General features: G+C 43.1%; 49 protein-coding genes, 2 pseudogenes and 2 other annotated features (1 of these 53 cut by a window edge). Of the genes and pseudogenes, 33 read left to right on the plus strand and 18 right to left on the minus strand.

Translation table 11 applies throughout. From position 1 onward, the window contains the following. The 6 genes from FC14_RS09445 to tpx all read left to right on the plus strand — a co-directional run. Positions 1 to 695: alpha/beta hydrolase (locus FC14_RS09445; protein ID WP_235804539.1), on the plus strand; the 695-nt coding region annotated here is incomplete at its 5' end. A gap of 71 nt (positions 696 to 766) precedes the next feature. Continuing rightward, positions 767 to 1,651 (plus strand): EamA family transporter, encoded by an 885-nt coding sequence (locus FC14_RS09450; protein ID WP_056977688.1) that lies wholly within the window; start codon positions 767 to 769, stop codon positions 1,649 to 1,651. 119 nt (positions 1,652 to 1,770) lie between these two features. Continuing rightward, positions 1,771 to 2,616, plus strand: coding sequence for an aminoglycoside phosphotransferase family protein (locus FC14_RS09455; RefSeq protein ID WP_056977690.1), 846 nt, complete (start codon positions 1,771 to 1,773; stop codon positions 2,614 to 2,616). Between the two features lie 158 nt (positions 2,617 to 2,774). Further along, a complete protein-coding gene (locus FC14_RS09460; RefSeq protein WP_056977691.1) occupies positions 2,775 to 3,929 on the plus strand; it encodes a D-alanine--D-alanine ligase family protein in 1,155 nt (384 codons plus the stop codon). Between the two features lie 104 nt (positions 3,930 to 4,033). Then, on the plus strand, positions 4,034 to 5,200 hold the full coding sequence (locus FC14_RS09465; protein ID WP_056977693.1) for a hypothetical protein: 1,167 nt from the start codon (positions 4,034 to 4,036) through the stop codon (positions 5,198 to 5,200). A gap of 119 nt (positions 5,201 to 5,319) precedes the next feature. After that, on the plus strand, positions 5,320 to 5,814 hold the full coding sequence (gene tpx / locus FC14_RS09470) for a thiol peroxidase (RefSeq protein ID WP_056977695.1): 495 nt from the start codon (positions 5,320 to 5,322) through the stop codon (positions 5,812 to 5,814). A gap of 85 nt (positions 5,815 to 5,899) precedes the next feature. Here the strand turns inward: tpx and FC14_RS09475 are convergent, their stop codons facing one another. After that, positions 5,900 to 8,431 (minus strand): M1 family metallopeptidase, encoded by a 2,532-nt coding sequence (locus FC14_RS09475; protein WP_056977696.1) that lies wholly within the window; start codon positions 8,429 to 8,431, stop codon positions 5,900 to 5,902. Between the two features lie 257 nt (positions 8,432 to 8,688). Between FC14_RS09475 and FC14_RS09480 the strand changes: the two genes are divergently transcribed. The 4 genes from FC14_RS09480 (at position 8,689) to FC14_RS09495 (ending at position 12,593) form a co-directional block, all read left to right on the plus strand. Continuing rightward, positions 8,689 to 9,840, plus strand: coding sequence for an RNA-guided endonuclease InsQ/TnpB family protein (locus FC14_RS09480; RefSeq protein ID WP_056977698.1), 1,152 nt, complete (start codon positions 8,689 to 8,691; stop codon positions 9,838 to 9,840). A 177-nt stretch (positions 9,841 to 10,017) separates the two neighbouring features. After that, positions 10,018 to 10,515, plus strand: a complete 498-nt coding sequence (locus tag FC14_RS09485) for a shikimate kinase (RefSeq protein ID WP_235804540.1) — start codon at positions 10,018 to 10,020, stop codon at positions 10,513 to 10,515. A gap of 42 nt (positions 10,516 to 10,557) precedes the next feature. Then, positions 10,558 to 12,030, plus strand: a complete 1,473-nt coding sequence (locus FC14_RS09490; protein WP_056977700.1) for a glycerophosphodiester phosphodiesterase family protein — start codon at positions 10,558 to 10,560, stop codon at positions 12,028 to 12,030. A 20-nt stretch (positions 12,031 to 12,050) separates the two neighbouring features. After that, entirely contained in the window at positions 12,051 to 12,593 is a 543-nt protein-coding gene (locus tag FC14_RS09495) for a DNA-3-methyladenine glycosylase I (RefSeq protein WP_056977990.1), read from the plus strand. 424 nt (positions 12,594 to 13,017) lie between these two features. Here FC14_RS09495 and FC14_RS09500 read toward each other — a convergent pair whose 3' ends face one another. From FC14_RS09500 to FC14_RS09510, 3 genes are all read right to left on the minus strand, one after another. Then, on the minus strand, positions 13,018 to 13,521 hold the full coding sequence (locus tag FC14_RS09500) for a universal stress protein (RefSeq protein WP_050612039.1): 504 nt from the start codon (positions 13,519 to 13,521) through the stop codon (positions 13,018 to 13,020). Between the two features lie 96 nt (positions 13,522 to 13,617). Further along, on the minus strand, positions 13,618 to 13,902 hold the full coding sequence (locus tag FC14_RS09505) for a hypothetical protein (protein WP_056977702.1): 285 nt from the start codon (positions 13,900 to 13,902) through the stop codon (positions 13,618 to 13,620). 291 nt (positions 13,903 to 14,193) lie between these two features. Next, on the minus strand, positions 14,194 to 15,474 hold the full coding sequence (locus FC14_RS09510; RefSeq protein ID WP_056977704.1) for a replication-associated recombination protein A: 1,281 nt from the start codon (positions 15,472 to 15,474) through the stop codon (positions 14,194 to 14,196). Between the two features lie 128 nt (positions 15,475 to 15,602). On the opposite strand from FC14_RS09510, the gene FC14_RS09515 reads away from it, so the two are divergent. Then, on the plus strand, positions 15,603 to 17,645 hold the full coding sequence (locus tag FC14_RS09515) for a hypothetical protein (protein WP_056977706.1): 2,043 nt from the start codon (positions 15,603 to 15,605) through the stop codon (positions 17,643 to 17,645). Positions 17,646 to 17,681: 36 nt separating this feature from the next. On the opposite strand, the gene FC14_RS09520 is transcribed toward FC14_RS09515, so the two are convergent. The 3 genes from FC14_RS09520 to FC14_RS09530 form a co-directional block, all read right to left on the minus strand. Continuing rightward, positions 17,682 to 18,125 (minus strand): YueI family protein, encoded by a 444-nt coding sequence (locus FC14_RS09520; protein ID WP_056977708.1) that lies wholly within the window; start codon positions 18,123 to 18,125, stop codon positions 17,682 to 17,684. Positions 18,126 to 18,187: 62 nt separating this feature from the next. Further along, positions 18,188 to 18,796 (minus strand): 30S ribosomal protein S4, encoded by a 609-nt coding sequence (gene rpsD, locus FC14_RS09525; RefSeq protein WP_056977710.1) that lies wholly within the window; start codon positions 18,794 to 18,796, stop codon positions 18,188 to 18,190. A 206-nt stretch (positions 18,797 to 19,002) separates the two neighbouring features. Next, complete coding sequence (locus FC14_RS09530) at positions 19,003 to 19,455, minus strand: GAF domain-containing protein (protein WP_056977712.1); 453 nt, start codon at positions 19,453 to 19,455, stop codon at positions 19,003 to 19,005. Between the two features lie 142 nt (positions 19,456 to 19,597). Between FC14_RS09530 and FC14_RS09535 the strand changes: the two genes are divergently transcribed. The 5 genes from FC14_RS09535 to FC14_RS09555 all read left to right on the plus strand — a co-directional run bounded on the left by FC14_RS09535 (position 19,598) and on the right by FC14_RS09555 (position 27,168). After that, complete coding sequence (locus FC14_RS09535) at positions 19,598 to 21,298, plus strand: septation ring formation regulator EzrA (RefSeq protein WP_156655808.1); 1,701 nt, start codon at positions 19,598 to 19,600, stop codon at positions 21,296 to 21,298. Positions 21,299 to 21,303: 5 nt separating this feature from the next. Beyond that, positions 21,304 to 21,720, plus strand: a complete 417-nt coding sequence (locus tag FC14_RS09540; RefSeq protein ID WP_056977716.1) for an arsenate reductase ArsC — start codon at positions 21,304 to 21,306, stop codon at positions 21,718 to 21,720. Between the two features lie 115 nt (positions 21,721 to 21,835). Next, a complete protein-coding gene (locus FC14_RS09545) occupies positions 21,836 to 22,984 on the plus strand; it encodes a cysteine desulfurase family protein (RefSeq protein WP_056977718.1) in 1,149 nt (382 codons plus the stop codon). Positions 22,985 to 23,001: 17 nt separating this feature from the next. Continuing rightward, entirely contained in the window at positions 23,002 to 24,219 is a 1,218-nt protein-coding gene (gene thiI / locus FC14_RS09550; RefSeq protein WP_056977720.1) for a tRNA uracil 4-sulfurtransferase ThiI, read from the plus strand. A gap of 37 nt (positions 24,220 to 24,256) precedes the next feature. Continuing rightward, positions 24,257 to 24,467 (plus strand) — a binding site (T-box leader). 46 nt (positions 24,468 to 24,513) lie between these two features. Next, positions 24,514 to 27,168: a valine--tRNA ligase gene (locus FC14_RS09555; RefSeq protein WP_056977721.1), complete on the plus strand. Its 2,655-nt coding sequence runs from the start codon at positions 24,514 to 24,516 to the stop codon at positions 27,166 to 27,168. 58 nt (positions 27,169 to 27,226) lie between these two features. Here the strand turns inward: FC14_RS09555 and FC14_RS09560 are convergent, their stop codons facing one another. From FC14_RS09560 to FC14_RS09570, 3 genes are read right to left on the minus strand one after another with little or no spacing between them, the layout of a single operon-like run. After that, positions 27,227 to 27,520 carry a hypothetical protein gene (locus tag FC14_RS09560; protein ID WP_056977723.1) on the minus strand — a complete coding sequence of 98 codons (294 nt, stop codon included), beginning with the start codon at positions 27,518 to 27,520 and terminating at the stop codon, positions 27,227 to 27,229. Positions 27,521 to 27,577: 57 nt separating this feature from the next. After that, positions 27,578 to 28,120, minus strand: a complete 543-nt coding sequence (locus tag FC14_RS09565) for a biotin transporter BioY (protein ID WP_056977725.1) — start codon at positions 28,118 to 28,120, stop codon at positions 27,578 to 27,580. Between the two features lie 14 nt (positions 28,121 to 28,134). Continuing rightward, the gene (locus FC14_RS09570) at positions 28,135 to 28,440 is read right to left on the minus strand and encodes a CHY zinc finger protein (protein WP_056977727.1); all 306 of its coding nucleotides are present in this window, start codon (positions 28,438 to 28,440) and stop codon (positions 28,135 to 28,137) included. A gap of 158 nt (positions 28,441 to 28,598) precedes the next feature. Here FC14_RS09570 and FC14_RS09575 point away from each other — a divergent pair, with 158 nt between their 5' ends. The 6 genes and pseudogenes from FC14_RS09575 to FC14_RS09600 all read left to right on the plus strand — a co-directional run bounded on the left by FC14_RS09575 (position 28,599) and on the right by FC14_RS09600 (position 42,882). Continuing rightward, complete coding sequence (locus FC14_RS09575; protein ID WP_056977729.1) at positions 28,599 to 29,741, plus strand: exonuclease SbcCD subunit D; 1,143 nt, start codon at positions 28,599 to 28,601, stop codon at positions 29,739 to 29,741. Further along, a complete protein-coding gene (locus tag FC14_RS09580; RefSeq protein WP_056977731.1) occupies positions 29,738 to 32,827 on the plus strand; it encodes an AAA family ATPase in 3,090 nt (1,029 codons plus the stop codon). The genes FC14_RS09575 and FC14_RS09580 overlap by 4 nt, the downstream gene beginning before the upstream one ends. Positions 32,828 to 32,839: 12 nt before the next feature. Then, a complete protein-coding gene (locus FC14_RS09585) occupies positions 32,840 to 36,580 on the plus strand; it encodes a PD-(D/E)XK nuclease family protein (protein ID WP_056977733.1) in 3,741 nt (1,246 codons plus the stop codon). A 3-nt stretch (positions 36,581 to 36,583) separates the two neighbouring features. Continuing rightward, positions 36,584 to 40,666, plus strand: a complete 4,083-nt coding sequence (gene addA, locus FC14_RS09590) for a helicase-exonuclease AddAB subunit AddA (RefSeq protein ID WP_056977735.1) — start codon at positions 36,584 to 36,586, stop codon at positions 40,664 to 40,666. Positions 40,667 to 40,822: 156 nt separating this feature from the next. Next, positions 40,823 to 41,170, plus strand: a pseudogene (locus FC14_RS09595) (helicase-related protein); the annotation flags it as partial. A gap of 191 nt (positions 41,171 to 41,361) precedes the next feature. Further along, positions 41,362 to 42,882, plus strand: a complete 1,521-nt coding sequence (locus FC14_RS09600; RefSeq protein WP_056977738.1) for an Rpn family recombination-promoting nuclease/putative transposase — start codon at positions 41,362 to 41,364, stop codon at positions 42,880 to 42,882. 684 nt (positions 42,883 to 43,566) lie between these two features. Here the strand turns inward: FC14_RS09600 and FC14_RS09605 are convergent. The 3 genes from FC14_RS09605 to FC14_RS09620 form a co-directional block, all read right to left on the minus strand. Continuing rightward, positions 43,567 to 44,343: a helix-turn-helix domain-containing protein gene (locus FC14_RS09605; protein ID WP_056977740.1), complete on the minus strand. Its 777-nt coding sequence runs from the start codon at positions 44,341 to 44,343 to the stop codon at positions 43,567 to 43,569. A gap of 539 nt (positions 44,344 to 44,882) precedes the next feature. Then, complete coding sequence (locus FC14_RS09615) at positions 44,883 to 45,146, minus strand: DUF2922 domain-containing protein (RefSeq protein ID WP_056977745.1); 264 nt, start codon at positions 45,144 to 45,146, stop codon at positions 44,883 to 44,885. Positions 45,147 to 45,167: 21 nt separating this feature from the next. Continuing rightward, positions 45,168 to 45,368 (minus strand): DUF1659 domain-containing protein, encoded by a 201-nt coding sequence (locus tag FC14_RS09620; protein WP_056977747.1) that lies wholly within the window; start codon positions 45,366 to 45,368, stop codon positions 45,168 to 45,170. A gap of 244 nt (positions 45,369 to 45,612) precedes the next feature. Between FC14_RS09620 and FC14_RS09625 the strand changes: the two genes are divergently transcribed. The 5 genes from FC14_RS09625 (at position 45,613) to FC14_RS09645 (ending at position 48,248) form a co-directional block, all read left to right on the plus strand. After that, a complete protein-coding gene (locus FC14_RS09625; protein ID WP_056977749.1) occupies positions 45,613 to 45,939 on the plus strand; it encodes a helix-turn-helix domain-containing protein in 327 nt (108 codons plus the stop codon). Between the two features lie 6 nt (positions 45,940 to 45,945). After that, a complete protein-coding gene (locus tag FC14_RS09630) occupies positions 45,946 to 47,175 on the plus strand; it encodes a DnaB-like helicase C-terminal domain-containing protein (RefSeq protein WP_056977751.1) in 1,230 nt (409 codons plus the stop codon). After that, positions 47,168 to 47,659 (plus strand): hypothetical protein, encoded by a 492-nt coding sequence (locus FC14_RS09635; protein ID WP_056977753.1) that lies wholly within the window; start codon positions 47,168 to 47,170, stop codon positions 47,657 to 47,659. The genes FC14_RS09630 and FC14_RS09635 overlap by 8 nt, the downstream gene beginning before the upstream one ends. A gap of 97 nt (positions 47,660 to 47,756) precedes the next feature. Continuing rightward, positions 47,757 to 47,957 (plus strand): hypothetical protein, encoded by a 201-nt coding sequence (locus tag FC14_RS09640; RefSeq protein ID WP_056977754.1) that lies wholly within the window; start codon positions 47,757 to 47,759, stop codon positions 47,955 to 47,957. A 27-nt stretch (positions 47,958 to 47,984) separates the two neighbouring features. Beyond that, a complete protein-coding gene (locus FC14_RS09645; RefSeq protein ID WP_235804542.1) occupies positions 47,985 to 48,248 on the plus strand; it encodes a glycine reductase in 264 nt (87 codons plus the stop codon). Between the two features lie 89 nt (positions 48,249 to 48,337). On the opposite strand, the pseudogene rhuM reads toward FC14_RS09645, so the two are convergent. Continuing rightward, a pseudogene (gene rhuM / locus FC14_RS10985) lies at positions 48,338 to 48,466 on the minus strand (RhuM family protein); the annotation flags it as partial. 183 nt (positions 48,467 to 48,649) lie between these two features. Between rhuM and FC14_RS09650 the strand changes: the two are divergent. Beyond that, on the plus strand, positions 48,650 to 48,847 hold the full coding sequence (locus FC14_RS09650) for a hypothetical protein (protein ID WP_056977756.1): 198 nt from the start codon (positions 48,650 to 48,652) through the stop codon (positions 48,845 to 48,847). Positions 48,848 to 48,901: 54 nt separating this feature from the next. On the opposite strand, the gene FC14_RS09655 is transcribed toward FC14_RS09650, so the two are convergent. The 4 genes from FC14_RS09655 to FC14_RS09670 form a co-directional block, all read right to left on the minus strand. Continuing rightward, positions 48,902 to 49,714 (minus strand): transporter substrate-binding domain-containing protein, encoded by an 813-nt coding sequence (locus FC14_RS09655; protein ID WP_056977758.1) that lies wholly within the window; start codon positions 49,712 to 49,714, stop codon positions 48,902 to 48,904. Between the two features lie 16 nt (positions 49,715 to 49,730). Further along, positions 49,731 to 50,483 (minus strand): amino acid ABC transporter ATP-binding protein, encoded by a 753-nt coding sequence (locus tag FC14_RS09660; RefSeq protein WP_056977760.1) that lies wholly within the window; start codon positions 50,481 to 50,483, stop codon positions 49,731 to 49,733. Beyond that, complete coding sequence (locus FC14_RS09665) at positions 50,483 to 51,184, minus strand: amino acid ABC transporter permease (protein ID WP_056977762.1); 702 nt, start codon at positions 51,182 to 51,184, stop codon at positions 50,483 to 50,485. Before FC14_RS09665 ends, FC14_RS09660 begins: the two co-directional genes overlap by 1 nt. A 670-nt stretch (positions 51,185 to 51,854) precedes the next feature. Next, a complete protein-coding gene (locus FC14_RS09670) occupies positions 51,855 to 53,033 on the minus strand; it encodes an MFS transporter (protein WP_056977763.1) in 1,179 nt (392 codons plus the stop codon). Between the two features lie 132 nt (positions 53,034 to 53,165). Here FC14_RS09670 and FC14_RS09675 point away from each other — a divergent pair, with 132 nt between their 5' ends. From FC14_RS09675 to pheT, 5 genes are all read left to right on the plus strand, one after another. Continuing rightward, a complete protein-coding gene (locus FC14_RS09675) occupies positions 53,166 to 53,942 on the plus strand; it encodes a TrmH family RNA methyltransferase (RefSeq protein WP_056977765.1) in 777 nt (258 codons plus the stop codon). A gap of 120 nt (positions 53,943 to 54,062) precedes the next feature. After that, positions 54,063 to 54,572: an HD domain-containing protein gene (locus FC14_RS09680; RefSeq protein WP_056977767.1), complete on the plus strand. Its 510-nt coding sequence runs from the start codon at positions 54,063 to 54,065 to the stop codon at positions 54,570 to 54,572. A 90-nt stretch (positions 54,573 to 54,662) separates the two neighbouring features. Beyond that, the gene (locus FC14_RS09685; protein WP_056977769.1) at positions 54,663 to 55,010 is read left to right on the plus strand and encodes a winged helix-turn-helix transcriptional regulator; all 348 of its coding nucleotides are present in this window, start codon (positions 54,663 to 54,665) and stop codon (positions 55,008 to 55,010) included. A 44-nt stretch (positions 55,011 to 55,054) separates the two neighbouring features. Further along, positions 55,055 to 55,248 (plus strand) — a binding site (T-box leader). A gap of 46 nt (positions 55,249 to 55,294) precedes the next feature. Further along, positions 55,295 to 56,341, plus strand: a complete 1,047-nt coding sequence (pheS, locus tag FC14_RS09690) for a phenylalanine--tRNA ligase subunit alpha (RefSeq protein WP_056977771.1) — start codon at positions 55,295 to 55,297, stop codon at positions 56,339 to 56,341. A gap of 6 nt (positions 56,342 to 56,347) precedes the next feature. Next, on the plus strand, positions 56,348 to 57,671 hold the 5' portion of the coding sequence (pheT, locus tag FC14_RS09695; RefSeq protein ID WP_056977773.1) for a phenylalanine--tRNA ligase subunit beta. It continues 1,088 nt past the right edge of the window; 1,324 of the gene's 2,412 nt are visible here — the first part of the coding sequence; the start codon lies at positions 56,348 to 56,350; its stop codon lies beyond the right edge, outside the window.

Raw genomic sequence — 57,671 nt, forward strand, 5'->3', positions numbered from 1 at the left:
TATACCTCCATGATGGGCAAAATGTTTTTTATAGTCGGGAAGCCTTTGCCGGCTACTCTTGGAAACTAATTCCAACCATTAAGCAGAATATAGATTTACCCAAAATGATTATTGTGGGAATTGATAATCATGGCGAAAAGCGCTTGGATGAATACGGCCCCTGGCAAAGTGACTTACCAACTGAAGGACAGGCAGGTGGTGATGGCATGGCTTACGCTGACTGGGTAGTTAACACGGTGAAACCCTTTATCGATTATAAATACCGGACTAAACCTGAGCGTCAAAGTACCTTGTTAGCTGGTTCATCTATGGGGGGCTTAATCACAGCTTATATGGGGGCGGCTTACCCGGAAGTTTTTGGAACTTTAGGTGTCTTTTCACTTTGTTCTTGGTTTAGTCAGCGGGATTTTTTACGGTTTATTGCGAGTCACCCCTTAAATAAGCAGACCAGACTCTATATTCAAACGGGAACTAAGGAAGGCGATGAGGCGGACGCAGCCTTTATTTCCGATATGAACCAAGCCTACATTGATTGTGCTTTAAGCTACTACCAACGAACCCTTGAGGCCGGCTTACCGCTAACTCAGATTTGGTTACGAATTTTGGCTAATGAGACTCACTCTGAATACTACTGGGCTAAGCATTTTAAGGAATTTCTCAACTTTGCTTTTGCTGACCAAAAATTTTGGCAATAATAGGTAGCGTCCAAGTTAAATTGTGCTATAATTTAACAGTTATTGCTATTTTTGATGAGAAGGAAAACGGTATGAGTGAGAAAAAGAAAGGATTTAGTCTTGCTATTATTGGCTGTGTATTTTGGGGTTTGTCGGGAAATGTAGCCCAGGATTTATTTGAACAGGCCCACATAGGACCAATGTGGTTAGTCGGAGTCCGTTTATTAGGAGCTGGGTTATTATTAGTTACTTGGTCGCACTTAACCTTACCGACGACTAAGGTTAAAGCCCTAAAAACGAGGGCATATTTACCCCGCTTGGTTTGTTTTGCACTACTGGGAATGATTCCCTCCCAGTTAACCTATTTTTTGGCAATCAAACACGGTAATGCTTCAAGTGCGACTATTTTACAGTTTTTAGGCCCTTTGTTTATAATAATTTACCTGGCTTTAAAACAGTTACAGTGGCCACGCAGGGTTGATATTATTTCGATTGTGGTCGCACTAGCAGGTACGACTTTATTAGTAACTAATGGTAACTTAAACCAGTTAGCTTTAGAACCACTAGGATTATTTTGGGGAATAATGGCCGGCATCTCGCAAGCCTCTTATACCCTGCTACCTAGCAAGTTGCTAGCTAGCTTTGATGCTAAGCTAGTGATTGGTTGGGCAATGATTATTGGGGGCTTATGTTTTATTCCTACCCTGATAACAACCAAAGTGGCCGCTTTATCTTGGCTTAATTTGGCGGAAATAGCCTTCATTATCGTCTTTGGAACAATGCTGTCTTACCTATTTTATTTGAAGAGTACTAGCTACATTGCTCCCGCTACAACGGGCATGTTAAGCGCTTTTGAGCCTTTGACAGCTTCTTTAGTCGGTCTAGGCCTAGGGACGGTCCACTTTACCTTGATTGGAATATTAGGCGCCTGTTTGGTGTTGTCGACCGCCTTTTTACAGTCGCTTGCTAGTAAATAATGCGTTTAGACTTTAAGTTTAGGCGCATTTTTTTAGCCTGATTTTTGGCTAAAAACTTGCTATTAGTTGCTGTTTGACTGTACAATTTAAGCAAGAAAAAGATTGTGGGGTAAAGTAATATGTTAGTGGATTTTTTAAATGAGTATTATCAAGCCAAGCTAGCAAATATTCATGATGTAGCGGGTAACCAGCACCTAGTTGGTTATAGTCAGCTTTATCGGTGTGATTTGTTTGTTAAAATTTTTAAGGCGGAAGCAATGTTTTATGCTGAACAACACGTTAACCAGGTTTACTGCCCAGAAATTTATTTAGACAGTGTAATTTTTGAAGATAACTATATTGTGGTTTTAAAAGACCGGCAGTTGACGGACATTGATAGTAATGAGGTAAAGGTGACCGAAAAAAAGGCGGAAGAGTATGGGCACTTGTTAGCCAATTTCCACAAAAAACTCACCGGCAATGTTAGTGTCTATCATGACCAACGTAAGTTATCACAACGAATAAAAGCCTATGTTGATGCCTTGCAAGCAAGCCGGTATCAAGACGACATTAATCAGGCCTATGCATTGTTGTTAGCCGATTTACCGACGGCAGATCGCGAGTATGAATTACTACCTAAGGTCGTTTTACATGGGGATTATAGTTTAAGAAACATTAAGGGTTACCAAGGTAAGGAAATCTTGATTGACTTTGAACGAGCTCACATCGGGGTTGCCTATGAGGACTTTATCAAGATTTTTTACAACGAGGTCCACAACGTTGATTTACGCCACGCCTTTATCCAGGGCTATAAGCAGGTGATAAACTTTGAAATTCCGCGTAGTGAGTTACAACGCGCGCTCCTCTTTTTGATTGCCCTTGAAATTTGTGAGTTCCATTTGAGCCACCATAAGGAAAAATTTGGGGATATGGCCCATAAAATGTTAGCCACGATTGAACGTGGGGATGCCGTTTTAAAAGTTTAAAGGATTTTTTAACAACTGGAAAAAGGCAAGGTTTTCATGGTAAAATCTTAGACAACGGGCGAAAAAGAAAAATTTTTCGTGCTTTAATCAATAACTTATCGTATAATAGAGAAGGCCGTATAATATAAAAATCATTATGAGATAGGACGGATATATAAATGGTAGCTAAAAAATTGCATGTTGCGTTGTTATTTGGAGGGAATTCATCAGAACACGATGTGTCAAAACGTTCTGCCCACAATATTTATGATGCCTTAGACAAGGATAAGTATGAAGTTTCAGTCTTCATGTTCACTAAGGATGGCTTCTTATTGGGAAATAAGGATTCAATGCGCATCTTCGATGGCGAAAACGAAGATGAAGTAGTTGCACAAGCGATTAAGGACGTTGATTTCTCTAATCCGTTGGCAAATGTGCAAAATTTATCTGAAGTTAAAGACGTTGATGTCTTCTACCCAGTTATTCACGGTAACATGGGGGAAGACGGAACGGTGCAAGGCCTCTTCCGCTTACTTAACAAGCCATGGATTGGAAGTGGGGTTGCTTCTTCAGCCGTTTCCTTTGATAAGGATTTAACTAAGCAATTGTTGACCTTACACGGAATTAGAAATACCCGCTACGTGGTGGTGACACCTGAAAACCAAGCTGAATACCCATATGAAAAGGTAGCAGCCGATTTAGGTGAAACATTATTTGTAAAACCAGCTCGTCAAGGTTCTTCCGTGGGAATTCATAAGGTTCGTAACAAGGAAGAATATGACAAGGCAATTCAAGATGGCTTCCACTATGACTTTAAGGTGATGGTTGAAGAAGCAATCAAGAACCCACGTGAAGTAGAATGTTCTGTTTTGGGTAACCGTAAGGCAGATGCTTCCCAACTAGGGGCCATCAATATTCCTGAAGGCGATGACTTCTACGACTACAACAACAAGTTCGTTGATGCATCTGGAGTGGTCTTCCAATTACCAGTCAACCTACCAGAAAAATTAACTAAGGAAATCCAACAAATGTCCCTTGACGCTTTTAGAGTTTTAGACAACCGGGGGCTAGCACGGATGGACTTCTTGGTAGATGAAAATGACGTGCCATACTTTGGGGAAGTTAATAACTTACCTGGTTTTACTAACATCTCCTTATACCCACAATTATGGGCTTTATCAGGGATTTCATACGCTGAATTAATTGATAAGTTAATCCAACTTGCGATTGATGAATTCAATGAGAATGCTAAGTTGCACTATGACTTCGTTGAATTAGGCCAAGAAAAAGTTGGTAAGGGCTTAATCAAAAAAGACGGTAGCAAGACTGAATAAGACTAACCACTAAGGCGGGCAATCTGCGGATTAGCCCGCTTTTTTGTTTTTAAGAATTATTCGTGGTAAAATATTTTGGTTAAGAAAGAAAGTGGGAGGAAATTATGAAGTTACATACAGTTAAAGCTTATGAACCATTAGCTCTTAACTTAGCCGCTGCTAAGGATAATATCTATCGTGACTTAGCAGCTAAAAGAAAGGTGGGCAAAGCTGGTCTTTTAGATTGGTACCTTACTAGTCAAAAAATAGCCGGACGTGAGTATCATCTCTTGGTGCAACCAGAAGCTAAACTTTATATACCTTTTACGCCCCAATTAGGCGATTACTTTGAAGATATTTTAAGGTTCATTTTACAACGGTTAGCGGTTACCGGTGAACAAGTGGAAAAAATGCACGCAGGCCTTTTTAATGGGCGGGGCGTTGAAGTAATGTTAAATGCTAGTGAACCAGAATTGGCATTTATCTCTGCAAATGAAGCTAAACTAAAACGCCTTTTGCCAGGGGAGTTAGCTGAGTTTAAGAGCCGCGATGCTCAAATTGGCTATTGTGCCTTATTGGGTTACTGGTTAAGTCACTTTGCAACTGAAAAGGAAGCCCTAGGTGAGATTACGATTAACCAGGTTTTAGGAAATTACTATCCAATCAAGATGAAAAAACCTAACAAGAAGTTTTCTTACGTAACCTTAACTGCTAAGTATAAGGACTTTACGACTTGGGAAGCTGATTTAGGTTTAAGCAGTGACCAATTTGGGTTTGAACGCATTAAAAAAGAAATTATGGCCAACAACAAGAAGGCGATTAACCAGTTTATTGCCCTAAACGCTAGTCACCTTAAGGACTGGGGTGGTAAAAAGGTAGTCAGAAGTTACCTAGAAGGTTACCTAAATGATCAGTTGTTTTTAGGTAATCAGTTGCGGACTGTTTTGACTAACGCGGCTGATTTTCCTCTGTATGTTTACAAGCAGGGGGAATATTTCCTAAACAGCAATCAACCGGCGGTAATGATTGGAGTTGTTTCTTGCCTCTATCAAAGCGTCTTACCATTCTTTGACTTCTTGATGCAATCAGGTGGGTTAGCCAAAAAAGATAATGAACGTCTGCAAGCCTCATTTGCTGACGCCTTATACTGGCTAAAGAATCTGCTACTAGCTGATAAAGACAAGGCCAAGCGGGCTAAGGAAGTTTTTGCAAAAATCCCAGCTGCTGAAATTGAACGTTTGCCTGTTGAAATCAAGGCTTGGTATCAAGAACTAGTCAAAGCTCTAAAATAAGGGTGAAAAAAAATAAGCATCAATGTGATGCTTATTTTTTTATGGGCCTAGTGCAGATAACTTGCGTAAAATCTAGTTAGAGTTATATACTTGAGAAGAACAGAAAGGATGGATGATTTATGCAAGTAACATTTCATGGCGAAGCTTTAGATACTAGTGGCACCCCAGTTGCAGTTGGCAGTGACTTTCCGCAATTTAAACTCACAACTAAGACTGGTCAAACCCTAACTAAGGATGAGTTAGCGGGCAAAGTGACTTTGATTAGCGTGGTACCTGATATCAATACGCGGGTCTGCAGCCTTTCAACTAAGAAGTTTAACCAAGAGGTAGATAAATTTAAGCAAGTTGCTTTTTACACCGTTTCAACTAATACTGTGGCCCAACAAGCTGACTGGTGTGCAGCCGAAGGAGTGGCTAAGATGGAAGTTGTTTCTGATGAGGCCAAGGATTTTGGGAAGGCAACGGGACTTTATATCGAGGCCAAGGGAATTGATGCCCGTAGTGTGTGGGTTTTAGACCAGGCTGGTAAGGTTGTCTACCGTGAATTAATTACTGAGCAAACTAATGAACCAAACTATCAAGCTGTCTTAGATTTTCTAACTAAACTAGCTTAAGTATTTTATTTAAAAAGCGCTAAAGATTACGGTTTTTCAACGTAAATCTTTAGCGCTTTGTTTTTAGAACGGAGTTGGATAAAGCTTAAGCAGTAATTTTAGCAAGTGCAGCCAAGAAGTTAGCTTGGTCAGCTTGGATTAAGTCGACCCGACTAGCAATTACTTTGGTATCCATGGTGATTTCGCGACTGATTTCGGGGTTAGTTAGCTTAGGTTCAAAGAAGGCTTTGAATTCGGCTAACCGTTCTGCTGTGTGCAAGACCCTAGCGGTAACTGTTAAGTAGGTTGGAAATTCCATGTCTCCTCCCACCTTGGCTTCAAGCCAGCTCCACTCGTTTCTAAGCCAGTCCCAAGCTAATTGTTCCCCGCGAGGGTTAGCTAAAACGTTGACATACCAAGCCCGCAAATCTTGGGGTTTGATAACGTCGGCGTCTTCAAAGTGGCTGACTAGCTTTTCGAGTTGGGATTGCTTCTTGGTCTTAGTTAAAGCGGCCAATAAGTCTTGCTTAAAGCTACTGTCACTGGTTTTTTGGTAACTTACCAGTAAGTTATCAAAGAGTTGGTCGCTATTAAAGTTTAGTACCTCATTTTTTAGGACTAAGGCCCGAACGGCTACCGGCAAGGCTACTAATTTAGCTTGGTTAGCTAAAAATAGGTCATGGGCAGCAGCAATGAGCTCAGCATTTTCAGCATATAAAGCGGCGTCTAAGACTAACGGTCTTACTAGTAAATCATCATTGCTGTCACTGGCCTTGGCTTCTAACCCTAAGCGCTTAAGCTGAGCTTGGCTTAGGATTGCTACTAAGGCTTTAAGGTCCTTTTCTCCTTGACTATCAGGGCTAACGAAGAACTTGAGTTTAGCGATAACTTGGGATAAGGTTTCGGTTACAATCGCTGACTTAGAATCCTTAAGCTTCAAGAGTAATGGCAACAGTTCAGCGTGTGATTTGCGGCCACTTTCAGCTAGGAGGCGTAGGTCTTGAAGCAATTGAAGTTGGTCGATGGCGTTGAGGGTATCGACCTCTGTTAAGATATCAGCTAATAATTCGTCACTGTAATCGACAACCAGGTGAGAAGTGTTACCAAGGTTCAAGCGTAAGGCATGGCCCGCTTTAGCCCGCAGCTCTTGGTAAGAACCAAGGTTAAGCTCTTTAGTTGTTAAAAGTTGTGGGGCGTCAAAGTTGGCGTGTAAAGGTACTTGCCAAAGGCGGTTTTGGTCTTGACCTTGGCCGATAAAGAATTGCTTTTGGCTGACAATTAGGTCGCCGTCAACGACTTTTAGGTCTAAGACGGGGTAACCAGGTTGTTCAAGCCAGGACTTCATGATAGCACCGATGTTTAAACCAGAAGCTTGACCAAGGGCATCCCATAGGTCAGCACCAACCGAGTTAGCATATTGGTGGTCGGCAAAGTAATTTTTAAGTCCAGTTCTTAAAGCTTGGTCCCCGATTAAGGCCCGCACCATTACTAACAGCCGGGAGCCCTTAGCATAAACGATGGCCCCATCAAAGAGGGAGTCAATTTCTGCGGGATCTTTGATTTCAACAAAGACTGATTGAACCCCGTCAGTCGCATCACGTTGTAATGCTAACGGAGCTTCTGAGGTTTGGAATGCTTCCCAAATCTTCCAGTTAGGTTCGAGGGCATCGATGGCAACATATTCCATCATGTTGGCAAAACTTTCGTTTAACCACAAGTCTTCCCACCAATTCATGGTTACTAAGTCACCAAACCATTGGTGAGCTAGTTCGTGGGCAATGACCGTTGCGACCACCCGCTTAGTAGCCAGGGGAGTATTATCAGGATCTAAGAGCAGATAAGCTTCCCGGTAGGTGACTAGTCCCCAGTTTTCCATAGCCCCGGCAGAAAAGTCTGGTAAGGCTAGTTGCCAAGAATGAGGGAGGGGATAAGGAGTTTGATAGTAATCTTCGAAGAATTCGATTGAGCGCTTAGCGATATCTAGGGCAAAATCGAGTTCCTTAGCTTGGTGAGCCTTAGTTGCGAATACGCCAATTTCTACCCCGGACTTAGTTTCCGTTTTTTTAGCCTGCAAGTCACCAAAGGCAAAGGCCACTAAGTAAGTTGACATTTTTAAGGTAGGTGCAAAGTAGTGGACACCATCTTCCACTTGAACTTCCGGCATATTGCTGAGGACCGTTTCACCGGCTTGTTCATCAAACTTAATTGCCACCTCAAAAATGGCTTTAGCAGCTGGCTCGTCAACGCTAGGAAAGGCTTGGCGGGCAGAAGTAGTTTCGAACTGAGTCCCAATTAATTGTTTTTTAACCCCATCAACTTCGTAGTAGGAAGGATAAATTCCCATCATCGTATCCGTTAAGGCGGTATCATAGCTGACCTCTAGTTCAACGGGTCCGGTAGTTGGACTAGTAAAATTAACGGTTTCACTGTCATCGCTACTAGTAAATGCGACTGCTTGGCCATTAACCTTGACGGCCTTAATGTTTAGAAATTTTTGGTGTAGGGCCAAATCAGTTTTTAAAGCGCGTCCGCTAATCTTAGTGACCCCACTAATCTTTTTGGTTTGACGATTGATGTCAAAATAGAGTTGGTAATTTTTAGGAACGAAAACGTCTAATAAGTGAGCAACTTGTCCCATAAAAACCCTCCTTTATAATTAAGATTCACCTTATATGATACGCTCTTAAGTGATAAATTGCGAATGATTTATTTTAGTTGAACGGGAGTGATTGTAATGGAGGACTCAACTGTTAACGAAAATATATTAAAACCTAATCAAACAACAGCTAATATAATCAATCAGAAAGTAAAAATATGGGATTGATGTATTCTAGAACTTATGTTTTGAAATTTGGCTAAGAAAGTGTTATCATCTCTGTAATGGGAGGTGAGTTTATGTTATGCGTACAAAAGGTTAGGCTATATCCTAATCAAACTATGAAACGAGTCCTCGATGATTTATGTGCTTATCGTAGATACTGTTGGAATCAAGGCCTAGCTTTATGGAATGACATGTATGATGCTTCGCTAATTTTAGAAGACAAAAAGCTCCGTCCAAGCGCCCGCAAGGTTCGTGATGAATTAGTTGCTAACAAGGAAGATTGGCAGTATCAATTGTCGGCCCGGTGTTTACAGCTTGCCATTTCTGACTTAGGCAAAGCTTGGAGTAACTTCTTTAAGAAGTCATTACCAAATTGGGGCAAACCGAAGTTTAAATCTAAAAAGACGGCTCGCCAAGGTTTTAAGACGGACCGGGCTCAGATTGTTAACGGCAAGTTACGCTTGGATAAACCGCACGGGGTTAAAAGCTGGGCTGATATTAGCTTTAAGGGTGCTAAAAGTTTGACTGGCGACCTCAAAGTTGTTTCAATTTACCGTGAAAACGGCAAGTACTGGGCGAGCTTACCTTTTGAAGTTAAACAGACAAAGAAAGTTAAGACCGACAGACAGACAGCTATTGACGTTAACGTTGGCCACTTTGATTATACTGAAGGTCAAGTCAAGACTTTGCCTAATAACTTAAAGGCTTTGTACAAACGCATCAAGCATTACCAACGCCTCTTAGCTAGAAAACGGGTGGCAAATGGAAAGAAGGCGACCCAAGCTAATAATTACGTTAAGACGAGAACCAAGTTGCAACGTGATTATCGCAAAGTCGCTAATATCCAACATGATATTGTCCAAAAGTTTACCACCATGTTAGTTAACGACTATGACCGCATTGCCATTGAAGACTTGGCTGTTAAGCAAATGCAGATGAGTCACGTCGCGTCTAAAGGCTTACACCGGTCGATGTTTGGTTACTTCAAACAAGTTTTAAAATATAAGTGCGAATGGTATGGCAAGGAATTAATCTTAGCAAATCGTTACTATCCAAGTACCCAGCGTTGTTCTGCTTGTGGTCATGTTAAGACTGGTGAAGATAAAGTCGGACTTGACGGTAACAAGAAACACAAAACCAAGCATAATGAATATATTTGTTATGACTGTGGGGCGGTTATGGACCGAGACGAAAATGCTGTAAGAAATTTACTTGCCTTACTGTAAAAATCAACGGGGTGGGCTACACCCTTAAGCTACAAGAGTCAGTCACTGTCATTACCCACAAGTTGGGATATGGGAATACTGGTGTTGACGGTAGTAAATAAAATTAAGAAAGGAAAACTATATTCTTTCTCAAATATAATCATTTGCTATATTTGTTCACATTTTATATAGCAGATCGTGTTAATTGGTTTTATGGGAAGTGGCAAGACTACGATTAGTCAGCTCCTAGGAAAAATTTTAGCTAAACCAGTGGTCGATTTAGACCAAGCGATTGTTAAGCAAACAGGTAGTGAAATTACGAAGATTTTTAACCGCCATGGTGAACAGTATTTTCGGCAGCTAGAACATGATTCGCTAAAAAGAATTATTACTGAAAGTGGGATTTTAGCAACTGGTGGTGGCACCCCACTTCGAGCGGATAATGCAGAAATTTTAGAAACTTCTGGAGCAAAAGTTATTTTGCTGGAAGCCAGTGGTGAGACGATTTTAGAACGGTTAAAAACAGATTGCTCACGCCCACTAGCTAAACAAATGGCTAAACAGCAGCTACTAGCCTTAAAGCAAGCCCGGCAAAGTCACTATCAGCAGTGTGCGGATTTGACGATTCAAACGGATAAGTTGACTCCTAAGGAAGTGGTAGCCAAAATTTTAGCTAGTTTAGAGACTGTCGTTTAGCCGGTTAATCTGCTAAGATAGTTAGTAAGTGAGGTGGTAAAAGTGGCTGAATTTAGGGTGAACCAGCGTTTGTTTGGAGTTGCCTTAGGAATTGTTCTTGTAGCTAGCCAGCTATTTACTTACTCTGTCTTAGCGGTAGGGGTAGCTTTAATTTTTAGTCCATTGTTAGTAGGAGCAGTTAATTTTAGGCAAAAGCGGCAGGTCAATTACATCAGCTGGCTAATAACAATGCTAGCTTTAGGGATAATCGGCCTGCCTTTTTTAGGGCTTAGTACTTATTTTTACTTAACAACCCATTTACGCTTAGGTTGGCACTGGCTGGATTTTTTCACCAATAATCGGCGCTTGATGGTACCGGTGTTGGGACTAGGTTGTGGCCTACTCACCTTGGCCAGTTTGATTTGGGTAAAGCGGTTAGGCGAATTTAGCCCCCAAACCTTAGCCAAACGCTACTTAACGGGCGCCTTGTTAGTGGTTAGTGGCCAATTAAGTCTGTCTTTTCTATTAATAAAATTAGGTCAAGTTGAAGATAGTCTAGCTTACCTAACCTTATTAGCGAGTGCTGCCTGGGTTTTGCATCTAGGGCTGGTCTATCTTTTTTATAGTTTCTTATTGACGGGTCACCTAGTTAGGTTAAGGCTGGGTAAATTAGGACTCTTAGGGATAGTCTGCGCGCTAAGCTTGGTTGGTTGGCAAACAAGGACTTATCTAAGTCAACCGTTAGCAAGGGGAGTTAAGGTAATCGCGCATCGGGGCGTGAATCAAGATAATGCCTTAGGTAACTCCACCTTGGCCTTGCAAAAAACTAAGCGGGAAGTAAAACCTAATCTAGTAGAAATGGACGTCCAAGCCACTAAGGACCGCAAGTTTATTGTTAGTCATGATGAGGATTTGAAACAATTAACTGGTAAAGCACTGGTGGTTGACCAAAGTAATTTAAAGCAGTTAACGGGCCTCCGGGAACGCCAAGCAGGTAAGCAAGCCAAGCTGGTTAGTTTTACCACTTACTTAAGCGAAGCCAAGCGCTTGGACCAACCACTGTTAGTCGAACTAAAGGTCCCAAATAAAAATTACCGGCAAACTAACAGTGGCCAAGAATTTGGGCAAACCTTTGCTAATGAGCTGGCGGCCAGAGATCAAGTGCATAGCATGAGTTTGCGGGCTTTGTGGCAGTTAAAAGCGGTAAGCCCTAGGACTTCGGTGGGCTACGTTTTACCGATTAACATGTGGGGCTTGGTTTTGGGTCCCCTTGATTTTTATTCCGTCGAGCAAAACACCTTAACCCGGAGCTTGGTTTGGCAACTCCACCACCAGCACCAGCAGGTTTACGTGTGGACGGTTAACCGGCCAGCTGACATTAGGCGGGTGCTGGCTAAAGGAGCAGATGGAATTATCAGCGACGATTCAAGCCAAGTAAAAAGAGAACTAAAGCGCTTGCAAAATGATAAGAAAAGTTTAAGATTAGCAAAATTTAGGGTGATTTTGAATGAATTTAGCTACGGTTTGCGTATATAGATAATGAGGTGATAATTATGCTGAAATGTCCGTGGGCTTACCTAAGTCCAGAAATGGAGGCTTACCATGACAAAGAATGGGGCAAGCCTTTATATGATGAACGTGCTTTATTTGAACTTTTGTGTCTAGAACAACTGCAAGCCGGGTTAAGCTGGCAAACCGTCCTAAAAAAACGACCAGCCTTTAGGAAAGCCTTGGCTAATTTTGAGGTTGCCAAGCTGGCTAACTTTGACGAGTCGGATTTAGCCCAATTACTTGCCAATCCGGCCTTGATTAGAAATAGGCGTAAACTAGAGGCAATTTTAGCCAACGCTCGCTTGATTTATGACCAGCAACTATCGTTAGCCAAGCTGTGTTGGGCTTACGTGGATGAAAAACCACTTATCAATCACTGGCATTCAAGCGAGCAAGTGCCTGCTCAAACGGATTTGGCCAGCCAAATGGCCAAGGATTTAAAGCAGGTAGGCTTTAAGTTCGTGGGGCCGACTACGATTTATTCGTTTATGCAGGCTAGTGGAATGGTTAATGACCATTTAGAGTCGTGTCCCTGTAAGGAAGCCTAGTAACTAGTGGTGATTTGAAAATAATTGAGTAGGAAATCTAAATTGTGCTACTGATCCAGTGTCTACTTATTGACAATCTACCTATATTGTAGTATGAAAAAATAAAACCATTTTTATATAGCCATTCAGAGGGAAAGAAAATCGTATACACTAATAAGGTTGCATTACCTATTTTGATGATTGTCTATTTAGTAAAGGCAATCAATCCTAGATATGATATAGGTAAATTAATGAAGAGTGTTCGGAAATTTACTACTAGTGATAGTGAGGCACAAAAAATAGGTTTTGAAAATAAAAAGAGTATAGGGATAAAAAGGATTAATTTAAGTATCTAAATAAGATGAAACTTATAATTCCGCGTAAAAAAAGACCTCTGAGTTTTAGCTCAGAGGTCCTTTTTGATACCATCTCAATTAAAGAATATTTAGTCCTTCTTTTGTTGGGCCTTACGTTGGGCTTTGCTTAGCGCTGGCTTGTTTTCGAGGTCAGTTCTAACGACCAGCACATCGCAATCGGCCACCCGGGTTACGTATTCGGTTACGGAACCGATTAAGAGCCGTTCGACGGCATTTAAACCAGTGGCCCCAATCATAATCAAGTCGATGTCTTTTTCCTTAGGTAAATCTTTAGCAATTACTACCTTAGGAGCGCCGTATTCGACAGCGTAGTCAATGTTAGTTAGGCCGTCTTTTTTAGCATCTTCAACGTAACCAGCCATTGTTTTTTTAGCTGTATCAGTAACTTGTTCAACCATAGCAGTGTCGAAGCTAGAGATATTTTGGAAAGCACGGGTATCAACGACGTGAACAAGGTGGATGGCAGTGTCATTACCATTCCGTTTAGCAACATCGATTGCCTTCTTGAAGGCCAATTCAGCTTCGTAAGAACCATCAACGGGAACTAAAATGTTTTTATATCTTTGTAACATAAGACTCACCCTTTCTGTCTTCCTCACTTATATTTTACTTCATTTTGATATAAATGAAAAGTGAAACCAGTTACAAAATCATAAAAAATTATCGATTTAAAGGTAAGTTAGCATGATAAAAGACAAAATTGACACAAAAAATGCGGCGCAAAGTACAATTAGTAGGGCCCACAGAATCTGGCCAATGATGGTAATGAAAAGGCTAAGGGCTCCCAGTGCCAGTAAGATTAGGCCACAGACCTTTAAAACGCCTCCTAAGGTCAGGGTGCTTTCAGGGTGAAAGACTAAAAAGGGCTTACGTTGGTGGCCAAGTAAGTAACCGCCCATAAAAAGTAAGATGGAACTGACAACGATTAATAAAATAATGGCAAGTATCTTCAAAATCAAAAATCCTTTCAAAAAAATCCAAAAGAAAAGAGCCAATTGCTTGGCTCCCAAAATCCGCTTATGCCGTTAATCATCCCAGTAGTTGCACCCGCTGTCGCAGGAAAATATATCCCTAGCTAGGCTTTTGTTACCCAAGTGAAATGGTCTAACAGCCACCAAGCAAACTCCGGATATCTAAGTCGTAAGTGTTCGGTCAACCATACGTAAAGGATAAGGCGTACACAGCAGATTTACTACCATCATCATAACATAGCTTTCAAACAAATTCAAACTACTTTGAAAGCGTTAACTAAAAGGGCGACCTTGTGCCTGACACAGTTTTAAGTACTGTTCCTTTAAGGCTTGTTCATAACGGCCGTTATCTTTAGGTTGGTAGTAGTGTTTTTGCTTTAGTTTACTTGGTAAATAGTCTTGTTTTACCCAGTCGTGTAAGTAGTCGTGGGGGTACTTATAATCTACACCTCGGCCGAGCTTTGCTGCCCCTTGATAGTGACTGTCTCTTAAGTGGCTAGGAATCTCACCGTAATTTCCTTTAGCTAAATCCGCTAAGGCAGCATCAATGGCAGTAATGGCGGAATTTGATTTCGGTGAAAGGCACAAATCGATTACGGCCACTGCGAGGGGAATTCTTGCTTCGGGAAAACCAATCTTTTCTGCTGCCGTGACGGCTTGGACGGTTCGGGCTGCCGCCTGGGGATTAGCCAACCCGATGTCTTCGTAGGCGATGGTCAACAACCTGCGACTAATAGAGGGGAGGTCTCCTGCTTCGATTAAACGGCCCATATAATGAAGGGCGGCGTCGGCATCGGAGCCACGAATTGACTTTTGAAAGGCGGAGATAACGTCATAATGGGCATCGCCATCCTTATCGTGGACCAGGGCCTTTTTTTGAACGCATTCTTCGATTACACCCAGGTCGATGGTAATTAGGCCGTCAGCAGCCGGCGGCGTCGATTTAGCCGCTAGTTCTAGGCCGTTTAAAGCACTCCTTAAATCGCCATGGGTTACTTGGCTTAAATGCTCTAGCGCCTCTGGGGTTAAGTTAATCTTAAGTTTGCCTAGGCCTTTTTCCTCATCGGTTAAAGCTCGGTTGATGGCTATTTTGACGTCTGCCGGGCTTAAAGGTTTGACCTCAAAGATTTGGGTCCGGCTGCGGATGGCTGGGTTGATTGAGATGTAGGGATTTTCGGTTGTCGCACCCACGAGAATAATCCGGCCACTTTCTAAGTGGGGTAAGAGGAAGTCTTGCTTAGGTTTGGTTAGGCGGTGAATTTCGTCTAAAAGTAAGATGACGGTACCAGACATTTTGGCTTCCAAGACAACTTGTTCTAACTCCTTCTTAGAATCGGTGGCGGCGTTTAAAGTTCGAAAAGCGTATTTAGTTGAGCCGGCAATCGCGCTAGCAATGCTGGTTTTACCGGTTCCAGGAGGGCCGTATAAAATCATCGAGGATAGAAGCTTGGCTTCCACCATCCGGCGAATAATTTTACCTGGCCCCACTAAGTCAGTTTGCCCGACGACGTCTTCAATTTTTTGCGGGCGCATACGGTAGGCGAGTGGTTGCAAACAGGTCACTTCCTTTTGAGAATTTACTTATTATTTTAGCATAGCTTGGCTAAATCTGTTACTGACTTGCTTTACTATGCTTTTAGCTTTCTTTATAATAAGAGAAAAGAATAGCGAGGGATGATTTTGTGCAAGTAGATGCAATCGGAAACCAAATCCAAATTGATAATTTAACGGATGTCTTAGAAAATATCACCTACCAATTAACTAAAAATGTTGAAGTTTTAGAGGCTGATGGTCAGTGGCTGAAAGCTGATAGCCTAAAAGAAAACCAGTACCTAAAGCAAAACCGCCACAGTGTCAGTCTAACAACTAATCCTAATTTAAACTTAGCTGAGCTTAAAAGCGAATTAAGCTTACTCACTGAGACCTTAAGTAAGCAATTAACGAGGGGCCAAAAGGTATTTCCTTTTAGTCAGGCAAGTAAAAAACACCACGGTAGACAGCCGGGTTATAGTCTGAAAGTAGTTTTACCAGAAAAATTATTTAAATTGCTGTATACAAGTAAATTTAAGGAAACTAAGATTGATTACCTTAGTTTTCGTAACCAGGTCTACCTAAAATTAGCCCAACAATTAGTGGCTAAGCGTGCTTACATGACCTATCTTTTTGGGGCCACACCCTTTGCTTGGCAAGAAGGGGTTAGCGAAGAATTAAGCTCCCCAAAAAGAAGTGTGACTAACAGCTTAAACCAAGTCGAATTAAAGGAAGCTAATGCCCTAGATTACCTTAACCTGGAAAGCTATCTAGCAAGTAAAAGCAGTGCTAGTTTAACGAGCGATAATGTTAATTTGAATTTAATCGAAATTGATGGCAAGCAGACGATTGAAGCCTTACTAATCACGGGCCTTGATTTTAATCCCGTCAGCGAAACCTTAATCGAAGGACCCGCTTTAGAATTTTTAAATGTCTGTCTAGGTTATTTCTTGATGACCGAAGGAATCGGAGCGGGAGATTTAAAGGCAAGTTTGAGCCAGGCCCGGGCATTAAATCAAACCGTGGCTTCCGAAAATCCATTTGCCCCCAGTGTGGTTGCCGGTGAGTTACGCAAGTTTTTAGAGGAATTAAATCACTTTGCGAGCGCCTATTACTATCCAGGTTGGCAGCCAGCCTACACTAAGTTAAGAAAACGACTTGCTGATCCTAAGGCTAGTCTAAGTGCTAGCTTACTTAGGGCGCAAGGCGAGGCGGATTCTTTATATAGTCTGGCCTTAAGTAGGGGCTTTAAAACTGAAACAAGTAAGCAAACGTTAAGTTACGAACTCCAAACAATGCTTACAGCGGCGATTATGACTAACCATAAGTTTCGAATTTTAAACCAGGAGTTAGGCCTCGTTCAAATTGATGAGACTATCTTACAAGCCGGGCTTAAAACCAAGGAAAATAGTGCCTTGTTAGAAACAATGTGGGCAAATAAGCAGGTAAGTAAGCAACTAGTTTCTGCCGGAGGCTTTGAGACCTTAAAGGCTTGGCAGGTCAAGAGTCTGCAAGAACTAGAGACCTTAGCGCCTAAGTTAGCTGATAAGGCCCTTGCAATTAAGAGTGTCAGTGACCATGCTGCTAAAGCCAGCCGACTCTTTAGGCTGCCTCCTAGTTCAAGGCAGTTAAAGGCCAGTGTTCAAGCTGTGTTGAAGGAGCAAAAGCAAGCCCTCCTTGAACAAGTGGCTCCTGGTTCTACCTACCGGGCGTTAATTATCAAGGGTAAGCTGGTTAGTTTAGTTGAACGGATTCCAGCTAACGTAGTCGGTAATGGCCGGGCTAGCTTAAAGGAATTAATCGCAAGTAAGCACTTAATTTTGGGGCCAGTAGAACGTGAAACCTTGGCTAGCCAGGGAATAGGACTAAATGATGTAATTGCCCGGGGAATTCAAGTGCTCTTACGTTATGATGCAACTGAGAATACGGGGGCCAGTCAAGTGGAAAGTTTGGCCGACCTAGATGAATCCTACCGTACTGCGATTGAAAAAATCGCTCAGATTTTAGGCATGAGTGAGGGGCAAATTGACTTAATTATCCCTAATATCTACCAAGCTTATCAACAAGAGCCAGGGCAGTTATACTTCTTGGGGGCCCACCGGCAAATTAACCTTGCCTTACACTTGCAGGTGTTAATGGCTGCTAATAAAGACTTACCGGCTACAATCTTAGATAAATTATTGAAAGCTAACTAAAAAAGAGGCGCACTCCTGATCGGGGTGCGCTTCTTTTTAGTCAAATAACTTTTGCCAAAAACTAGGGTGACTAGGCTTTGGGTGTGAATTTTCTTCTTGCGGATACTTTTCAGCAACGTCAATGACTTCAACGTGTAGGGCTTGACTTGGGCTAGCCAAAACTAAGGCATAGGGACTAGGGTTTTGACTAGCTTCGTCTGCCTTTAAAACCGTTTTTAACTCGTGTTGGCTAGCAAAACTGAGGAGTTTGTTTAGGGGTGTTTCGTTTAAGTCGCTCCTAATTGCCAACTGGTAGTCGGGGTGGGCTAGCATTTCATCTTTAAGTCGCGCCAGGTAAAAATCACTTTGGGCTTGGTCGTATGTTAGCGTCAGGCTAACGCGTTCCCTAAAGGTGCCGAGATAGCGTCTTTGCTCATCTGGCTTTAAGTGGGGGGTGCCGGCTAAGCTTTGGGTGAGGCGGTCTTCTAGTTGATCTGACATAAAACCATCCTTTCTATCAAAAAATGGGCCAAGAACAGCTCTTGACCCATTAATACTAAAAATTAAAGTTTGTTGTAGTATTCAACAACTAAGGCTTCGTCGATGTTTGCATCTAATTCATCACGTTCTGGTAAACGAACAAGTGAACCAGACATTGTGTTTTCATCAAATGAAACGAATGGTGCGCGCCCAACAACTGCTTCTAAAGCTTCCTTAACAACAGTTAAGTCCTTTGAACGTTCACGCAATGAGATAACTTGGCCTGGTGTTACTTCGTATGAAGGGATATCAACACGCTTGCCATCAACAGTGATGTGGCCGTGGTTAACTAATTGACGAGCTTGACGACGAGTAGTAGCTAAACCTAAACGGTAAACTACGTTGTCTAAGCGACGTTCCAAAAGAATCATGAAGTTGTCACCGTGCTTACCTTCGCGAATCTTACCAGCCTTCCTGAAAAGGTTAGCAAATTGACGTTCTGAAACACCGTAAGTCATGCGAAGCTTTTGCTTTTCGCGTAATTGTAAACCGTATTCTGAAAGTTTACGACGGTTGTTTTGACCGTGTTGACCTGGTGCGTATGGACGACGAGCTAATTCTTTACCTGTACCGGAAAGAGAAATACCTAAACGGCGTGAAACTTTCCAGCTAGGACCTGTATAACGTGACATTAAAAATTCCTCCAATAATTGTTTTGGAGTAAAATAATCCTTGTAAGTTTAGTATTCGTGCAGTTTATTTTGCGAGTTCACCCTTGCAGCCGAAGGGTTACTAACCGAACCAATTGGCAATAAACTGTTGACGAGCTTACCACTTACTGCTGCATTATTTTACACAAACGTTAGAATAACAAGAAGTGCTTGCTTTGTCAAGTCTTTTAGATATATTTTGCTAAAGCTTGTTCAAATTCGGCCAAAACGGCTTCATCTGCTTGACTAAAACGGTCTAGACTAGGTGAATCAATGTCTAAGACACCGATTAAGTCACCGGCTGCGTTGTGCAATGGAAGAACGATTTCGGAATTACTTGCTGAATCGCAGGCAATATGGCCGGCAAATTCATGGACGTTGGCTACCCTAAGTACTTCTTTTTTAGCAAAGGCCGTACCACAGACACCTTGACCAACTTTGATGTGCATGCAGGCTACCTTACCTTGGAAGGGTCCTAAGATTAATTCGTTGGCGTCAGGTTGGTAAAGGTAAAAACCAACCCAGTTAATATCTGTTAGGCTATCATTTAAGAGGGCGGACGCGTTGGCTAGGTTAGCCATTTGGTTTGTTTCCCCAGTTAAAAGGGCATCGATTTGTTGTGCAAGTAGTGATTGAGTCATAAAAATTCACCCCAAGATTAAGCTTTTTTACTATAGAAGATATGTTATAATCTATATATTAGGATATTGTATACTGCTTTTAATTTATGGGCAATAAATATGTTTTATAAGTGCAGAATAATTTGTGAAGGATGGGATTGTGATGGTAGCAGCTTTAGTAGCAATCGTTGTTTTGGCGGTTGTCATATACTTAGGGGCACTATATTTTCAAAGACTTAATAATGCAAGGATTAGTGCCATTGAAGATATTACTGCCAAGATAGAAGCTAATTCGCAAGAAGACGAGCTAGCTGCTATCAGTAAGTTAAATTTGACCGGGGAAAGTTTGGCGGCCTTTGAAGAACTAGATAAGTCTTACCGGGCCTTAATCAACCGGGAATTACCGTTTTTAGTTGAACGCTTAAAAGACGTTAAGGAGGCCAATCAGCACTTTAGTTTTCCTACAGTTAAGTCAGATTTGGAAACGCTTGAAGCTAAGGGGGCAGCTGCTAACATGGCCTTTACTAAGATTATCAAGCAGATTAAGCAAATCAAACAACAAACTGACCAACACCAGCAAAATATCGACAGCCTGCAGACCAAGTATCAAGAAATTCGTAAGAAATTATTGGCCAAGAATTTTTCCTATGGGCCGGCAATCACGCGCTTAGAAGCAGCTTTAGCTGATTTGGAAAAGGATTTTAAAGAATATGAAAATATTGCCGAAAATGGTGATTACGTTAAGGCTGATAAGGCTTTAGCCAAATTAAAAGATGACACCAAAACACTAGAAGTGGCGTTAAAGCAGATTCCGCCTATTTATCAAAAACTACATAACGTTTACCCAGACCAACTAACAGACTTAAAGGATGCCTTAGCTAAGATGCAGGAAGAAAAGTACCTCTTTAAAGAGGATATGACGGCTAAGTTGGCGGACTTAGATCAACAAAGCCAGGCGTTGACCACAGCTTTAACCAAGTTGGACTTGGAAACGGCGAAGCTATTAGAAAAAGAGCTCGGCCACCAGATTGAAGCAGCCTACACTGTTTTTGAAGAAGAGTACACTGCGCGCGAAAAAGTCGAAGCTAAGACCAAGTTCTACGCTGATTTTATCGAGCATGCAGAAAAACAAGAACGGCGCTTGTCGTTAGAATTGGACCGCCTGGGGCAAAATTACACCTTAAACAATGATGAAAAGGCAAGGGAGCGCCAGTTAGCTGAACAGTTAAAAGAAATTCACGCAGCCTATACTAGTTACCAAGCGGCCTTGATGACTGACGGGGTTATTTATAGTCAAATCTTGCAACAAATGGAACAAGCTTTTAGTGATTTAAAGGCTATCGAAGAAGAACAAGGTCGGATTAATGATGGGGTCGCTAACTTATGGAAGGAAGAAAAGCAGGCCTGGGAGGCTGTTAACCAGTTTAACTTGGATTTGGCCAAGTACCGGCGCGACTTAGAAAAATTAAACTTGCCGGGGTTACAAACCGAATACCTTGACTACTATTACCGGGTTAAGGATGAAGTAGAGGCTGTTTACCAATCATTAGACCACGTTAAAATTGATATGGCTGCGATTACCAAGGACCTAATAGATACGCAAGCCGATTTGGATGCCCTCGAAGAAAAGACCAAGGATATTGTCGACAGTTCGAGCCTCACGGAAGAAATGCTCCAGTATTCTAACCGGTACCGTAATCGTTATCCGGAGGTGGCACAAGCATACCAACAGGCTAAGAAGCTCTTTAGCGAAGACTATGATTACGTAGCGGCTTTAGATACGATTGCCCAAGCGGTCGATAAAGTGGAACCGGGAGCTTATGATAAGGTCAGTGCCCGTTATCATAAGCGCCAACAGGGGTGATTAAGATGACCAAACCCAAGGTAGCATTTATTTGTGTCCATAATTCCTGTCGCAGTCAGATTGCAGAGGCCTTAGGCAAATTACTAGCTTCCGAAGTATTTGAGAGCTATTCGGCTGGGACGGTAAAAACAGCCTTAAATCCAGATGCCGTACGATTAATGAGGGCTAAGTATCAGCTGGATTTGACGCAAAGCCAAACTTCTAAAACATTAGCGGCCTTACCGGCAGTAGACATCGTGATTACAATGGGCTGCAATGTAAGTTGTCCAGCGCTTCCCTGTCGTTATCGCGAAGATTGGGGGATAAGTGATCCGACCGGCAAAGACAACGCGACCTTTGAGGCAGTTATCGCTACAATCGAAGCTAAGGTACGCCAGTTAGCTAGGCGGATAACGGCCGGTGAATTTGAAAATGATGTTTAAAGGGACATAAGTTAGTGACTAGCTTTACTAGGTTATGTCCTTTCTTCTTGCCAATTTACTTATTTCTAGTTAGAATGTGTTATGACTCTGATAAGAATAGATGAGAAGGTAGATTATGATTTATTTTGATAATAGTGCTACAACCAAGGTAGCACCGGCAGTATTAGAGACCTACACAAAGGTTAGCCAACAAATTTGGGGTAACCCCTCTTCTTTACACAAGATGGGGGAGCAGGCCTACCTTTTGTTAGAACAAGCGCGTAAGCAAATTGCCGATTTACTGGGGGTAATGCCAGGTGAAATTTTCTTCACTAGTGGCGGCACCGAAGGAGATAACTGGGTTATTAAGGGGACGGCTTTTGAAAAACGCCACTTTGGTAACCACCTGATTACTTCCCAAGTTGAGCACCCAGCGGTTTTAAACACTATGGCCCAACTAGAAAGACTAGGTTATGAGGTAACTTACCTCCCAGTCGATAAAAACGGGCAGGTTAACCCGGCTGATTTAAAGGCCGCCTTGCGTAAGGATACCATCCTAGTATCTATTATGGCGGTTAACAATGAGGTGGGGGCAATTCAACCGCTAAAAGAAATTGCCGCCATCCTGGATGATTATCCACGGGTTCATTTTCATGTCGACGCAGTCCAAGCCTTAGGTAAGGGTTTGGGTGAGCTTCTTTCCCTAGACCGGATTGACTTTTTGACCTTTTCGGGTCACAAGTTCCACGCCCCCCGCGGGATAGGGTTTATCTACGCTAAGGCTGGCCGGAAATTGGCGGCCTTAATGGCTGGGGGCGGCCAAGAACAAAACCAACGCTCTGGGACCGAAAACCTGCCAGCTATTGCAGCCATGGCTAAGGCTATTAGGTTGTTATTGACGGATGAAGAGGCAAAGGTTGCTAAGCAACAAGCAGTCAGAAAGATGATTTATGATCACTTGGCTAAGTTTGACAAGGTAACCATTTTTTCACAGCTGACACCTAACTTTGCCCCGCATATTTTATGCTTTACGATTGATGGGGTTAGGGGGGAAACTATCGTTCACGCCTTTGAAGAATTTGGAATTTATATCTCAACTACCAGTGCCTGTTCATCCAAGAAGGGGACAATTTCTGGGACCTTGGCGGCAATGAAGATTCCCGAAAAAATTGCCACCTCAGCCGTACGAATCAGCCTGGATGAAGCTAATAACGACAAAGAGGCTGCGGAATTCATTAAGGCCTTTGACATTTTATACAAACGCTTTGCAAAAATTAATTCATAATTAGAAAGGGTATGACGATGCAATACACTGAAATTATGGTTCGCTATGGCGAGCTTTCAACTAAGGGTAAAAACCGGCGGAACTTCATCGACCGCCTGGCTACTAATGTGCGCCAAAGTTTTCATGATTTTCCTAACTTGGTAATTAAGGCCCACAGAGACCGGATGCACATGCACTTAAATGGTGAGGATGCAGATCAGGTAATGGCCCGGCTCCGCCAAGTCTTTGGGATTCAAAACTTTTCTCCTTCGATTAAGGTTGACCGGGACATGGAAGAAGTCAAAAAAGTGGCCGCCCAAATTATGCAAGAAAAGTTTTTTGACGGGATGACCTTTAAGATTAATACCCGCCGCTCGGACCACCGCTTTATGTATGATACTAACGAGATTAATGACATGCTGGGTGGCTACATCTTAGAACACGTTCCTGGAATTAAAGTTAAGATGAAGGACCCTGATATTACCTTGCGGGTAGAAGTCCGCTTAAATGGGATTTTTCTTTCTTACGAAACAATCCAAGGGGCTGGTGGCTTGCCAGTAGGGACTGCCGGTAAGGGAATGTTGATGCTATCTGGTGGGATTGATTCACCAGTAGCCGGTTACCTCGCTTTAAAACGGGGAGTGGACATTGAAATGGTGCACTTCTTTAGTCCGCCTTACACGAGCGAACAAGCTTTGAATAAGGCTAAGGAATTAACCGCCAAGTTAACACCTTATGGGGGGCACATTAAGTTTATCCAAGTACCGTTTACAGAAATTCAAGAAACGGTTAAACACGATGTACCTTCTGGTTACTTGATGACGGTTCAACGCCGCTTCATGTTACGCTTAACTGCAGCGCTTGCGCAAAAACGGCACGGGTTAGCAATCTTTAACGGGGAAGCCTTAGGACAAGTGGCTTCTCAAACCCTTGAAAGTATGGCGGCCATTAATGACGTAACTACCATGCCAGTTTTACGGCCGGTGGTTTCAATGGATAAAAACGAAATTATCAAGATTGCCCAAGATATTGATACCTTTGACTTATCCATCATGCCATTTGAAGATTGCTGTACAATTTTTGCTCCACCTTCACCTAAGACCAAGCCTAAGATTGATAAAGCGCGGGCTTATGAAGCCAAGTTAGATGTTGATGGTTTGATTGAGCGGGCTTTGGCCGGAGTTGAAATTACCGAAATCAAGATTGGCGATACCTTCTTGAACCAGGAAGAAGAATCTTTTGCCCAATTACTATAAAAGCTTGACGGCGGAGTGATTGACGTCTAAAATACTTTTATAAGCATTGAACAAGAGCAACCAAGAACTAGGTAACTTCCAGAAAAAAGTCCATTAGCTGCGAGGACTTAGTTATCATCTTGGTTGGTAGCTTGGGAGCTGTTAGCCTGAAAGTTTAGTAGGGTTAGCCGGATATCTATTCGTTAACTAGAAACAAGTGGGGCATAAAAGCCCAATTTAGGTGGTACCACGGCACTGTCGTCCTAAGTCGGATGGCAGGGCCGTTTTTTTATTGCCCAAGAAAGGAAGATCAAGATGGCTAAAGAAATGTCAACTAAATACGATCCTAGTCAAGTTGAACCAGGACGTTACCAAAAGTGGGTTGAAGCAGGTCTATTCAAGCCAAACGCTGATAAAAATGCTCACCCTTACTCAGTCGTAATCCCCCCTCCAAACGTAACGGGTAAGTTACACTTGGGGCATGCCTGGGATACGACCTTACAAGATTTAATTATTCGTCAAAAACGGATGCAAGGTTTTGATACCTTATGGTTACCAGGGATGGACCACGCTGGGATTGCTACTCAAGCTAAGGTTGAAGCCCGCCTAGCCGAAGACGGAATTTCCCGTTACGACTTGGGGAGAGAAAAATTCGTTGATAAGGTATGGGAATGGAAGGGCGAATACGCCGACATTATTCATAACCAGTGGGCTAAATTAGGCTTGTCCTTAGATTACGACCGGGAACGCTTTACCCTTGATGAAGGTTTATCTAAGGCTGTGCGCAAGGTCTTTGTTTCCCTTTACAAGAAGGGCTTAATTTACCGGGGCGAATACATCATCAACTGGGATCCTAAGGCGCGGACTGCTTTGTCTGATATCGAAGTTATTCATAAAGACGACAAGGGGGCCTTCTACCACGTCAAGTATCCATTTGCTGACGGGACAACCTTTAATGGCAAGGACTACATCGAAATTGCCACCACCCGGCCAGAAACCATGATGGGGGATGTGGCCGTAGCGGTTCACCCTGATGACGAACGTTACAAAGATATTGTAGGTAAGACCTTAGTATTGCCACTTCAAGGTCGCCACATTCCAATTATCGCTGACCAATACGTTGATCCAGAATTTGGAACCGGGATGGTTAAGATTACGCCTGCCCATGACCCTAACGACTTTGAGGTTGGTAACCGCCACAACTTGGAACGCATCAACACCATGAATGAAGATGCAACCATGAATGCTAATGCCGGCAAGTATGAAGGCTTAGACCGGTTTGAAGCCCGCAAGGCGATTGTTAAGGACCTAGAAGACCAAGGTTACATGCTCCGGATTGAACCAATTGTCCACTCAGTTGGTCACTCAGAAAGAACTGGGGTCCAAGTTGAAGCCCGCCTATCAACCCAATGGTTTGTTAAGATGAAGCCCTTAGCAGAAGCTGCGCTAGCTAACCAAAAGACAGACGACCGGGTGGACTTTGTTCCTGGCCGCTTTGAAAATACCTTTACTCAGTGGATGGAAAATGTTCATGACTGGGTAATTTCCCGTCAATTATGGTGGGGCCACCAAATTCCAGCTTGGTACAATAAGCAAACTGGGGAAACTTATGTTGGCGAAGAAGCTCCGAGCGACATTGAAAACTGGGAACAAGATACTGATGTGTTAGATACTTGGTTCTCAAGTGCTCTATGGCCATTTTCAACAATGGGTTGGCCAGATGAAAAGGCCCCTGACTTTGAACGCTACTTCCCAACTAACACCTTGGTAACAGGTTATGACATCATCTTCTTCTGGGTTTCCCGGATGATTTTCCAATCATTGGAATTTACTGGCCGCCGGCCGTTTAAGCACGTTTTAATCCACGGGTTAATTCGGGATGAACAAGGCCGCAAGATGAGTAAGTCCCTTGGAAACGGGATTGATCCAATGGATGTCATCGATAAATACGGAACGGATGCCTTGCGGTGGTTCTTAACTAATGGTTCCACTCCTGGCCAAGATATTCGCTTCTCTTACACTAAGATGGACTCAGCTTGGAACTTCATCAACAAAATTTGGAACGCTAGTCGCTTCGTAATCATGAACCTAGCTGATGACACCAAGCCTGTCTTACCTCCTAAGAGCGAATGGCAATTAGCCGATAAGTGGATTTTAAACCGCTTGAACCAAACTGTTGCTGAAGTTACCCGCTTATTTGACAACTTTGAATTTGGGGAAGCGGACCGGGCCCTTTATAACTTCATTTGGAATGACCTTTGTGACTGGTACATCGAAATGGCTAAGGAAAACCTTTACGGTGACAATGCTAAGTTAAAGGCTAACACCCAAAATATCTTGTGCTACGTCTTAGATCAAACCTTACGCTTGATGCACCCAATCATGCCATTTGTTACCGAAGAAATTTGGTTAAGCATGCCTCACGATGGGCAATCATTGGTAACGGCAGCTTACCCAGTCTTTAAGGAAGAATTGGTTGACGAAGATGCTGACCGGCAAATGAGTGTCTTGATTGAATTAATTAAGGCGGTTAGAAATACCCGGGCTGAAGTTAACGCCCCAATGTCTTCTGCAATCGACTTGTTGATTAAGACCAAGGATGAAGACGTTAAGGCCATGTTAGAAGCTAACAAGGACTACCTTGACCGCTTCTGCCATCCAAAGGAATTACAAATTAGTGCTGACGTAACTGCACCTAAGCTAGCAATGACTTCTGTTATTACTGGCGCCGAAGTTTACATTCCATTGGGAGACTTAATCGACCTTAAAGAAGAAATTGCACGGCTTCAAAAAGAAGAAACTAAGTTAGTGGCGGAAGTAACTCGGGCCCAAAAGAAATTGGGCAATGAACGGTTTGTAGCCAATGCTCCTGCCGAAGTAGTTAATGCTGAAAAAGAAAAATTGGCTGACTACCAAGCTAAATTAGATGCAACTAAGGAGCGGATTGCCACCTTAGCTAAGGAAGCTTAATAATGAGAAAAGTCCCGTTAACCTAACATTCGTTAGGCTAACGGGACTTTTCTGTTATTTACTTATTTGTTTCAATCGTAACCTTAATCCCCTTGGCTTTACCATCAAGGATGTCTAGGATAGCAGTGACTACTCGTAAACCGTAGCGAAGGACTAAGGTGGTGAGGCGAAGTGCTAACTTCATGCTCATCCCAGCTAAAGTTAGGCTTAAGGCGGTCGCGTTTAAAAAGAAGCGACTGCCTTTTTCTTTAACTAAGCGGAGAAAAACGGAGTCTTGACCGGTTTGTCTCAGGTAACTAGCCACCTTGTAAGCTTCGTCATACATTTCTTGTTCAAATTTGGATTGTGCCATAAAAATCCCTCCCGCGCTTTTTTCTTTAGCATAAGCGCGGGAGGGCTGAATGTCAACTTATTTTAATTTAGTGAGACGGTTAGCTACAATCAAGGTGATGATGGCTTTTAAGGTGTCGCCAGGAATAAAGGCTAGGTTAGCCAAAAGTGATTTTAAAATTGGCATGTGGCTATAGACTGCCAGGTAAATTGCACCAAAGGCATCAATGAACAAGACCCCAAACAGCCAAATCACCACAAATTGGAAGGTGGCACTTTGCTTGGGTAACTTGGCTAAGCCCAAGGCGATTAAAGCGGGGACAAAGAGCCAGGCAATCACGTAACCAGCGGTTGGTCCAACCAAGACGCCTTGGGTATTAGCGCCAGAAAAGGCGGGGAGAATAATCCCAATTAAAAATAAGAGCAAGATTGAAATCGTGCCGTCCTTAGCCCCTAAGATAACCCCGGCTAACATCACCCCTAAATTTTGCAGGACGATGGGAACCGGAATAAAGCCCAAGGGAATTGGAGGTAGGAAACCTAAAACAACAACTACAGCTGTAATTAAGGCGATTTTGGTTAAACGAATGGCAGTAATACTAGTGCTACGAGTCATAAACATCCTCTTTTCTTAACTTATGCTTTGAAATAAATCTGGTGATGGAAGTGACAGTTAGGATTAAAAGCAGCCTGACAATACGGGCAATACCCAAGTAGGTATTGTTTCTTGCTTAAGAGTCGAAAACAGTTACCACATAAGACGGGGTAGGGTTCACTTGAACTGCTAGCTACGAAATGATGGGTGGCGATTTCATCGTGGCAGCGGTAGCAGGCGTAGTATTTTTGGCAAGCGGCACACTTTAAAGCCACAATGTCTAACTGGCTGTGGTAGTGGCGACAACGTCCAGCCTGGTCGGTTAAGGCCCCGTAAATTTTAATCATTAGCATCGCCTCCATGCAGTTATCATAAACTAACGTAGATTTATTGTCAACCTAAATCATCTTAAAAGTTAACAATAGATAAAAACGAACATATTTTCATTTCACGCTTGGATGGTGTATAATTTTAAGTAGAAATTTTAGTTTGCGGGGTGAATTTTATGAGGGTTTTACATACAGCCGATTGGCATATCGGTAAGAAATTATATGAATACGATTTATACGCGGAGCAAGTAGCAGCCTTTGAACAGATTCGACAAATTGCGCGCCAAAAAAAGGTTGACGCAGTTGTAATTGCCGGCGACCTTTATGACCGGAGTGTTCCGAGCGAAGAGGCGGTGTCCGTCTTAAAACAGATGCTAGTTAAGTTAAATATTGAAGACAAACTACCTTTGCTAGCTATTAGTGGGAACCATGATTCTGCTCGCCGGTTAGGGGTTGGCGATGAGTGGTTTGAACATAACCAGTATTTTTTAAAAACGGAGTTAGGAATAGACGCGAAGGGGCGGCGGACCTTGGAGCCGGTGGAGCTAGGCAACTGCCAGTTTTTCTTGGTGCCTTACTTTAACCCTAAGGCCAGTCGCACTTATTTTGAAGATGACAACATTAGTACCATGGCGCAGGCGATGGCTAAAGTTGTGGCCGAATGTGAGAGTTACTTTAAGCCAGGATTGGCCCATATTTTGGTGGGCCACTGCTTTGTAGCCGGCTCTAGCCACGAAGACTCCGAGGTTAGTTCAACTGTCGGGGGCTTAGACGAAGTGCCGGTTTCTTTATTTAAAAATTTTGATTATGTTGCCTTAGGTCACCTACATAACCACCAAGCCTTATTGGCAGATAACGCGCGCTATGCTGGCTCCCCGGTGAAGTTTTCCTTGTCAGAGTTAACTAATCAAAAGGGAGTCTACATTTATGATACCGAGACCAACGACCGGGAATTTGTCCCCCTGAAAGATCCGACGCCGATGGTTTCACTAACAGGCAGTCTAGATGAACTCTGTCAACCAGCTAAGTATAATGAAGTGGCTGATCAAGCCTTTGTTTTTGTCAATTTGACCGACCGCCAGGTGATTGCTAATTTAGTTGAAAAGCTGCGGGCTTGCTATCCCCGGTTAGTACATATTGAACGGCAAAATGGCTTGGAAGGTATCACCCAAACCCCAAGTGTTGAGTTGCTAAAGGAGGCTAACAGTCCGCTAAAGATGACGGCGGCCTTTTTTGAACAAACCCAGGGACTGACTTTAAGTGCCGCCCAGCAGGATTACCTAGCCCAACTACTAGCAGAAATCGAGGAAGAACAATGAAACCACTAAAACTAACCTTAAAAAATTTTGGCCCTTACCTAGACGAAGAAATAGATTTTACCCGCTTTGAAGCTAGCCCGCTTTTTTTGATAAATGGTAAAACGGGTAGCGGGAAGACAACAATTTTTGATGCAATGACCTACGCCCTTTATGGCACTACTTCCGCCGCTGGAAAAACCGGGCGTGATGCCAAGGAGATGCGGTCTAAGTTTGCGGATGCTAAGGCTCAAACTAAGGTTAGCTTGATCTTTAGCCACCAGGGAAAAGTGTATCAGGTCGAACGGAGTATGAAGGAAAAAAAGACTGCTACTACCCTGGACACCAAGGTCGAGTTGAGCTTAATCGAACCTAAGCCGGCTAAACTTTTGGCGGCTAAGACTAGGGAAGTTGAGCGGCAGGTTACTGCTTTGATTGGACTAGATGCCAAGCAATTCAGCCAGGTAATTGTTTTACCCCAAGGAGAGTTTGATAACTTCTTAAAAGCTGATGCCAACCAAAAAGAAGCACTCCTAGAGCATTTTTTTGATACCGCAATCTATAAGCGCCTAGAAGAAAAGTTATTGGCCCAAAGTAAGGAATTAGAAAGCCAGCTGGCAACTAGTAACAAGCTAATTGCTAGCCAGTTAGCAGCATACCCAGAATATGAGGCAAAAACGGTCCCGGAATGGCTAACTAAAGTCACTGAGACTCTGGCAGTGTTAGAGGAAAGTAGTCAGCAAGAAGCTAGCGTGATTACCGGCCTGGAAGACAAGCAAACCCAGCTTAACCAACAGTTAGGCTTTCAAGAGCAGTTACACGCCCAGATAGAAGCTAAGGAGGCGTTAGTTAAAAGGCAGACCGAACTAGCAGCTAAGCAAGCTGAGTTTGAGGCTAACAAGACCCGCTTAGATCAGCTCACCTGGGCTAAAGACCAGCTGAGTAACTGGCAATTATTCCAACAAAATCAAAGGGAGTTAGCAGCTTTAAGGGAGCGGCAACAAAAAGAAGAGTTAACTCAAGGTGATTTGCAAGCTCAGTTAGCTGCCTTAGACCAACAGGCGCCAGCAGTTGCCAAAAATACTGCCGACTTGCAAGCTTTACGCCAAAAGGTTAGCTACTTAAAAGAAATTGAACCCCACTATGAAGCCTATGTAAATAAGCAATCCCAACAACTAGCTTTAAAACAAAACCTAACCAGTAAGCAGGTTCACTATACTGACTTACAAGCTGACCTAAAAGCCGCCCAAACAACCGAACAATCTCTCCGCCAGCAAATCAGTAACCTTCCTGACCTTAAGCAACTTCAGGAAGAATTTTATCGAACTGAGCGTCAGTTAGCTAACCTGACTCAAGAGCGGACTTCGCTAACAAAGCTTTACCAGGCTTACTTAGACGCCCAGGCTAAGCTGACTAGGACTAAAGAAGCGCTGGCTGATAAGAAAGCCAAGTTAGCAGTGGCTAAGGAAAAATTCACCACCTTAGACCAGGAATATACCAGCTTGCAGATTGTCCGCTTAACCCAGAAGCTGCAACCGGGCCAACCTTGTCCAGTCTGCGGGGCTTTAGACCACCCGTTAGTTAACCAGGGCCAGGTGGCCGACTTGGCTAAAGTTAAGCAGGTTGAAGGTGACTTGGAACAGGCCCAAGCAGACTTAACTAGCCTTCAAAGCGATTATAATCAGCTTGAAGGCCGGCTTAAAGTCCAAAAGCAAACTCATCTTGCTGCTCAAGCCGACTATCAAGCAGAGCTCAAGCAGGTGTTAGCCAACCATGGTTTGCAAGCAGGGGGGGAGTTAAAGCAGTTAGCAAATCAGTTCCAAGTCCAAAAGCAGCACTTAGAGTCAAGCCTCAAGGCAGCTAGTGCTAGGGAAGCAGAACTAAAGGCTAAGCAAGCTGACAGTCAACAAAAAATTGACCAGTTAAACTTAAAATTAGAGCAAGCCCAAGCCGCGGTTACTCAGGCCCAACAAGATTTTCAAGCAGTTAATGACGAGTTAATCGGACTAAAGGCCAAGTTAGCTCCTGATTACCAAACCAAAGACCAAGTCCTTAGTGAACACCAAAAACTAGAGTTAAGGTGTGCGCAACTAGACCAAGAGCTAACTAACTTTGAACGCAACAAAAATCAAGTAAAAGAAGCGCTTCTAACCACCAAGACTAACCTTTCTAATCTGGAAGAAAACTTAGTTAAGGTGCAAACGCAGTTAGCTAACTATCAGACCAGCTTAGAGGCTGCTATCGCCCAAGTTGACTTTGTGTCTAATTTTGATGACTTAGGCTATTTGCTTAGTCACGCAGCTGAAAGCGAGGACCTCAAAGCCCAGGTAACTGCTTACCAAAATGAGGTCAAATTAGTAACTGAGCAGCTGGCTGCAATAGAAAAACAATTAGTAGGCGTAACGGTTTTAGATTTAGAAGAACTAAGGGATAAGCTAGGGGCAGTAAAACAAGACTTGCAAGTCAAAAGGGTAGCCTTAGAGGAAGTAACACGGAAAAAAGAACGGCTGCATGATAGTTACGTGCAAGTTAAGCGGGAAGTAGGCAAGAACGAAACCCTTTTAGCTAAGCTAGACCGCCTAAATCAATTAACGGCACCAATTAGCGGCAAGGGGGTTGGCAAGATTGACTTGCAGCGCTTTGTGCTCCAACAATATTTCCAAAAAATCTTAGGCAACGCCAACGTTATTTTGCAAACGCTCAGTCAAGACCGCTACCTCTTTCAAATAACGACCACTCAAGCCAAAAGTGGGACTAAGGCGGGGCTGGTCTTAGACGTTGTCGATAAGATTAGCGGTGAGCGAAGGCGGACTCAAACCCTGTCTGGGGGTGAAAGTTTTGTGGCCTCATTGAGTTTAGCGTTAGGCTTGGCGGAGACGATTCAAGCAGAAAATGGCGGGGTTAGAATTGAAGCCCTCTTTATTGATGAAGGGTTTGGGTCCTTAGATACTGACTATTTAGCCCGGGCCCTTGATTACCTGCAAACTAAGGAAGGGGACAGTCGGATGGTGGGCATTATCAGCCACGTCCGCGAACTACAAGAAAGTATTCCCGACCGCTTAGAGATTAATAACCGCAATGGTAAGAGTACCGTTAGTTATCATTTATAAGGAAGTGAGCAAATGGCTTTAGGCTTTATTTTAGGTGGAGCTGAAATTGACCATGAACAGGCAATCTTAGAACAGTTATTAGCCTGGCAAAAACAAGCTCCGAGTGAAAATTATTTTGTAATTGTGCCCGACCACATTAAATTTGAAACGGAAGTTAAGGTGTTAGAGTTCTTACGCCAACACTATTCTTCTGCTAAGGGCCTTTATGCCCAAACTAAGACCCAGGTCTTTTCTTTTAGTCGCTTGGCTTGGTACTTTATTAAGGACCAGCAAAGTGTTCAAGGACGACATCTGAGTCAAATGGGACTTACCATGCTGGTCCAAAGCATTTTAAGTCGGCTTGACAGCCTGCACGTTTTTGCGGCCGAAAAAAATCAAGTTGGCTTTGCGCAAAAACTAGCGCAACAGTTGTTGGAATTAAAACAAGGGGGAATTAGTCCCGACGATTTAGACAATTTGGTGGCTAACTTACCAAAAGATCAAGCTAAGAGCATGGATTTGCGGGCTAAATTAACTGATATGGCCCTGGTTTACCGTCAGTTTGAACTAGAGCTAGGCGACAAGTATGTTGAAAGCAGCAAGGTTTTACAGAGCCTAAATGATTACCTCTTAGAAGCTGATTTGAGTCAAACTTCTTTTCTCATCAGTGGCTTTGATCAACTCTCTGCCCTCGAATTACAGTTACTGAAGACCCTGGTTAAAAGGGCTAAGGAAGTCCGGATTAGCCTGGTTTTGACTAAACAGGGCTTGGAGCAGGCTAGTGGGGATGATAATCTCTTTAACAGACCTAAGCGATTGTTTACGGCCTTAACTAACTGGGCCGATAAAAACCATTTGCCGCTAGCAGAGCTTAGCTGGCCTACAGTTAAGCGACTTAGTCCGGATTTAGAGCGGCTAGGCAAATATTGGCAGACTAGCGTTAGCTTAAAAGCTAATAAGCCAGCTCCTTTAAGCTCAAAGGAGAGTGTGTCAGTGGTGGCCCTGGCTAACCGAATTGAAGAGGTCCGTTATGTAGCTAGTCAAATCAGGCAGGAGGTTGCCAAAGGAGAACGGAGGTACCGCGATTACATGGTACTAGCGCCTGATTTAGCTGACTATGAAAATTTAATCGCACCAATCTTTAATCAGTACCAACTGCCGTTTTACTTAGACTTAAGTAAGGGGATGGGTAACCACCCGCTGGTGGAATTTTTAAATGCGCTGTTCACCTTGGCTAAGCACCCTAATCTTTACAGCTATCACGATTTGATGCGGCTTTTAAAGACGGAGCTGTTTATTCCGCAACTATACGTTAGTGACGCAAACGGTCAGCTGGTCTTAAAGCAAGATCTAGCCACGTTTAGAGATGAGCTTGACTGGTTGGAAAACTACTTGTTAAGAACAGGTATCAGCAGTCGCAAGCGATTCGAGGCAGACGATTTTTGGCTGGTAGAAAGGCTGCCCCTTAAGCCTAACCAAAGTCAAGCTGAGCATGAGGCTGCCCAAAGAAAACTCCTCCACAATCAAAATGCCAACCTCCTTAAAACCCAGGTGGCTAAGTTATTGGCCAGCTTCTCTAGGGCATTAGCTAAGGTCAAAACCAACCGGGATTTTGCTCGGGTTCTCTACCAATTTCTAATTAAAGCCGGGGTTGATCAAAGTTTAGCCACTAGCCAAGCCCGGGCTCAAAAGCGTTTCGAGGAAGGTAAACTAAACTTAGTGGGGATTAATGCCCAGGACGCCACGAGGCCAGAACAGGTCTGGAACACCCTGTGCGCCCTCCTAGATGAATATGTCTTAGCCTTAGGTGATCAGGACTTTAGTCTAAGTAACTTTAGCGAAATTTTAAACGCGGGCTTTAAGGCGGCTAAATACAAGCAGGTTCCGACAACGCTAGACCAGGTGACGGTTTCTAAGGCTAACTTAAGTCAGCGCCGTGACCGGCGGGTGCTCTTCTTTTTAGGCGCTAGTGACCAAGCCTTACCAGCTCGGTTTGAAAATAATAGCTTAATTTCCGAAGAGGAGCGCCAACTTTTGGCAAGCGGTGACTGGCTAGCGCGCGACCAATTTTTAGCGCCGGGAGCAGAAATGGCCATGGCAGACGAACCTTACCAGGCTTACCTTAGCTTTTTGACGGCTAAAGACCGGCTAGTCTTTACCTACCCCCAAAATGATGCTGACGGCCAGCTGCTGGCTTGTTCGCCCTATGTCAAAAGAATCATGGCGGCCTTTGGACTTAAGGAGACAGACGTTGGAGATAGACTGGCTGCCTTTTTAGGGACGCCGCGGACCTTGCTGACCGATTTATTAACGCAAAGCAGGGCAGCCTTCCAAAACCAAGCCGACTTAGATTCACAGTGGCAGGCAATTTTAGTCTATGAGTTAGCTGTTAATCAAACTTTGACCTTAAAGTTACTTAACAGCCTAGATTATCACAACGAGATTTTGCCTAACACTAAGCCAAGTGCTGATGGTCACAAGCGACTTATTAAGGAGCTCTTAAAGGAGCTTTACCGTCGGGGTAAAAATGCGGCCTTGTTTGGTTCGGTTTCACGGTTGGAAAGTTTTTATGCTAACCCCTATGAATTCTTCTTGAAATACGGTTTGCAGTTAGAAAAGCGCAAGGAATTTATGCTAAGCCCGGCTGACACGGGGACCTACTTCCATAATTTATTAGACGAGTTTATGCGCCTAATCCACGCTGATAAGACTTACCTCAAACGTTTGACTAGCCGCGAATTCGACCACTACATGAAGCGGGCGGTTACAAACGTTCAACAACAGGCTAAGGAGCAGGAAGGTTACTTGTTTGATGCTAGTGCGCGCCTTGATTTCTTGCGCCAGCAACTAGAAAGCCGTGCGTACCAAGTAGGGCAAGCTATTTGGAAGCAACGCCAGGATCAAGCAATCTACACGTTGGAAACGGAGGCCACCTTTGGTTTTCAAGCTAACGCCCAGCTAGATGGGTTAGTCTTTCCGGCTGGAAAAGGGTTTGCCCAGGATGAAACTTTGAACTTGCAGGGGCGGATTGACCGCTTAGACCTCGTAATCAGTGAGTTAAACCGCCATTACCTAAGTGTGGTTGACTACAAGTCCGGTAACACTGACCTTAAGTTAAAGGACTTTTTGACTAAGGCATTAAACGGCCTGTCGCTCCAACTGTTAACCTACCTAGCCGTTTTGCAAAAGGATAGCAACCAGGCTAAGCTAAAACAACGCCTATTAGAAATGGATCTTCCACCGGCAGAGCAGTTAGAGGTTGGAGCCACGACTTACCTCAACCTCTTTAGTGGCCGCTTGGCCTTTAAAGATTACCAACCGCTTTTGGAAAAGAAGAAGACCTTTGAAGACCTCTTTATGCAACAGTATCAATACAAGGGCTTATTTAGGTTGGAAGAAGATGCCGACTTTTTGTTGGCCTTAGACCAAAAATTAAAGGCTAAGCCGGCTAAGAGTTTGCCTTATAATATCAGTCACCAAAGTAGCGATAAATTTAAGGCCAACGGGAGCAGTCAGTTGCTAACCCTTGAGCAGTTGGAGCAGTTAGTGCAGCTAAACCTCCAAAAAATTGAACAGGCCAGACAAGAAATCTTTGGGGGCATTATCGACTTGAAGCCTTATAAGTTAGACAATCAAACCGATGGCTTGCTGTATTCTGATTACCTGCCAATCATGTTGTTTGATCCTATGGTTGGCAATGAATATCGTAAGATTAAAACCTTAAGTACGGAAGAAGTCTGGGCTCAAATCAAGCACGAACTGCAGAAAGGATAAGCGATGGAAAGTAAATTTGAAGGATATGCAACCAAAAACCAAATTCAAGCGGTAAAAAGTGAGGCCCAAAATATCTTGGTCTCCGCCTCAGCTGGGTCGGGTAAGACAGCGGTTTTGGTTGAACGGATTTTATACCAAGTTATTGGTCATTACCTGGCTGATGACCAAGCAGACGACGAGAGCCTCTTAGGAGAAGTGGCTAACCTCTTGGTGGTAACCTTCACTAATAAGGCTGCCAAGCAAATGAAGGACCGGCTGGAAAAAGCCTTACGGGAGCGGTTAAGCCAGGTGCAGGCTGCCTCACTTCCCGCCCACAAAAAGCAGCGGGCCAGCCAGCATATTTTAAAGCAGCTGCGGACGTTGAATCTAGCGGATATTTCCACCATGGATGCCTTTTGTTCCCGCCTGCTTAAGCGCTACTACTACGCCTTGGACCTGGATCCTAACTTTAGAATCTTAGCCGACCAGGCAGAAAGTCAGATGATCAAGGCCGACGTGTGGGAACGTGTTCGGGAACAGGCCTACGCTAAGATGGGGCAAGAACTGGCCCAAAAGCAGCCGAGTGCTTTTTTTGCTGTTTACCAAACCTTTAGTAACGGGAAGGGTGACGAGGCGTTAACGGACGTAGTGATGAGCATCGATACTTACGCCAACGCCAGCGCCAACCCCGAAGCTTGGTTAGCTAACCTGGCTAAACTCTATCAATTCGATGCCCAGGCAGATTTGACCCAAAGTGATTTATGGCAAAATTATCTGGCACTTGATCTGAATAAGCGTCTGGCCAAGGTAAGTAGTGAGTTTACGGAGCTATTAACTGAGTTAACAGCTTTTCTTGAAGCCGCCAAACATTTTTGGCAAACCGACGTTTATGGACTCTACTATGAGGGCAAAGGGGCAGCTAAGGAAAAGAAATTTAGCGCCGATTTAGCTAAGCGGGAGCAAAAATTTGCCGACCTTTTAGCCGCTTATCAAGCTACCAGCCAGGCCTTAACCGCTTACCAAGCCCAGCTTACGACGGCTAATTATGACCAGTTACGAAGTGGACTTGACTTGAACTTTAGTTTTAAACCAATTTTGCGCCAGGCGGGCAAAACGGCGGGGGATTTTCCCGAAAGTTTAGCTGCCAAATGGAATCAAGTCAAGGCTAAGAAAGATGAGCTTAAAACAGAGGTAGCCAAGATTAAAGCCAGCTACTTTATTTATTCTCAGGCCGACTTCAAAGCAATCTTGACTAAAAGCCAGCTAATTATTGGCGAGCTAGCTAGGTTAACCACTGAATTTAGAAGTGAGTTTGCTAAGGAAAAGACTAGACGCCACCTCTTAGATTACAGTGACATGGAACACTTAGCCTTGAAGCTCTTAACTGGTAGCCAGCCAGAACAAGTTAGGATTCAAGCCGGAATCAAGGCCCACTATCAAGAGGTAATGGTCGATGAATACCAAGATACCAATGAATTGCAAGAAGCACTGTTAACGGCGATTGCTGCCAGTCCTAATAGTTCTTACTTTATGGTGGGAGACGTTAAGCAATCGATTTACCGCTTTAGGCAGGCGGACCCAAGCTTGTTTATCAATAAGTATCAGACTTATCAAGCCGAGGCGGCTGCTGATGAGTTGATTATTCTGCCCCAAAATTACCGGTCAGCCGCAAACGTTACGGGCTTTACCAACTTAATTTTTAGCCAGATTATGGATGCAAGCCTAGGTGAAATCGACTATGACCAGGCAGCCCAATTAATTGCTGCTAACCAGGCTTATTCAAAAGAAACTAGCCAGGTACCAACGGAATTGCTCTTGTACGAAACTAAGCAAGACGAAAGTGCTAGTCCAGTTGTAAGCGACTTTGAACTCGATTCAAAAGAACAGGCTCAGGTGAATTTGATTGCCCATAAAATTCAGGAATTGGTGGGCCAGCAGGAATTTTATAACCGGGACAGTGGGCGAACAGAAACCCTTACCTACAAGGACATTGCCATTTTGGCCTCAACCCACGCCCAGGGGACCTTGATTGCCGAAGAATTTAAACGTTACGGCATTCCAGTTGAAGTCAGCGATACCGACAATTATTTCAAGACGACGGAAATCCAAATCATGCTGTCGCTCTTACGCATTATTGATAACCCCCACCAAGATATCTACTTGGTGGCCACCCTTCGCTCGCCGCTTTATGGCTTTGACGAAAATGAGTTAGCCTATTTGCGGATTGTCACGAGGGGGAGCGATTTTTACGGGACGCTAGTGGGCTTTAAGCAAACCTATGAAAATGCTAAGGACCAACTATTTAGGTTTAAACTCGATAATGACTTTGCCTTTGAAGACCAGTTGGCTAAAAAGGTTAACCATTTTTTGACCGAGCTTGAAGCCTTTAGAAAATTAAGTCGCAGTAGTGAGTTGGCGCCTTTGATTTGGACAATTTACGAACAGACTGGCTTTTTGGAATATGTGAGCGGAATGCCTGGGGGCCCTCAGCGGGTAGCCAACCTCCACGCCCTGTATGAACGAGCTAGCCAGTACGAAGAAATCAGCTATAAGGGGATTTTCCAATTTCTCCGCTTCATCGAACAGATGCAAAAAAATGACCAGGATTTGGCTGAACTAGAGGTTAAGGCCGACGACAACGCGGTCTCTTTTATGACGATTCATAAGAGTAAGGGACTGGAATTTCCAGTTGTCTTTGTCATGGACCTTGGTCGGAGTTTTAACCTCGGTAGTGTGCAAAGAAATAATTACATTCTAGATGACAAACTAGGCTTGGGATTAGCCTTAGTTGATGAAAAGCAAAATGAGCAAGCGGACTTACCGGAAAGCTTAAACGTGACCAGCCCGACCCCAGTTTATGAACTGATTAAGGCCCGGCAGTTGAAGTTAGCTTTGGCCGAAGAGATGCGTAAACTTTACGTGGCCTTAACCCGGGCCGAACAGCGGCTCTACTTGGTGGGACATGTTAAGGATGCGCAGGATGCCTTAGGCAAATGGCAACTGGCTAGCCAAAGTGATGGAAAGTTACTGGCAGAAGCTCAACGGCTTAAGGGGCGGACTTACTTGGATTGGATTGGGGCGAGTCTAATGCGGATGCCTAACTTAGCCGACCGGATTAGCTTTGCGGGTAAACGGGAAGAACAGCTCGACTTACCAACTCCTAGCCCAGTGTTAGCAGACTTTAAGGAGGTTAACTTCAAGCTTGAATTTTGGAACGAAGCAGAGCTCAGCCAAATTTTAGTAGCAAGTGACCAACCAAAAGTAGACCAAGAGCTTTCCTTAAATCAATGGCTAGCTAAGCAAACTGCTGCAGCAAGTCAAGCGCCCGCTAGTGTCAAACAGGTAGCCGACTTTACCTATCCGTATGAAGCCTTGACACAGACCACTGCCTACCAGGCGGTTACCGACATTAAGCGCTTGTTCGATGATCCAGACAACAGCTTAATGGAAAATATCGAGATTACAGATGTGACCGCGACGCGCCTTAACTACCGCCAAGCAGAACAAGGGCAGGCAAGCCTTAACCTTTACGGCCAGGCCAACTTTAAGCAACCTGAATTCATGCAAACGGAAGTTAAGGTCAGTCCGGCTGCCGTAGGGACTGCGACCCACTTGGTTTTCCAAGAACTTGATTTAAGTCAGCCAGTTACTCTTGACGCCGTAGCAGCTACCATCGATAAATTGGTCCTAGCCAAGTTAATAACCACGGAAGTGGCTGCTTTAATCAATCAAAAAGCCATTGGGCGCTTTTATGAAAGTGACCTGGGGCAAGCGGTAATTGCAAATCGCGCTAGCCTTGAGCGGGAGCTGCCGTTTTCACTTCTTTACCCAGCGGGGCACTTATTTGAAGGAGTGGATCAAGCCAGCGCCGACCCCATCTTAATTCACGGGATTATCGACGGCTGCTTTGAAACTCCAGACGGGCAGCTAGTGATTTTTGACTACAAAACCGATGCCATCAACGACTTCCAAACGCCTGAAAAGGTGGTGGCCCGTTACCGGGGTCAGTTAAACCTTTATAGCTTAGCCCTAGAAAGTATCAAGCACAAAAAAGTAACCCACCGCTACTTGTATCTAGTTGCTAGCGGTCAGGTAGTAGAAATTTAAAGAAACACCGCCGTTTAATCTTCAAATTAAGCGGCGGTGTTTTTAGTTAAGAACGAATTTAGGTCAGAAAAATAAAAATTGTAAACAACTTTTTTGGCTAAAGACAAGGTAGTCTTTAATCGTTGTTTGTTGCCATTTTAAGGCAATTTCTTTTCTAAGCAAAAGCGCCTGGAATTGGTAGACCGTTTTAATAATGACCAAACTCAAGTCTTTTTAATTTTGCTTAAAGCAGGGGGGACAGGGTTGAACCTAGTTGGAGCTGATGTAGTTATCCACTATGATCCTTGGTGGAATCAGGCGGCGCAAAATCAAGCTACCGACCGGGCTCACCGAATTGGTCAGGAGCATAAGGTGACGGTTTATAACTTGATAAGTAAGGGTACGATTGAAGAAAAGATTTTAGAGATGCAAAAAAATAAGCAACAACTAGCAAATAATATCTTAGGTAATGACCGAGTAAATAGTTCTAACTTGAGTAAAGAAGATTTGCTAGGATTGCTATAAAAATTTGGCTGGATGAGGGTTAAGTTTGAAATGACTTAGCTTTGGGCTGATGCTTGCCGTTTGGCAGGCATCTTTTTTTATAAAATTTTTCTCATTTTGCATTAATTGGCTAACTGCTTTGCGTATTTAAATAGTGAAGGGAAAAATATTTCATTACCCTGCAGATTTTTATATAATAAGGAGGAAAGCTAATGCTCTCACAAAAAGAAGCCCTTAGGCGCAAGTTTGCCCAGGCGGACTTTACTGATGACGTCATGTTTAGCTTAATAATGTCTCAGCCCGAAATTTGTAAGCGGTTCTTACAGGCGGTATTACCTGCCTATGATTTCGACCACATTAAGGTGACGCCCCAAAAATATCTTAAAACTAGCTATGTTACCCGGGCGGGGCGTTTGGATTTACTATGCACCGATGAAAATGGGACACAATTTAATGTCGAGTTACAGATGGTAGATGAGCATAACCTAGCCAAGCGTTCGCGGTATTACCACGCCTTATTGGCTAACAACATGTTAGCTCCCGGCGAGGATTATCAAAATCTAAAGGAAACCTACGTGATTTTCTTGTATGGCTTTGACCCCTTCGGCCTAGGTTGGGCGGTCACCGACTACCAAATGACCGCCAACCATGGCAAGCACATTTTGGGCGATGGAACTCATAAGCTTATTTTAAACGCTAAGGGGGATTGGCGCGAAGTCAATGACGAACTCAAAGGAATTTTTCAGTTAGTTTTTAAAGGAGATGGACAAGTTGTTGTAATCTCCTTTAGAGATGGAGTTATTGAATTAGTACCAGGGTTCGAACAATCTGATGGGAATTATAAATATCCAGATTCAAATAATGGAGGATCCTGGAAAATAACGAAACCTATTCCAGAGCAAGAAGAAACAACTAATATGAGTGATAAAACTAACAGCCATTATAAGTATTTAAGTCAGTTATTACGTAAGTGGAAAAATAATATAGGATTTAAATTTAAGGGCTTGTTAATTGATACAATGGTTAAGAAGTTTATTGATGCTGATGAGCAACGAGAACAAATTTCTTTTTCTGATTATAGTGTTTTATTGGTAGATTTATTTGAATTTTTATCAAAAGAAGATGCTGAGAAAGCTTACTGGTTTGCCTTAGGTAGTAATCAACAAATATCTAATGATGATAATGGAAAGTTTATCAAGAAAGCGAAAAAAGCATATAACAAGTTAAAAGATATAGGAGATGAAGCTGAATTAGAAAAAGAATATAGAAATTTATTTGGGAGTGATTTTGCTAAAGAAAGTGAATCTCTACAGAACAAAGCGCCTAATGAGGAATTTGTAGAGAAGAAGTTTATAATTGACATACGATATAATATGAAATTAGACTGTACAATTACACAAAATGGTTTTAGACCTAAGCGACTTAGAGATTTTTTGGCTAAACACTGGAAATTAAAAATAAATAAAACGCTCGAATTTGAGGTAGTGAATAATGATATTCCCTCAGATTTATTGCCCAATGTGAAATGGTACTGGAAGGTTAGAAATGTTGGTATTGAAGCCAAAAAGCGAAATAAAGAACGAGGTCAAATATTTATAGATAGAAAAATTAGAAGAGAAGAGACAGATTTTGACGGGAATCATTATGTGGAATGTTATGCTGTTGTTGATAATATTGTAATTGCGCGAGATAGAATTAGCGTTCCAATTAGTAAATTAACCGGGAAAGATTAAGCCCCTTGTTTTTATGCTATTTTAATAAAAGAAAATCTTGGTAAGTTGGAGTTTTTAAAAGTAGTTAACTTATACGGCGACCATTTTTACTTGCTAAATCGTAGCTTAGAAGTTGGCGATAAATCTATGAGCGGTATGATTAATTAATAACGTAACTAGTGATAGCGTCTTGTGTTTTTGCTAAGTATAGATGATTTAATTATACGAATTCTTTTAGGAAATAGATTTTTCGGTTCTAATACCAAAAGTAGCTATGCTTTGTAAAGGTAGGTATTCTTAGATAATTTGCTAATGATGGGAATTTTTTTTGACTCCAAAAGTAAATTGGGACAGATTTATTTACAAAACGGCCTAATGATAGCGATAACAGGCTGTGTTTGGAATTAGATGGCAAGTTGTAAGTGGCTCAGAATCATAGGTCAGACTGCACCGGTAATATTGCTTATGAAGCATTCTACACCTTACTATATCAACAATTTTATAGTATTTTTAGATAGAGGTAGTCTCTTTAAGAATGTACGATAAGAAATAGACTTTTGATTATTTTTTATATAATACACGTTCTTTGTGAATCTATACGCAAACATAAGAAAGTAGCCTGTAAAATTTAGTTAATTATTTGTCTTAGCCAGAAAAGCCTATGCTTTTCTGGCTAAATTATTACTAGTTTAAAATTTTGAATAATCATACTTCGCTAAAAGAAGCGGTTAAATCCGCTTCTTTTAGTAGGAGACTATTAAAGAAATTTACAATAGTGTTCTTTATTTCAACTATGAATTTGTTTAATAAGGGGTAAAAAAGCTTGGTAACGCCAAGCTTCTTTACCGCTAACTTACTTAGTTGAGAACTAGTAGAGGGACTGGAAGTAAAGCTAGTTTTAATATTATTAGGCTCAGTCTTAAAGTTAGTTTTAACAACTCTGGATTCATTTCTATAGTCGGCTTTATTAGTGGTGGTGCTATTAGCAAATTCTTTATTAGCGTTTACTTTAAGAGGGGTGGAGATATTTGCTTGAGTAGGAGCTGATTTGGCCTGGGAGGCAAGGTTAGGGTTGTCTTTGAAGCCGGCTAAAAGTAGGGCGGTAAATTCGTCTGCAGGCAGGGGATTTCTGATGTAGTCGCGCTTAGATGAAACCGAGTTAGCGGTAACTTTTTTAGCTTCCTTAGTGCTTGGACTGACCTCAGGGGTAGGTGTTTTTTGATGAGGGGTAGCTGGCAAGATTTTAAGTAGGCGGGGGATGGCTTTGATGACCTTGACGAGGCCGTAGTCGATTAGGGCTTTGAACCAGTGGGAGGCGGTGCATAGGCTGACGTTATAAAGAGTGGCGATTTCTTGGTTAGATAGGGCGCAGAGGGCGTTTTCGTCCATGCGGGCGGTTAGTTCGCTGTAAAGTAGTTTTTCGTTGGCGGTGAGGTTGTGATCGTAGCGGATGGTAGCGTCTAAAGTAGTTTGTAAGTTCATAAAAAATGCTCCTTGCTGTAAAATTTCTGGACGAACTGGGCGACAAAAGCGGCCAGTCGTTTAAACTGGTCGCTAAAACTAACGAAGGTAAGTTAGCAGGCCTAACAAGCTAACCCAAACCAAACTCAGGACTAAAGTTGTCAGCCAACTGAGTTCAAATAACCGAGGGGTCATGGGCGTTGGCGTTAGCGTTTTGCCGGCCTTTATTATTGTGATAAATAACAGTCCCAATAGCAGTAATACCACTAAGCAACTAGGCTCAAGGGATTGTAAAACCTTGGTGAGGTTTAAACGGACATCAAAATTAACTTGGGTAATAGTATGTTGCTTAATCATTCTTAGCAAGTTTAGCTAAGAGTAGATCTAACCCTAAACTGACCAAACATGCTAGTAGCAAGCAGATGATAAAACTAGGTAGGCCATAAAGGCAAGCCAAGCTTAAAAAACTGCCGAGCAAGAGGTGCGTGAGTTTGATTATTCCTGTCAGCTTCAAGACCTCCTTTCACGTGAAAAAGCCCCCAGGCTGGGAGCTAAAAAAGTTAGGCTGCTGGTTGGTCTACCAGGCCTTGGGCAGCGGAATAGACAATTTCTTCATCCTTGGTGATATAGGAAGCAGAAACAGGTGTCCCGTATAATGGGCTAGCAATTCCGTCGGCGTCAGTGGTTTGGAAAATATTTAAGGCAATAATTTGCTCCATGCAGTCCTTTAAAGTGGCTGCATCTAAATTAGTGTTAACGTTTTCAAATTTGAGGTGACGAACGGTGTGGTTAGGGGTTAAAAACTTCAAGTCTAAAATCTTCATGGTATCTTCCTCCTGTTAAAATTATTCTGCTAATTGGTTAACTTCAGTAACGGCGATGAATTTGACGTCATCTCCCGTTAGCTTTTCGACCAGCTTGCTAAAGTCGATTACCTTTTGATCATCGACATCCTTACCGATTGATGAGAAACTGCGGTGACCGTCGATAGCTTCTGCGTTGATAGTAGTTAAACGTAACCCCTTCTTTGTCCATTGTTTTTCCATAATGAAATCCTTCTCTCTTGATAATTTTTTGTAGCGGCTACGATTCCTATCTTACACTTAAATTCGACAAATACAAGGAATTTATTTTTTTATATCCTGTAAAATTTTTTATAAGTAAAAAATATTTGGCTGCATGTTATAAAAAAAGCATTGCATTTTTTGAAAAATGTTTTATTATAAAAATTGTGATTTGTAAAGCGGTTTCATAAATTAACAATGATCTTAAAATTAGGAGGTACTGAAAATGGAAGAAGAATTTATAACGATATTGCCAGCCACAGTCCGCTACAACCGGGACCTTAAGCCAAATGAAAAGGTCTTGTACTCAGAGCTGTTAATAAAGTCATACCCTCTGGGATATTGTGAGATTAATAACAGGGAACTGGCAACTAGCTTTCATGTTACCCGCCAAAGCATCTCTGGTTGGCTCAGTGATTTAGTACGGGCTGGTTATATTGAAATTAAAGTTAAGATTACTGATCCTAAGTTAGGCAGAATCGAGCGCAAGATCTATCCGCTAGTCAGCGCGGAGACCAGACAGGCCTTAAGTAAGTTATATGCGGAGGGCTAGTAGGGTATGTTTTCTGAGCAAATCGAAGAGCGAATAGTGGGCATCGCCTTAAAAAATCCTAATCTAGCTGATGATCCCGACTTTAAGAGTCGTTATTTTATGGGGGAGCGGGCCCAGGCAATAGCCGAGGCCCTGTGTGTTTTGCCTACTGAAAAACGCTCTTTAGCTAATATTTGGAATGAGTTAGATAATGGTTACAACCAGCACAACTATCCCATAAGTTACGATGACTTAGTAGCCTTAGAGGAATTAATTGCCGGTCAGGCCAGCTTTTATCGGGATTTACAGGTTGTTAAGCGTAACTACTTAGAAAATGCCCTCCAACAAGCAATGGTTAATTACAGCCAGAATCGTTCGCAGGATCACCTTGATAAAGTTACCAGTATCATTGAGGCTTTAGATACGATTAATACCTGTGATAGTGGGGAGTTAACCGTAGCCAGTCAAGAATTTAGCGACCAATTAGCCGGTAAGGGTCCCAAGGCAATTAAGACTTTGCCCAAGCTGGATGTGCTTTTTAACGGGGGCTTGTCCGGAGCCAAGTTAATCGCTTTAGGAGCTAGACCGGGCCTAGGTAAAACAGCTTTTGGCTTAAATTTAGTTCAGGCCATCTTAGCCAATAATGCCGAGGTTCACGTCGATTATTTTTCCTTAGAAATGAGCAAATTAGAAATCTTCAAACGGCTTATTTCATTGCAAACGCAGATTCCCCACAGCCATTTAATCAATCCAGCTAACTGTAAGCTCGACCGCATCAAGTTAGAGCAAGCTCAAGAACAAATTTTGGCTAGCAACTTACAGGTGTATGACTCACTTAGAACTTTAGGCAGTATTTTGGCGGTAATTCAAGCTCACGCTAGTCAGTATCGCCAGCAATATGTTGTTTTTATCGATTACCTCGGCCTAATAACGCTTGACCAACAGTACCAGTTAGACCGGTATCTATTAGTTAGTGAGATTACCCGTCAACTAAAGATGTGCACGCTTGACTACCAAGTCCCGATTATAATGCTGTCGCAATTAAATCGGGCTGTGGAAAGTCGCTTAAATAAGGCGCCCCAACTGGCCGATTTACGCGAAAGTGGTTCGATTGAACAGGATGCTAACTTAGTGGCCTTTTTATACCGGCCAGAAAAGGATTTACATAAGGTCAACTTGATTATCCGCAAGAACCAGGAGGGCTGTTTAGGCGAACTAACTTTTAAATTTAAAGGGGAGACGATGACATTTGAATGATGAAACAATAGCTAAATATCGAATGAAGCTACCAATTCAGTTAGATATTCCAGAAGATCAATTAAACGCGCGCGAGTTCATCCGCCTAATTAAGAAACATAAGTTGCAGGTAACCAAGGCAGTAGAAACACACCTGGCTTCTGCCTGTCGTTACCGAAATTTAATAAACGGCTTGAATAAAGAAAGCTATATCAAGAATTCAAATGGTTTTATGGCTAAAAAGCTAGTCGAACTTGATAAGCTACGGGTGATAAGTATCTCTAACGCCCTCAGTGTCGCCTTTTACGAAAAAGAATTAGACTGTCGCTTAGTTGAGGATGCAGACGACTTCTTAAAGCTGACGAAGGTCAAGCACCAAGGCGATTTAGACAAGGTGAATGAATACGAGCAGTGCATTTTGAAACTGTCGCAAAACTACTGCGAAAGTTACCGCGTAATGGTTACCGAAGATTACATCGGGGGCAAGTTGCCGAAATTTGAGTGACATGGTCCCAAAATTTGCTTCATACTGAAAATTATATCGGGGTGAAAACGATATAATGATAGTAGTAACAAATGACTGACATACTGGGGGTGAAAAAATGAAGCTGTATAAGTGGAAAAAGGGCGATGGAATAACATTACTTTGGATGGCAGTTGGTGCTTTAATTGGTATGATTTTGGGAATAACTGGGGTAGCATCAGATTGGCCGTCTATTGATGATATACTCATGTCTGCCTTCTTTATTGTTGATTTTATTACCTTTGTTGGTGGTATATTTAAGTGGATATTTAGGTTATAAGAATGTAGGGATAGTGGCAGAGACTAAATGGAAGAAAAGAATAAAAACAAAAAATATAGGGTAGGCTCAGTTCATTATGAATATACGGCAATGGAGGCCTTAAAAGACGACTATACTTTAGAGCAGAATGAAAGAATCATGAAATTAAACGACAAATGGGTCTGCTATGATTTTGATAAGACGGATGGATATATTTACTTTGATGATTTAGCAAAAGAGTTAATCCCGCCTGAACTAACATTAGCGGACAAAAAAGGTTTAGAGAGTATTTGGAAAGAGAAATTGAAATAGTTAATAAATAGTAATGAAGATTTAGTTTGATACTGGTTAGCAAAAAAGAAATTTCAGAAGAACCCCCCGGTGTGGGCTTTTCTGAAGTGCATATATTCTTTAAGAGTATTTGGCGTCCATTGGCGGAAACGGGTAGCCTGAATTGAATTAACCGGATAACCAACAGAGATAATTATGTCCAAGTTGTAATAAGTTGGTTGTTCTGATACCTTACCATGAATACTACGATGTATGACTGTTGCATAATTGGCAATAGTTCTGTTTTTCAGATAGAACTCTATGTTTAGTGATTATTGTATTCTTCTTACAGAAATAAAATAGTGGGGGTTTGATTAGCAGTTGAACCAACTGAGACAGTTTTAGAGCTTGGTTAATTAATTTTAATGTGAGGACAAGCTAGGATGACAAAAGCAAAAATTATCATGATTGATGGTGAAAAATATATTCACTGTCCGGTTTGCAATAGGCTGGTCCAACTTTTTGATGTTTGCGAATGTAATTGGGAAAATACCGGGGAAACTAACATTGACGGTGGTCCTAATAAGTTGACCCTTAAAGAAGCGCAGGTAGCCTATGCTAAGGGACAAAAGATCTACTAATACATACTAAAACCGCCTCGGCGTTGGTTTCTCTAACGCCGGGGCGGTTATTGACTATTTAGGAGCCTTGGTGATGTCTGCACCAAAGTATTGCTTGGAAAGTTTAGAGAGGGTGCCGTCTTTAGCTAATTGCTTTAAGGCTTGGTCGACGGCTTTTTGGAGCTGGCGATTATCCTTTTTTAAGAGGGCGGAAACCTTAACTGGTTTGACTTGCTTGGAGAGGTCGGTCACGTTAAGGTCGCTGACTTTTTTGTTGGATTTGGCGTAAGCGTAGTAGGCTTCAAGCGAGTTGATGGTTCCATCAGCCCGACCTTGCCGGACTAAGGCCAAACTGTTGGCGAATTCACCGGAAGCGCTGATTTTTGCCCCGTATTTTTTGGCAACCTGGGCGTTGTTAGTGCCGGTCCCTTCCGCTAAAGTCTTACCTTTGATGGCTTGAACCTTGGTTAGCTTGGCCTTTTTAGGACTGATAAGCGCATAGCGGGAGTAAATGTAAGGGGTGGAGAAGCGGTAGTTTTTCTTACGTTCCGGCGTTTGGGTGATGTTATTTAAAACCAGGTCATATTTATCCGCCCCAACGCCAGCGACCAGTGAGTCCCACTTGGTAGGGACGAACTTGGCTTTGAGACCGAGTTTTTTAGCGAGGGCTTGGCCAAGCTTAACTTCAAAGCCGGTTAGCTTGCCGTCTTGGCGGTAAGAGTAGGGCTTATAAGTACCTTCAAGCCCAATGGTCAGTTGCTTTTGGCTGACAAGGTCGCTTTGATAATTAGCAGCCTTGGAGCTGGAAGTTACGCCAAGTACGCCTAAAAACGCAGCGCCTGTTAAGAGGGTGAGACCGAGTTTAGTAAAAGTTTGTTTAAGTTTCATAGTTAATTACCTACCTTTATAATAAATTAGTAAATGTCATGGAAGAAATAAACCGCTTGATGCGGGGGTGTTGGTTTTCTTCGGAAAAGAAAGCTGTGCCGGGGCCGTCGTAAAGGATTTGGCCGGCTTCAACGAAAATAATTTTGTCGGCTACGGCCTGGGCAAAGGCCAAGTTATGGGTAACAATCACTAGCGATTGCTTTTCCTTAGCCAGTTGCAACAAGACTTTGAGCACCTCGGCTTCTAATTCGGGATCAAGCGCGGAGGTTGGTTCGTCTAGTAAGATAAACTTAGGATTCATCGCCAAGGCCCGGGCGATAGCGACTCGCTGGGCTTGACCGCCGGAAAGTTGGTCAGGCAAACTTTGGGCCTTATCAGCCAGGTTAACTTTTGCCAGCAATTTTTTAGCGGTAGCTTCTGCGGCCGCTTTACTTTGCTTAAGAACGTGTCTGGGCGCCGCGGTGATGTTATCTAAAATGTTGAGGTGGCTAAAGAGGTTGTAGTCTTGAAAGACCATCCCCGTATTTTGCCGCAAGTAAAGTAAGTCCTTTTTACTAAGGGGCTGGCTGAAGTCAATTTGCAGGTGCTCATCGAATTCATAGTGGCCACTTTCTGGCTGTTCAAGCAGGTTTAGCGACCGCAAGATGGTCGACTTACCGGAACCGGATGGGCCGACTAAGACGGTCACCTGGCCGGCTGGAATTTCCAAATTGATATCAGTTAGGACTTGGTTAGAGCCAAAGGATTTATTAACGTGCTTTAGTTTCACTAGCTTTCACCTCCGGTAGTAGTTAAGTGGAATTTGGCTTCTAACTGACCTTGAAGCCAGGATAAGCCACTGCAGATAACGGCGTAAATCAAGGCAACCAGCGAGTACATTAGCAGGGGTTGGTAATTTTCAGCTGCAATCTGTTGGCTGACCTCAAACATTTCGATGATGGTAATCGAAGCGGCTAAGGAGGTATCCTTAACTAGGCCGATGAAGCTGTTGGCTAGCGGGGGAATAGAGATCTTGAGTGCCTGGGGTATAATGATGCGCTGCAAGGTTTGCTTGTTAGTAAAGCCAAGGGCAGCGGCTGCTTCCCACTGGCCTGTTGGCACGGCTAAAATGGCGGCCCGGATGGTTTCCGAAGCATAGGCCCCAGTATTTAGACTAAAGGTTAAAACCCCGGCCAAGAAGGGGTCGAGCTTAATTCCGTCTGGAAAAAGCCCCTTGATTTTAAGATAAGGTAAGCCAAAGTAGACGATAAATAACTGGACTAACAAGGGCGTCGAGCGAAAGAGCCAAACGTAAAAGCTAAAGAAGGCGCGCAAGATTTTAAAAGCGCCCCGGGTTTGTTTGAGGCGGATAATCGCGGTGATTAGTGCCAGTAATAACCCCAGTGTAAATGAAATTACGGCTAGGGGGATGGTGTATTGGACGGCAGCTAGTAGTAGCTGGGGTAAAGATTTTTCAATGATAGACCACAAGGGTTAAACACATCCTTCTCATAAAAAATTAATAAAAAAACCACCCCGATCCTAAAAATCGGAGTGGTTAGTAACTAAGCCTAAATTAGCAATGCGCTAAGGCTGGTAGTTGTTACTGTTGTCCGGATTTTTAGGAAAGGCAACACAAAGGACCATGTTACACATCATTTGGCAACATGGTTGGCACATCATCATAGTGTTTACCTTAACTGCTAACATCACGGACAACTCCCTTCAAAAATTATGTTTTGATAATATCATTGTTTTCTCAGCAATGCAACTGTTTTTTAACTTTTAGTAAGAAAAAATTACTTTCCGTAAGCAAGGCAAGTTTTTTAGAAACGTATTTAAATTTTCGAAAGCGAATACTTGCTTTTTAAAAGCGACTTTGCTAAGATAATTACAAGCGTTGTTTCCAAGAGTTGCCACTACTAGCCTAGCTAGTCAAACGAAACTTTAAGGAGGCGATAATATGATGAGATGGTATTTAATCGATCTTGTTGTAGATGGTAAGCACACTAACGTTTTGGTGCAAGCCACATCTGTTGAAGAAGCAGAAAGAAAAATCAAGCTGACAGCTTAATTAAAATGAGGACCAATTAAGATGGAAAAAATAAGCAATAGCTATTAAAAAGCACGTTTCTTACTAATTAAGAAGCGTGCTTTTTGCTTAAGTCGATTTAGTTAGGCGTTGGTAATAAAAGCTAAGTAGGCTAGCTAACAAAAAAGCGCCTAGGCCGAAAATGAAGGGTAGTTGGGTATTTAAATCGTAAAGTCCGCCGGCTAAAAAGGCGCCAATAATCATGCCCAAGGAGTTAATTGCCTGGTAAAAGCCCAAGACTAAACTCCGGTTAGCCTTAGTAGCTTGCATGGCAATCACATCTTGTAAGAGTGGGGTGACGATGGCGTAAAAACCATAAAAGATGATGATTAGGCCAACGTAAGCCCAGGTACCTGGTAGAATTAGGGCTAGTAACAAGCTTAAGCTAGCCAAAAAGTTGATGACCACCAGGGACTTTCTAACGTTAGTTTTCTTCATTAAATACAGTCCCACCGTGGTGTTAGCCAGTAGGGAGATTAAGCCGACTGCCCCCTTAAAGAAGCCATTATAGCTACTATTAAGATGATAGACGTCCTTTAAATAGTAGTTAAAGGCTTGATCGACGGCGGTGTAGGCCGAAAAGACGAGGGTGGCAGCTAGAAAGATGATCACATAAGCCCAGTTCATAAATTGGCAGCTGGCTAAAAAGGCCCGAAAAGGGTTAGCCTCTTTCACTAACTGCCTTAAAGCCAGCGGTTGGTTAGTAGTTTTATCGGCTTCTAGCAGCCAGTACAAGCCACAGGCAGTCAAAAATAGTTGGATAATTTGCAGGTTTAAAATTAAAGGTAGTGACCAGGCTCCGACTAAGCCCCCGATAAAGTAGCCTAAAGCCCCGGCGACCGTTTGGATGGTCGCATTGATGGCCAGATTTTGACCACGACTGGTGCTAGTAGACTTGTTGGTGATATAAGTTAAGGCCCCAACAAAGAAGGCGCCACAGGCCAGCCCGGCAATTAAGCGACCAACCAAGATCCAGCCAGCGCTAGTACAGTAGGCAAAAAAGATCTGCCCGAGCCCGTAACCGGCTGAACCTAAGGCCATCGTTAATTTAGAATTGATTAGGGCGCTAACTTTCCCCCAAAAAGGTGAGGCTAAAAACATCCCCAAGGCCATAAAAGCAAAGGCTAGCCCAAACATCGAGTCGTTAAACCCGAGTAACTTGAAGTAAGTCGGGGTTACCGGGTGGGCATACGACGAGGCCAGGCTAAAACAAATCATGAGTGCAAAAAAGGTCTTTTGCTTGGGCATAAAAATTCTCCTTTACAAAAACTTAACTTTTCTAGTTTAGCCGCTTTGGTGGCGAAAAAGCAAGTGTTAAGCCTATCTTTTTTAAGGCGAGTCTGTTAGGATGAAAGGTGACTAACAGGAAGGAAGTTTAAAATGGAATTTACAAAAGTTATTAAGGCCACAGGTAACCAACAGATTAAGGACCTGAAAAAATTGCATACCACCAAGGGACGCAAAAAGGCGGGCCGCTACCTCTTAGAGGGCTGGCACCTAGTTAAAGAGGCGTTGGCTAGCCAAGCAGACATCACGACTATTTTAGTTACCGCCGACTTCAAACACCTAGCTGAGTTAGAGGGTTTAAGTGGGATTGATTTGATTGAGATTTCACCGGAAGTAGCCCAAAGCCTCAGCGATGCCAAGAGTGCGCAGGGCATCTTTGCGGTTCTTTCGCTAGCTAAAACGGTCCCGGTTGAGCCCAAAACAGCAAGGGGAGCCTGGTTACTCCTAGATGGAATTCAAGATCCAGGTAACATCGGTACTATGGTCCGGACCGCGGATGCGGCTGGCTTTAGCGGGGTCGTCTTTGGAACTGGGAGCGCCGATTTATACCAACCCAAGGTCTTGCGGGCTATGCAGGGCAGCCAGTTTCACATTAAGTTAGCCCAAGGGGAGTTGCTTCCTTGGATTGAAGCCTTTCAAGCTAAACACTATCCAGTCTTTGGCAGTGAATTAAATGAAGCGGCCCGGCCCTATAATCAGGTTGGCAAGCACCAAGATTTTGCTTTGATTATGGGTAACGAGGGCAACGGAATGCAAAGACAGCACCTAGAGTTGACCGACCTTAACCTTTATATCCCGATTAAAGGGCAAGCTGAGTCCTTAAACGTGGCGGTGGCGGCCGGAATTTTAATGTTTGAACTGCTGGCCTAAAAAGATTAATTTTTTCTTAGCTTAGTATAAATCTGCTTGCAAAACGAGGCCGATATTGTAGAATGAAGGTGTAGGAAAGAGAGTAGGTTAGCAGTTTAAGAATAGAGGTAATCGGCTTATATGTTAAAAGAAACATGGCGTAACGACCAAGAGTACATGAGCTATGTCGGTGAATTGTTGGCAAAACCGGAAGTTCAAAAACTGGCTAATTACACCCAGCATCATTTTTCAACCCGGTTGCAACATGTCATTACGGTCTCTTATCTCAGTTACCGTTTGGCCAAGAAGTTTAACTTGAATGCAAGGGCCACTGCGCGGGCTGGAATTTTACACGATTTATTTTATTACGACTGGCGTGTAACCAAGTTTGACCGCGGGACTCATGCCTGGATTCACCCCCGGATTGCGGTTAGAAATGCAGAAAAACTAACCACGCTAAGTCCCTTAGAAAAAGACATTATTATTCACCACATGTTCGGGGCAACTATTTGCCCACCGAAGTCGTTAGAAGGCTTAATTGTTTCGATGGTGGATAAGTATTCAGCAACCCAAGAATATTCTGAACACTTAATCCAAGAGTTTGAAGGGAAAATGCTTAAAAAATTTTCCTTTGCAAAAGTAAGTAAATAGTGTATCATAGGTATGAAGGCACTATTGTACGCTTTTAGGGTCTACTGGCAAGTGCTGGTAGACCTTTTTTGTAGATAAGGGGGTGAAGGCATGTCAACCGAGGTAGCAACAGCGCCAAACTTTAAGTTGTGTCCTAAGTTTGAAAAAACTTTTAATATCCTAGGTAAGAAGTGGAACGGTTTAATTATCGATGTCCTCTTGTCTGAAGGGCCACAACGGTTTAAGGATTTGGCTTCAAAGGTCGACAAATGTAGTGACCGGGTTTTGGTGGAACGTTTGAAAGAACTAGAAGCCGACGGGTTACTTGAGCGTGTCACCCAGCCAAACAGTTGTCGGGTTTTATACCAATTAACTGACCAAGGCCAAGCGCTAAGACCGGTGATGGAATCAATCCATACCTGGGCGGAAACTTGGTATTCACTAGCAGATTGTCAATAAGGCTTGACGAAATAGTTTTTTTTGCATACACTTAGACTGATAATAAAAAAACGGTGACGGAAACTAGTAAGTTAGGCGTTAGGTCAGAGAGGGATTGGGAGCTGTAAAAATCCTCCTAACTAATAACCGAATTTCACTTCCCGAGTTTACTTAGCAGTCGGATTCATGCCCGTTATCAGCATGACTTAAGTGTTGCGTAAGCAAAACAAGGGTGGTACCGCGAAGCCTCGTCCCTTTAGGGGGACGGGGCTTTTTTATCGTTTTAGGAAAGGAAGGCGGAATTGATGGATTTATGGCAAAAACTAGAAGAATTAAAAAAGACTAGTTTATCTGATATTCAAAAGGCTGATAATGAAAAAAAGGTTAACGATATTCGAGTTAGCCTCCTAGGTAAAAAGGGGGCGTTAACTGAAATCTTGCGGGGAATGAAGGACTTAAGCCCTGAAGACCGGCCTAAGGTGGGGAGCTTTGCTAACATCATTAGGGACGAATTAACCAAGGAAATCGCTAAGCAAGCCGAACAAATCGAAGTTGCGATGATGGCTAAGAAGTTAGAAAGTGAAAAAATCGACGTCACCTTACCAGGGGTTCCGGTTAAGGAAGGTCAACCTCACATCTTGATGCAAGTGATTGACCAGTTAGAAAAACTCTTCTTAGGGATGGGTTATAAGATTGTAGACGGTCCTGAAGTCGAAGAAGACCACTATAACTTTGAGATGCTTAACTTGCCTAAGGATCACCCGGCTAGGGACATGCAAGATACTTTTTATATCACTAAGCAAATCTTGATGCGGACCCAAACTTCGCCAGTGCAAGCCCGGACCATGGAAAAACATGACTTTTCTAAGGGCCCATTGAAGATGATTTCACCAGGGAAGGTTTACCGGCGCGATACAGATGATGCGACCCACTCGCACCAATTCCACCAAGTTGAAGGGTTGGTCATCGACAAGAATATCACCATGGCGGACCTAAAGGGGACTTTAGAATTAGTGGCTAAAACCTTATTTGGGGCCGACCGTGAAATCCGGATGCGGCCAAGTTACTTCCCATTTACGGAACCATCTGCCGAAGTGGACGTTTCTTGCTTCAAGTGTGGTGGTAAGGGTTGTGCAGTCTGCAAGCAAACCGGCTGGATTGAAGTTTTAGGGGCCGGTATGGTACACCCTAACGTCTTAGAAATGGCTGGGGTCGACTCAAGTGTTTACGGTGGTTTTGCCTTTGGGTTAGGGCCTGACCGCTTCGCCATGCTTAAGTATGGGGTCGACGATATTCGCGAATTTTACCTCAATGATGTTCGTTTCTTAAATCAATTCTCACAGAAAGGATAAAATTAAATGAAAGTTTCAACGAAATGGTTAAATGAATACGTGCCTGTGAGTGATTTAGACCGCAGTGCCTTAGCTGAAAAAATTGCGCGGACGGCAGTTGAAATTGCTGCTGATTACCGCTTAGATGAAGGCTTAAAAAAAGTCGTGGTGGGTCATGTCTTGAGCATGGAAGCTCATCCCGATTCTGACCACCTAAATATCTGCCAGGTAGACGTTGGCCTAGACGAACCTTACCAAATTGTCTGTGGGGCACCTAATGTTTTTGCTGGGGCCAAGGTAATCGTGGCCTTACCTAACTCATGGATTGGTAACCACACTAAGATTAAAAAGTCCAAGATGCGTGGGGTCGTTTCTATGGGGATGATTTGCTCCCTCCAAGAATTAGGCTTTAGCGACAGCGTGGTGCCTAAGAAATATGCGGATGGAATCTATATCTTGCCAGCAGATGCACCGGTGGGCCAAGATATCTTTTCTTACTTAGGAATGGACGAAGACATTGTTGACGTTGATATTACCCCCAACAGGGCTGACCTCTTATCAATGCACGGGGTGGCTCATGAAGTGGCGGCCATCTATGACCGCAAGGTAAGTTTTCCTGAAGTAACGGTTGCTGAAGACCCTAGCGACTCGGTGGCTAACTACTTAACGGTAACTGCGCCAAGCGAGCTTGCTCAAACTTACATGATGCGGGTTATCAAGGACGTCAAGGTTAAGGAAAGTCCAATCTGGCTGCAAAGTCGGCTTTGGAATGCCGGCATCCGGCCTTTAAATAACGTTGTCGATGTAACTAACTACATCTTACTTGACTACGGGCAACCACTACACGCTTTTGATTACGCCCAACTTAACTCTAAGCAAGTAGTCGTTCGCTTGGCTAAGGAAGGCGAAAAGCTAGTGACCTTAGATGGGCAAGAACGGACCTTAAAGGCTACCGACATGGTAATTACTAACGGGGACGTGCCGGTTGCTTTAGCCGGGGTCATGGGTGGCTTAGACAGTGAAGTTTCTGACCAAACCACAACGGTGGCCTTGGAAGCCGCGGTCTTTGATTCAAGCAAGATTAGAAAGACTGCCCGCAGAGAAAACCTTCATTCAGAAGCATCAACCCGCTTTGAACGGGGCGTTAACTTGGCTGACGTTCAAACTGCCTTGGATAAAGCAGCTAGCTTGATTGCCGAATTGGGGGCAGGCCAAGTTGTCAGCGGGATTGCAGCTGTTAACGACTTAGATTTAGCTGACAAGCAAATTGAAATTAGCGCCCCTAGAATCAACAAGGTTTTAGGGACAGAGTTAAGTGTTGCGGCAATTAGTAAGCTCTTTAGCCAGTTAG

Source organism: Ligilactobacillus agilis DSM 20509, assembly GCF_001436215.1.
Classification (GTDB): domain Bacteria; phylum Bacillota; class Bacilli; order Lactobacillales; family Lactobacillaceae; genus Ligilactobacillus; species Ligilactobacillus agilis.

Coding starts and splice junctions, on each gene's coding strand:
- FC14_RS09450 (WP_056977688.1), top strand. CDS start 767: ATGAGTGAGAAAAAGAAAGGATTTAGTCTTGCTATTATTGGCTGTGTA.
- FC14_RS09455 (WP_056977690.1), top strand. CDS start 1,771: ATGTTAGTGGATTTTTTAAATGAGTATTATCAAGCCAAGCTAGCAAAT.
- FC14_RS09460 (WP_056977691.1), top strand. CDS start 2,775: ATGGTAGCTAAAAAATTGCATGTTGCGTTGTTATTTGGAGGGAATTCA.
- FC14_RS09465 (WP_056977693.1), top strand. CDS start 4,034: ATGAAGTTACATACAGTTAAAGCTTATGAACCATTAGCTCTTAACTTA.
- tpx (WP_056977695.1), top strand. CDS start 5,320: ATGCAAGTAACATTTCATGGCGAAGCTTTAGATACTAGTGGCACCCCA.
- FC14_RS09475 (WP_056977696.1), bottom strand. CDS start 8,431: ATGGGACAAGTTGCTCACTTATTAGACGTTTTCGTTCCTAAAAATTAC.
- FC14_RS09480 (WP_056977698.1), top strand. CDS start 8,689: ATGTTATGCGTACAAAAGGTTAGGCTATATCCTAATCAAACTATGAAA.
- FC14_RS09500 (WP_050612039.1), bottom strand. CDS start 13,521: ATGTTACAAAGATATAAAAACATTTTAGTTCCCGTTGATGGTTCTTAC.
- FC14_RS09520 (WP_056977708.1), bottom strand. CDS start 18,125: ATGTCAGATCAACTAGAAGACCGCCTCACCCAAAGCTTAGCCGGCACC.
- rpsD (WP_056977710.1), bottom strand. CDS start 18,796: ATGTCACGTTATACAGGTCCTAGCTGGAAAGTTTCACGCCGTTTAGGT.
- FC14_RS09530 (WP_056977712.1), bottom strand. CDS start 19,455: ATGACTCAATCACTACTTGCACAACAAATCGATGCCCTTTTAACTGGG.
- FC14_RS09535 (WP_156655808.1), top strand. CDS start 19,598: ATGGTAGCAGCTTTAGTAGCAATCGTTGTTTTGGCGGTTGTCATATAC.
- FC14_RS09540 (WP_056977716.1), top strand. CDS start 21,304: ATGACCAAACCCAAGGTAGCATTTATTTGTGTCCATAATTCCTGTCGC.
- FC14_RS09545 (WP_056977718.1), top strand. CDS start 21,836: ATGATTTATTTTGATAATAGTGCTACAACCAAGGTAGCACCGGCAGTA.
- thiI (WP_056977720.1), top strand. CDS start 23,002: ATGCAATACACTGAAATTATGGTTCGCTATGGCGAGCTTTCAACTAAG.
- FC14_RS09555 (WP_056977721.1), top strand. CDS start 24,514: ATGGCTAAAGAAATGTCAACTAAATACGATCCTAGTCAAGTTGAACCA.
- FC14_RS09560 (WP_056977723.1), bottom strand. CDS start 27,520: ATGGCACAATCCAAATTTGAACAAGAAATGTATGACGAAGCTTACAAG.
- FC14_RS09565 (WP_056977725.1), bottom strand. CDS start 28,120: ATGTTTATGACTCGTAGCACTAGTATTACTGCCATTCGTTTAACCAAA.
- FC14_RS09570 (WP_056977727.1), bottom strand. CDS start 28,440: ATGATTAAAATTTACGGGGCCTTAACCGACCAGGCTGGACGTTGTCGC.
- FC14_RS09575 (WP_056977729.1), top strand. CDS start 28,599: ATGAGGGTTTTACATACAGCCGATTGGCATATCGGTAAGAAATTATAT.
- FC14_RS09580 (WP_056977731.1), top strand. CDS start 29,738: ATGAAACCACTAAAACTAACCTTAAAAAATTTTGGCCCTTACCTAGAC.
- FC14_RS09585 (WP_056977733.1), top strand. CDS start 32,840: ATGGCTTTAGGCTTTATTTTAGGTGGAGCTGAAATTGACCATGAACAG.
- addA (WP_056977735.1), top strand. CDS start 36,584: ATGGAAAGTAAATTTGAAGGATATGCAACCAAAAACCAAATTCAAGCG.
- FC14_RS09600 (WP_056977738.1), top strand. CDS start 41,362: ATGCTCTCACAAAAAGAAGCCCTTAGGCGCAAGTTTGCCCAGGCGGAC.
- FC14_RS09605 (WP_056977740.1), bottom strand. CDS start 44,343: ATGAACTTACAAACTACTTTAGACGCTACCATCCGCTACGATCACAAC.
- FC14_RS09615 (WP_056977745.1), bottom strand. CDS start 45,146: ATGAAGATTTTAGACTTGAAGTTTTTAACCCCTAACCACACCGTTCGT.
- FC14_RS09620 (WP_056977747.1), bottom strand. CDS start 45,368: ATGGAAAAACAATGGACAAAGAAGGGGTTACGTTTAACTACTATCAAC.
- FC14_RS09625 (WP_056977749.1), top strand. CDS start 45,613: ATGGAAGAAGAATTTATAACGATATTGCCAGCCACAGTCCGCTACAAC.
- FC14_RS09630 (WP_056977751.1), top strand. CDS start 45,946: ATGTTTTCTGAGCAAATCGAAGAGCGAATAGTGGGCATCGCCTTAAAA.
- FC14_RS09640 (WP_056977754.1), top strand. CDS start 47,757: ATGAAGCTGTATAAGTGGAAAAAGGGCGATGGAATAACATTACTTTGG.
- FC14_RS09645 (WP_235804542.1), top strand. CDS start 47,985: ATGGAAGAAAAGAATAAAAACAAAAAATATAGGGTAGGCTCAGTTCAT.
- FC14_RS09650 (WP_056977756.1), top strand. CDS start 48,650: ATGACAAAAGCAAAAATTATCATGATTGATGGTGAAAAATATATTCAC.
- FC14_RS09655 (WP_056977758.1), bottom strand. CDS start 49,714: ATGAAACTTAAACAAACTTTTACTAAACTCGGTCTCACCCTCTTAACA.
- FC14_RS09670 (WP_056977763.1), bottom strand. CDS start 53,033: ATGCCCAAGCAAAAGACCTTTTTTGCACTCATGATTTGTTTTAGCCTG.
- FC14_RS09675 (WP_056977765.1), top strand. CDS start 53,166: ATGGAATTTACAAAAGTTATTAAGGCCACAGGTAACCAACAGATTAAG.
- FC14_RS09680 (WP_056977767.1), top strand. CDS start 54,063: ATGTTAAAAGAAACATGGCGTAACGACCAAGAGTACATGAGCTATGTC.
- FC14_RS09685 (WP_056977769.1), top strand. CDS start 54,663: ATGTCAACCGAGGTAGCAACAGCGCCAAACTTTAAGTTGTGTCCTAAG.
- pheS (WP_056977771.1), top strand. CDS start 55,295: ATGGATTTATGGCAAAAACTAGAAGAATTAAAAAAGACTAGTTTATCT.